The 57,671-nt window shown below is 38.8% G+C and carries 53 protein-coding genes and 2 pseudogenes (2 of these 55 cut by a window edge); 43 read left to right on the forward strand and 12 right to left on the reverse strand.

Features of this window, described 5'->3' with window-relative positions; translation table 11 throughout:
* From CYJ37_RS23520 to CYJ37_RS23555, 8 genes are all read right to left on the reverse strand, one after another.
* On the reverse strand, positions 1-232 hold the 5' portion of the coding sequence (locus CYJ37_RS23520) for a hypothetical protein (protein ID WP_101552282.1). Its footprint begins 218 nt before the window's first position; 232 of the gene's 450 nt are visible here — the first part of the coding sequence; the start codon lies at positions 230-232; the stop codon falls past the left edge of the window.
* A complete protein-coding gene (locus CYJ37_RS23525; RefSeq protein WP_101552284.1) occupies positions 233-700 on the reverse strand; it encodes a hypothetical protein in 468 nt (155 codons plus the stop codon).
* 254 nt (positions 701-954) lie between these two features.
* Positions 955-1,197 (reverse strand): DUF1292 domain-containing protein, encoded by a 243-nt coding sequence (locus CYJ37_RS23530; protein ID WP_101552286.1) that lies wholly within the window; start codon positions 1,195-1,197, stop codon positions 955-957.
* Entirely contained in the window at positions 1,194-1,640 is a 447-nt protein-coding gene (locus CYJ37_RS23535; RefSeq protein WP_142385302.1) for a hypothetical protein, read from the reverse strand. Before CYJ37_RS23535 ends, CYJ37_RS23530 begins: the two co-directional genes overlap by 4 nt.
* Positions 1,641-1,644: 4 nt before the next feature.
* Positions 1,645-2,784: a replication-relaxation family protein gene (locus CYJ37_RS23540; protein ID WP_101552289.1), complete on the reverse strand. Its 1,140-nt coding sequence runs from the start codon at positions 2,782-2,784 to the stop codon at positions 1,645-1,647.
* Positions 2,774-3,670, reverse strand: coding sequence for a hypothetical protein (locus CYJ37_RS23545; protein WP_101552291.1), 897 nt, complete (start codon positions 3,668-3,670; stop codon positions 2,774-2,776). Before CYJ37_RS23545 ends, CYJ37_RS23540 begins: the two co-directional genes overlap by 11 nt.
* A gap of 178 nt (positions 3,671-3,848) precedes the next feature.
* Positions 3,849-6,587 carry a type IV secretory system conjugative DNA transfer family protein gene (locus tag CYJ37_RS23550; RefSeq protein WP_101552293.1) on the reverse strand — a complete coding sequence of 913 codons (2,739 nt, stop codon included), beginning with the start codon at positions 6,585-6,587 and terminating at the stop codon, positions 3,849-3,851.
* A 106-nt stretch (positions 6,588-6,693) separates the two neighbouring features.
* Positions 6,694-8,004 carry a replication-relaxation family protein gene (locus CYJ37_RS23555; RefSeq protein ID WP_101552295.1) on the reverse strand — a complete coding sequence of 437 codons (1,311 nt, stop codon included), beginning with the start codon at positions 8,002-8,004 and terminating at the stop codon, positions 6,694-6,696.
* Between the two features lie 624 nt (positions 8,005-8,628).
* Between CYJ37_RS23555 and CYJ37_RS23560 the strand changes: the two genes are divergently transcribed.
* The 16 genes from CYJ37_RS23560 (at position 8,629) to CYJ37_RS23635 (ending at position 33,992) form a co-directional block, all read left to right on the forward strand.
* Complete coding sequence (locus tag CYJ37_RS23560; protein WP_374703167.1) at positions 8,629-9,831, forward strand: hypothetical protein; 1,203 nt, start codon at positions 8,629-8,631, stop codon at positions 9,829-9,831.
* A 61-nt stretch (positions 9,832-9,892) separates the two neighbouring features.
* The gene (locus tag CYJ37_RS23565; RefSeq protein WP_101552299.1) at positions 9,893-10,402 is read left to right on the forward strand and encodes a hypothetical protein; all 510 of its coding nucleotides are present in this window, start codon (positions 9,893-9,895) and stop codon (positions 10,400-10,402) included.
* A 2,212-nt stretch (positions 10,403-12,614) separates the two neighbouring features.
* A complete protein-coding gene (locus CYJ37_RS23570; protein ID WP_101552301.1) occupies positions 12,615-13,403 on the forward strand; it encodes a hypothetical protein in 789 nt (262 codons plus the stop codon).
* Positions 13,404-13,473: 70 nt separating this feature from the next.
* On the forward strand, positions 13,474-14,499 hold the full coding sequence (locus CYJ37_RS23575; RefSeq protein WP_101552304.1) for a hypothetical protein: 1,026 nt from the start codon (positions 13,474-13,476) through the stop codon (positions 14,497-14,499).
* A 133-nt stretch (positions 14,500-14,632) separates the two neighbouring features.
* A complete protein-coding gene (locus CYJ37_RS23580) occupies positions 14,633-15,988 on the forward strand; it encodes a hypothetical protein (protein WP_101552306.1) in 1,356 nt (451 codons plus the stop codon).
* A gap of 23 nt (positions 15,989-16,011) precedes the next feature.
* Complete coding sequence (locus CYJ37_RS23585; RefSeq protein ID WP_101552308.1) at positions 16,012-16,968, forward strand: hypothetical protein; 957 nt, start codon at positions 16,012-16,014, stop codon at positions 16,966-16,968.
* Positions 16,969-16,988: 20 nt separating this feature from the next.
* Positions 16,989-17,711, forward strand: coding sequence for a hypothetical protein (locus CYJ37_RS23590; RefSeq protein ID WP_101552310.1), 723 nt, complete (start codon positions 16,989-16,991; stop codon positions 17,709-17,711).
* 15 nt (positions 17,712-17,726) lie between these two features.
* A complete protein-coding gene (locus CYJ37_RS23595) occupies positions 17,727-18,539 on the forward strand; it encodes a hypothetical protein (RefSeq protein ID WP_101552312.1) in 813 nt (270 codons plus the stop codon).
* On the forward strand, positions 18,536-20,401 hold the full coding sequence (locus CYJ37_RS23600) for an ATPase, T2SS/T4P/T4SS family (protein ID WP_101552314.1): 1,866 nt from the start codon (positions 18,536-18,538) through the stop codon (positions 20,399-20,401). The genes CYJ37_RS23595 and CYJ37_RS23600 overlap by 4 nt, the downstream gene beginning before the upstream one ends.
* Positions 20,398-22,452 carry a hypothetical protein gene (locus tag CYJ37_RS23605; protein ID WP_101552316.1) on the forward strand — a complete coding sequence of 685 codons (2,055 nt, stop codon included), beginning with the start codon at positions 20,398-20,400 and terminating at the stop codon, positions 22,450-22,452. The genes CYJ37_RS23600 and CYJ37_RS23605 overlap by 4 nt, the downstream gene beginning before the upstream one ends.
* 28 nt (positions 22,453-22,480) lie before the next feature.
* Positions 22,481-22,942, forward strand: a complete 462-nt coding sequence (locus CYJ37_RS23610) for a hypothetical protein (protein WP_101552317.1) — start codon at positions 22,481-22,483, stop codon at positions 22,940-22,942.
* 66 nt (positions 22,943-23,008) lie between these two features.
* The gene (locus CYJ37_RS23615) at positions 23,009-23,380 is read left to right on the forward strand and encodes a hypothetical protein (protein ID WP_101552319.1); all 372 of its coding nucleotides are present in this window, start codon (positions 23,009-23,011) and stop codon (positions 23,378-23,380) included.
* Between the two features lie 19 nt (positions 23,381-23,399).
* Entirely contained in the window at positions 23,400-23,954 is a 555-nt protein-coding gene (locus CYJ37_RS23620; RefSeq protein WP_101552321.1) for a hypothetical protein, read from the forward strand.
* On the forward strand, positions 23,941-24,924 hold the full coding sequence (locus tag CYJ37_RS23625; protein WP_101552323.1) for a hypothetical protein: 984 nt from the start codon (positions 23,941-23,943) through the stop codon (positions 24,922-24,924). Before CYJ37_RS23620 ends, CYJ37_RS23625 begins: the two co-directional genes overlap by 14 nt.
* Before the next feature lie 28 nt (positions 24,925-24,952).
* Entirely contained in the window at positions 24,953-32,818 is a 7,866-nt protein-coding gene (locus CYJ37_RS23630) for a hypothetical protein (RefSeq protein ID WP_101552325.1), read from the forward strand.
* A gap of 262 nt (positions 32,819-33,080) precedes the next feature.
* Entirely contained in the window at positions 33,081-33,992 is a 912-nt protein-coding gene (locus CYJ37_RS23635) for a hypothetical protein (protein ID WP_101552327.1), read from the forward strand.
* 362 nt (positions 33,993-34,354) lie between these two features.
* On the opposite strand, the gene CYJ37_RS23640 is transcribed toward CYJ37_RS23635, so the two are convergent.
* On the reverse strand, positions 34,355-34,720 hold the full coding sequence (locus CYJ37_RS23640; RefSeq protein ID WP_142385303.1) for a hypothetical protein: 366 nt from the start codon (positions 34,718-34,720) through the stop codon (positions 34,355-34,357).
* A 68-nt stretch (positions 34,721-34,788) separates the two neighbouring features.
* Here CYJ37_RS23640 and CYJ37_RS23645 point away from each other — a divergent pair, with 68 nt between their 5' ends.
* The 15 genes from CYJ37_RS23645 to CYJ37_RS27470 all read left to right on the forward strand — a co-directional run bounded on the left by CYJ37_RS23645 (position 34,789) and on the right by CYJ37_RS27470 (position 46,452).
* Positions 34,789-37,155: a DUF5704 domain-containing protein gene (locus CYJ37_RS23645; protein WP_142385304.1), complete on the forward strand. Its 2,367-nt coding sequence runs from the start codon at positions 34,789-34,791 to the stop codon at positions 37,153-37,155.
* A 379-nt stretch (positions 37,156-37,534) separates the two neighbouring features.
* Positions 37,535-38,350 (forward strand): phosphoadenosine phosphosulfate reductase domain-containing protein, encoded by an 816-nt coding sequence (locus CYJ37_RS23650; protein WP_219620058.1) that lies wholly within the window; start codon positions 37,535-37,537, stop codon positions 38,348-38,350.
* A gap of 42 nt (positions 38,351-38,392) precedes the next feature.
* A complete protein-coding gene (locus CYJ37_RS23655; protein WP_101552332.1) occupies positions 38,393-39,550 on the forward strand; it encodes a hypothetical protein in 1,158 nt (385 codons plus the stop codon).
* Positions 39,547-39,708, forward strand: a complete 162-nt coding sequence (locus CYJ37_RS27465; protein ID WP_180827430.1) for a hypothetical protein — start codon at positions 39,547-39,549, stop codon at positions 39,706-39,708. Before CYJ37_RS23655 ends, CYJ37_RS27465 begins: the two co-directional genes overlap by 4 nt.
* A gap of 165 nt (positions 39,709-39,873) precedes the next feature.
* A complete protein-coding gene (locus tag CYJ37_RS27530) occupies positions 39,874-40,323 on the forward strand; it encodes a hypothetical protein (RefSeq protein ID WP_142385305.1) in 450 nt (149 codons plus the stop codon).
* Between the two features lie 33 nt (positions 40,324-40,356).
* A complete protein-coding gene (locus CYJ37_RS23665; protein WP_101552336.1) occupies positions 40,357-41,373 on the forward strand; it encodes an SMEK domain-containing protein in 1,017 nt (338 codons plus the stop codon).
* A gap of 760 nt (positions 41,374-42,133) precedes the next feature.
* Positions 42,134-42,625, forward strand: a complete 492-nt coding sequence (locus CYJ37_RS23670) for a hypothetical protein (RefSeq protein ID WP_142385307.1) — start codon at positions 42,134-42,136, stop codon at positions 42,623-42,625.
* A 501-nt stretch (positions 42,626-43,126) separates the two neighbouring features.
* Entirely contained in the window at positions 43,127-43,483 is a 357-nt protein-coding gene (locus CYJ37_RS23675) for a hypothetical protein (RefSeq protein WP_101552340.1), read from the forward strand.
* Positions 43,484-43,485: 2 nt separating this feature from the next.
* A complete protein-coding gene (locus tag CYJ37_RS23680) occupies positions 43,486-43,770 on the forward strand; it encodes a hypothetical protein (RefSeq protein WP_101552342.1) in 285 nt (94 codons plus the stop codon).
* 98 nt (positions 43,771-43,868) lie between these two features.
* Entirely contained in the window at positions 43,869-44,591 is a 723-nt protein-coding gene (locus CYJ37_RS23685) for a helix-turn-helix transcriptional regulator (RefSeq protein ID WP_180827431.1), read from the forward strand.
* Positions 44,592-44,758: 167 nt separating this feature from the next.
* The gene (locus CYJ37_RS23690) at positions 44,759-45,127 is read left to right on the forward strand and encodes a hypothetical protein (RefSeq protein WP_101552347.1); all 369 of its coding nucleotides are present in this window, start codon (positions 44,759-44,761) and stop codon (positions 45,125-45,127) included.
* Between the two features lie 125 nt (positions 45,128-45,252).
* Positions 45,253-45,501, forward strand: coding sequence for a hypothetical protein (locus tag CYJ37_RS23695; RefSeq protein WP_101552349.1), 249 nt, complete (start codon positions 45,253-45,255; stop codon positions 45,499-45,501).
* A gap of 12 nt (positions 45,502-45,513) precedes the next feature.
* A complete protein-coding gene (locus CYJ37_RS23700; RefSeq protein WP_101552351.1) occupies positions 45,514-45,816 on the forward strand; it encodes a hypothetical protein in 303 nt (100 codons plus the stop codon).
* A 37-nt stretch (positions 45,817-45,853) separates the two neighbouring features.
* Positions 45,854-46,219, forward strand: a complete 366-nt coding sequence (locus CYJ37_RS23705; RefSeq protein ID WP_101552353.1) for a hypothetical protein — start codon at positions 45,854-45,856, stop codon at positions 46,217-46,219.
* Positions 46,220-46,296: 77 nt separating this feature from the next.
* Complete coding sequence (locus CYJ37_RS27470) at positions 46,297-46,452, forward strand: hypothetical protein (RefSeq protein ID WP_180827432.1); 156 nt, start codon at positions 46,297-46,299, stop codon at positions 46,450-46,452.
* Between the two features lie 252 nt (positions 46,453-46,704).
* Here the strand turns inward: CYJ37_RS27470 and CYJ37_RS27475 are convergent, their stop codons facing one another.
* Complete coding sequence (locus CYJ37_RS27475) at positions 46,705-46,920, reverse strand: DUF5348 domain-containing protein (RefSeq protein ID WP_257964300.1); 216 nt, start codon at positions 46,918-46,920, stop codon at positions 46,705-46,707.
* A gap of 368 nt (positions 46,921-47,288) precedes the next feature.
* On the opposite strand from CYJ37_RS27475, the gene CYJ37_RS23710 reads away from it, so the two are divergent.
* The 3 genes and pseudogenes from CYJ37_RS23710 (at position 47,289) to istB (ending at position 50,431) form a co-directional block, all read left to right on the forward strand.
* Positions 47,289-47,633, forward strand: coding sequence for a hypothetical protein (locus tag CYJ37_RS23710; RefSeq protein WP_101552355.1), 345 nt, complete (start codon positions 47,289-47,291; stop codon positions 47,631-47,633).
* Between the two features lie 507 nt (positions 47,634-48,140).
* A complete protein-coding gene (istA, locus tag CYJ37_RS23715; RefSeq protein ID WP_101552357.1) occupies positions 48,141-49,679 on the forward strand; it encodes an IS21 family transposase in 1,539 nt (512 codons plus the stop codon).
* Positions 49,676-50,431 (forward strand): annotated as a pseudogene (gene istB, locus CYJ37_RS23720) (IS21-like element helper ATPase IstB). Before istA ends, istB begins: the two are co-directional and overlap by 4 nt.
* Before the next feature lie 217 nt (positions 50,432-50,648).
* On the opposite strand, the gene CYJ37_RS23725 reads toward istB, so the two are convergent.
* Positions 50,649-51,545, reverse strand: a complete 897-nt coding sequence (locus CYJ37_RS23725; protein WP_257964301.1) for an IS3 family transposase — start codon at positions 51,543-51,545, stop codon at positions 50,649-50,651.
* A gap of 11 nt (positions 51,546-51,556) precedes the next feature.
* The gene (locus CYJ37_RS23730) at positions 51,557-51,865 is read right to left on the reverse strand and encodes a transposase (protein ID WP_180827434.1); all 309 of its coding nucleotides are present in this window, start codon (positions 51,863-51,865) and stop codon (positions 51,557-51,559) included.
* 514 nt (positions 51,866-52,379) lie between these two features.
* On the opposite strand from CYJ37_RS23730, the gene CYJ37_RS23735 reads away from it, so the two are divergent.
* The 9 genes and pseudogenes from CYJ37_RS23735 to CYJ37_RS23775 all read left to right on the forward strand — a co-directional run.
* On the forward strand, positions 52,380-52,586 hold the full coding sequence (locus tag CYJ37_RS23735; protein ID WP_009336488.1) for a DUF1657 domain-containing protein: 207 nt from the start codon (positions 52,380-52,382) through the stop codon (positions 52,584-52,586).
* A gap of 82 nt (positions 52,587-52,668) precedes the next feature.
* A complete protein-coding gene (locus CYJ37_RS23740) occupies positions 52,669-53,142 on the forward strand; it encodes a YhcN/YlaJ family sporulation lipoprotein (protein ID WP_009336487.1) in 474 nt (157 codons plus the stop codon).
* Between the two features lie 17 nt (positions 53,143-53,159).
* On the forward strand, positions 53,160-53,639 hold the full coding sequence (gene spoVAC / locus CYJ37_RS23745) for a stage V sporulation protein AC (RefSeq protein ID WP_009336486.1): 480 nt from the start codon (positions 53,160-53,162) through the stop codon (positions 53,637-53,639).
* Positions 53,639-54,658 carry a stage V sporulation protein AD gene (spoVAD, locus tag CYJ37_RS23750; protein WP_061794311.1) on the forward strand — a complete coding sequence of 340 codons (1,020 nt, stop codon included), beginning with the start codon at positions 53,639-53,641 and terminating at the stop codon, positions 54,656-54,658. Before spoVAC ends, spoVAD begins: the two co-directional genes overlap by 1 nt.
* Positions 54,655-55,005 carry a stage V sporulation protein AE gene (spoVAE, locus tag CYJ37_RS23755; RefSeq protein WP_098797242.1) on the forward strand — a complete coding sequence of 117 codons (351 nt, stop codon included), beginning with the start codon at positions 54,655-54,657 and terminating at the stop codon, positions 55,003-55,005. Before spoVAD ends, spoVAE begins: the two co-directional genes overlap by 4 nt.
* 11 nt (positions 55,006-55,016) lie before the next feature.
* Positions 55,017-55,223 carry a DUF1657 domain-containing protein gene (locus CYJ37_RS23760; RefSeq protein WP_101552363.1) on the forward strand — a complete coding sequence of 69 codons (207 nt, stop codon included), beginning with the start codon at positions 55,017-55,019 and terminating at the stop codon, positions 55,221-55,223.
* Between the two features lie 29 nt (positions 55,224-55,252).
* On the forward strand, positions 55,253-56,113 hold the full coding sequence (locus CYJ37_RS23765) for a DUF421 domain-containing protein (RefSeq protein ID WP_101552365.1): 861 nt from the start codon (positions 55,253-55,255) through the stop codon (positions 56,111-56,113).
* Between the two features lie 115 nt (positions 56,114-56,228).
* Positions 56,229-56,901 (forward strand): annotated as a pseudogene (locus CYJ37_RS27855) (DUF421 domain-containing protein).
* 352 nt (positions 56,902-57,253) lie between these two features.
* Positions 57,254-57,671, forward strand: partial view of a phospholipase D-like domain-containing protein gene (locus CYJ37_RS23775; protein ID WP_101552367.1) — the 5' end (the start) only. Its footprint extends 1,076 nt past the window's final position; the window shows 418 of its 1,494 coding nt (coding positions 1-418); it begins with the start codon at positions 57,254-57,256; its stop codon lies beyond the right edge, outside the window.

Raw genomic sequence — 57,671 nt, forward strand, 5'->3', positions numbered from 1 at the left:
CATAAAAAAAGAGCTTCAAACTGCGACACCGTAAATTTCCCGCTCGTTTTATTTCGATAAAACGGGTAATTACTTCGTCGAGTGCAAGTTGCTCAGTTGTGACAGTGATAATCTGTCCAAACTTACCCAAACAAACACGAACAGTTGAAACTCCTATACCTTCTTTTAAGCAGGTACTTTCAAAATCTAACTTAGGTGTATCCCAGATTGTTGTCATTCGCAGCGGGTTCAATTAGCCCACCGCCCTAATTCCATATGTGTGCTTAATATCCAATTCGTATTTCACTATACTGATCATTCTAGAAAGCATTTGACCTGCAGCAGCCGTAAACAAGTATCTGTCTGTAAAAACAGAAAACTTCCAAATGATTTCTTCCTGTTCCTCGATTCTATCCAGTTCAATGATCATGTTATCTGTCTTGAGAATGAAATGATTCTCGGCCACCTGTTCAAAATTAAGTTTTTTTAACTCGCTTAGAGGAACTCTTCCTCGAGAGGTAGTGAGCCGGCATTCAACAGATTTAAGCACTCCACCAATTTCCCGCTCCATTTTTGCTAATGATGTACCAATCAGCGGTATTTCTACTTCTCCCCCAATTGAAAATTTGTTAGGGAAGGAATGATTGGTTCTTTTGTAAAAACCTTCGATTTCTCCTTGTCCTTCTCCATTCCATTGGGTCTGTAAAAAAATAGTGTTCATTACTTACTCCTCCTTAAAAAGTTCATCAGTGCTTGAAAAACAAAAAAAGCACTCAAAGAGAAACGAATTCTTTTGTATTCAAAAGAATACATTCGCTCACTCTTTGAGTGCTTTCTTAAATGAAATATCCTCCCGCTTGGGTGGATGGAACAAAGTTTTTAAAAGTATACCTTATCTTACCATGCCTGGAGTAATGTAGTAAATAAAAACATAAGAGATCCGTTGCTAGTTGTTGCAAAACGGATCTCTTATGTTTAATGGTCCAGGGGGTTCTTATGATAGAAGTTATATACGTTATTAAACTCACTGTCGTCTGAGATATCAGTTAGTAGGGTATTCCCATTTTCGTCTATTGTTACTTTTACAAATGTGATTCCCTCATCATCTTCAAGAACGGCATAACGAATATGTTCAATAACCATTATCTGTTTTAATGTAACATCATCATGAAGAGCTCCATTGTTTGAAAGTAACACCATGTCTATCGATTGCTTCAAGAGCCATCATTCTCCCTTTCTGAGTAGTAGGTATAGAATTTGAACATGTTCTCATTGCTAAGATAACCATATTCGTTAAACTGCTTAAGAAGATTATCAAATGCAGATCTAGGCAAAGAATAGAGATATTGAAACTGTTCGATTGCAGCATAATCATTACTATACTTAAAGTGCAACAGTTCTTTAGTATGCTTATTGATTTCTAATTCTGTCTCATTTAATAGAGTCTCACTTATCCAATCGTTTCTTTCCAGGCATCGTTTCTGAATGCTTTTGAGGAAGTCTTGGGGAATTTGTTCGGGAAACACTATCCAACTTGCGAAAGTGTTAAGTGAAATTTGTGAGGTTTCAAGCTCCAAGAACCTGTAAATCCCAATCAGGTTAGTCTCTAACCACATCATTCCCCAGAATTCTCTTCCTAGTTCTTGTATTTGTTCTCTCACTATATTAGTCCTCAAATTCATCGTCATCCTCAATATCCAGTGTTTGGGAATCAAAGTATTCTGTTGCAGTCATCCCCGTATGTTCATCAGTTAAGAAAGAAATAGCAGCGGTTTTTAATGTTTGTTGAAGTTGGTCATAAACCAAAAAAGTGCCCCGCTCCAGACCCATTAAGATTCTTTCATCTGTTGTATATCTTACTTCCACAGAGGGCATATATTCTTCAGCAAGTTTGGAGACAAATGGTATCCTTGATTCGCTATCCAATATCACAATAACCCTTTTGGGTTGTTCATTTAAGCTGAGTTTTTCAAAAGCGAGCTGAGTTTTTTGGAATCTCGATGTTACATGATCAACCCAATCAGGAGTAATTCTAAATGTTTCAAGCCAGAATTTAATGAAATCCCCTTCATCTTTTATCAATTCCAGGCTAACACCTGGGTAATGGCGTGTCCCATCTGACAAACGAATGGCTGGTTTCCGCTCCCAGGATATGACTCGGTCTAGTCGTCTTAGCTCAGAGAAAAATTCATTGCCTACTAGGTCATGAAAGAAGCCAGACATATTGGGTCCTTTTGTACGAGTGAATTCTATTGGTTGAAAGATAAATTGTTTAGGTAATTCTATTTGGAATAAGACTTCAGCTGCTTCTGCACCTATACGAGTCAATCCGTATATTAGTGGTTTTTTTCTGCCATCTGAACATGGAGTTATCCAGGAGAACGCTGTAATAATTCCTCTTTTACGACTCTTTTCTAAAAAGTCGCGGATTTTATATGTACGATCGTCCCCTGGAAATACTACTCTTTCGATTTGTTTTCGGGTTGCAATTCGATGTTTTGCCAAAAAATCAATAAGGGCTATCTCATGCTCAGTAAATGAGTGACTCTCAATTCGGTTGTTCAGCCAATATACACCACTATGATTACCTTCTCTTGGCTTATGGTATTTCATGGTTGCATAAGGATCAGAGAACAGACCGAACATAGATCCGTCAGGCGGTAAATATTTTAAAATATCTGTTGGACTCTTTTGTTCATCATAGGGATTAGTCGTTGCCATTGGGAGTTCCGCTAACTTCTGTGAAGAAGTTAGCGCTCCCTTTAATAAAGGATCCAGCGGATTAAGCAAGGCATTATCTGCCATAATTAATTCCTCTTGTAGTTTTGGCTCTGAATCCTTGGTTTGGCGTAATTACTATCCCCTTTACTCTTCTTTCTTTTGCGTTAATTTCCTGGATTTTAAAGTTGACTTGCTCCCCTTCTTTTAAGCGGCTTGAATTGCCTCCTGGTGGGAATCCGCTTCGGACCATAATTCCTCTTGGCTCTAACCTGATAAACAATCCATGATCTAAATGAACTTTTGTAATGGTGCCGAGATAAGTGGCTTTTTCTTGGTACTCGTTCAGAAAAATCATAGGATCTACCTCAAGTGCTTTTTTGCTAACTAGTAGACTTCCTTCTGGGTTTGGATTTTCTTCAGCTTGAACGTCATCAGCGGCAGCCGCAGCATCTGGCTTAATAAGCTCCGTAATTTTAACCTCAATGGTATCCCCAATAAAGACTTCTTCCCGTAAATCGTCATAGAAAGTATAAGAGTAGTCGCTCCTATGGAGTTTAGTAGGGACCCCATTCACTAATAGATAAACATTGAATTGGTCAACTCCTCGTACAAAGGCAGCATAGGTATCTCCCAATTTTGCTTGTCTCCAAAAACGCTTCGATAAGGTTTTAAGAGCCTCTATCCGATTTGCAATAAAGATTTGGTTTTCCATATCGACTGTATGAGCCACAAATTCAAAGTACTTACCTACGAAGTTCTGAATCCCCTTAAAGTCATATTCATCTATAAATGCCTTAGGGAGATATCCATAGATTCCGTTGTAATTTAATTTTAAGCATTCTTGCTTAGCAGATTCGAAATACTCGATACCGATTGCTTGAGCTGTTAAAACATTTCCTGATCTTTGAGAACTTTTTATGTCTGCCCAGGCTGCTGCTTTTTCAGTTGCAAGGTCGTTTTGATATTGCATAATTTGACACGCTCCTCTTAAAATTTGTTATAAAAAACAAAAAAAGAACCTATTCATCCCGAGTAATGGGTGAACGGTTCTTCCGTTTTTTAAAGAAATATTGGGTTTTCTTACTTGTTTATAAATATATACAAAGGTGGAAAATAAATCAATCCCTTTTTCCTCATTAGTTTGCTGTTTATAAATCGTCCTCAATCTCATCCAAATTCATATTTACACCATTGGTCAGAGAGTTTCCCTTAGTATGACTGTTTTCGGACAAATCATTTTCCTCTTCCGTAACTTCTTTTGCAGCCGCTAATAGTTGATCAATTTGATTTAATGTTTCTTCATCTGGAATGCTTGGTGACATTGATTCATCTTCTGCACTTGCCATTTCATCATAAATATCTAACTGTAAATAATCATTATTCTCATCTTGATTCACAGTTTCTCTTTTTGTATTGGTTTTAGGATTCTTTATGTGTATTTTCTCTTCAAATAGTATTTCCCCTTGTTCAATTCCCTCTCCTTTTTTGGAGAAAGTAATGCTATCCTTCAAATAATCTAAGTCAAGCGCATCATCATCTTCGCTTTCGGGAAAAATTCCAAATGCTTCAGTTTCAGGGGCTGGCTCCTCAACTGGGTTCGCTTTTATAGAGTCAATTACTGCAATTTCTTCTGTTTGTGATATCTGAGAAAGCTCTTCCAAGGTAGGTTGGTTTGAATTATTGCTTTTAATTGATATTTTGTTAATTCCTTTTTCTATAAGCTCATGTTGGTCATCGTCCTGCTCAGTCTTTAATTCAATTTCTGCAGATTTAAAATACTTTTGCAGAAACTTAGCTTCAGACGTAAATTTTCCGGTTGCCAGGGTTGCATCGCCCAATGACCCATCCTCTTTTACCATTTGAATTATCATATGCTTAAACGGAAGTTCAGCTATTTTGGTTGGTGTAAAGCGTGGTGCTAGTTGTTTTTGAGTATTATGCCTGTAACCCCATTGTTGTTTTTCGATAGTCACTGGGGTTGTTGATTCATTTAGTGATTCTTCAACAATAATTTCCTCGAGAAAGGTTTCTGAGAAGAGCTTGTTATCCTCAGCGGATCCCCTTCCGAATACAGTCTTTGTAGAAGCATTGGTCAATATTGTTTCACGATATCCGTTAACAATCCGATTCAATTGTCCCAAAGATTGTATGGCAATCAGCGTGCCTACCTTATAAGAGCGTCCTAAGGTCAGAAACCTTTCAAAGGCTTCATTTGCATATAGTGGGAATTCATCAATGTTAAGAAAAAATGGTATTCTTTTATACTTTCTCTTATGTCCCTCTTCACCAACTTCTTCTCCGTCTTTTGGTCTTCTAAAAACAGCACTCTGTAATTGCCTAATAAAAAACTGTCCAAATAACAGTGATAATTCATCTAATTCCCCAAGAGCGGTATTTACACATAATACTCCCCCATTTTCTAGGAATTCATCTAGGTTGAGGACCTTCTCATTTTCGTTGGCTATCATCATGCTGCTCATCATAGAGTTCATAGCAATATCATTTAAGTACTTTTTTGCTCCAGAAACAAACTTATCTTTTTTACTTTCTACTACCTGGCGATGTGCATATCGGTGGCCTTCTGGATACATTACTGGTTTAATTTCATCCTTCTCACGGAATGTTTTGTAATCTAATACTTCATCCTCAAAGTAACGTACTATCCGATCCCATTGTTCCAATACTTTTTCATCAACCAATTTATTTTCAATATACTCGGTCAAAGATTTACGGGTACTCTCTGTAACGTCAGCTAAGTAACGAGGGTCTTGATACATCCGCTGTATATGAGAAATGTTAGTTAAGCTTCCAAATTTAATTTTTGCCAACATAGTATATAGTGCAGCTGTTTCCTCCTGTTGCCCTTTGAAAAAGGGATCCTGATCTCCAGTCAAAGCATTTAAAGTTCCTCTAAATGATTCGGCTGCAGCATCAAGAGGTCCAAAAAAGGGATTGAACTTAGTACCTTTATCTTTAGTTGGGTCTACGATAAGAATCTTTTCCTCTGGTACTCCAATTTTTTTAGCTAAACTCACTACATCATCAACTAGGTCCCCTTTCGGTTCTAATACGATAATTCCTCCTGGCAATCCTTTGGCGATCTTTACTAAATCACTGGCAATACGGATCAAAATAGCGGTAGAGGTCTTTCCGGATCCAGTCGCGCCGTTTACTAATTCATGTAAAAATCGGGAGTCTTCTTTTAATACTAATGGTTTTTTAGTCGCCTTATCCCAACCTACGATCACGTCAAAACTTTCGTGAAGAAAACTATGTGAAATTCTAGATAGCCAAGGAAATTCCCAAGTGAAAAATTGTCTCCTGAGTATATCCTCATTAATTTTATAATGCCGGAAGCCTGTAACAATAATAATCAAGGTTGTAATTAGAGGAGCCATATATAACAGAGTAATAAATGGGTCTAAATTGTATACGAGGAGAAAATCGTTTGATTTCCCGGTAAGTCTTATAGGTCTTAAAATCGGCTCATAATTTTGTTCAATGTAACGCGCGGAGGCACCCCAAAGCAATAAAAAATGCGGGATTAGGTTGCCTAAGCTAGCCAATAATCTTCCCTTTTCGGTCAGCCTCCAATCTAAAACGATTGTATACCCTTTCTTTATAGGCTGTGTAATAGTGGAGTAAAACCAGGTGAAAAGCGGAAGAAAGGTTAATCCAATATACATTGGCCAATTAAAATTATTTAGGTGAGGGATAAATGGAATTGAAAAACTTAAACTTAACCATGTGAAAAAGCCTAGCAACCCTAACACAAGATTTATCCAAGTTAACCCCAGTACTGCATAGGTATGAAACTTCATTCTAAACCATTGTTCTACCTGATCCTCATCTTTAAACCAATTCGTTAATCTTTCAAGCTTGTCCAATTTTTAATTTACCTCCTTAGAAAAATAAAAAGGACCGATTCCTGCTGCTGCAGAAATCGGTCCTTCCGATCTAATCATATTTATTAAGTAAATTATAGAAGTGCTCTTAATAGGTGTCAACCTTACTTTTATTGGGAGGGAGGTGCATCTCCTCGTATATCCCATTTTTAATATTTATTGAAGAAGTGCCGGTAAAGTATTCGCGGTACTTATCTATCAACGTAACTCCAATTACACTTGGTTTTTCATAAAGGTAATAAAACAAAGGAGTAGAGTTATTAGTAAGCCTACCATGTTTTTCAATGTGTAACTCATCATTCCTTTGTTTAAACAATATTGCTTGGACCCAGCCCAAAGTTTCGTAGCCCTCAACACGGATTACTGGATTAAGGTGTGGTTTACCCTCATTTTTTGATACAACGAATGGATACTGCTTTTCTTTATCACCCATCCATTTTAGAGAGGTACCGTACTTTACATCTCCTTGTTCTTTTAGGTTCTGAAGAGCACTCTGCACATGTTCTAGTCTGTCTACTGACAAGGTACATTCTTTAAACAAAAAAGATTTTACCTTATTCATTGTTAAGAGAACCAAATTCACACTTTCTTTATAGTCCCCTATCTGGGAGAAGAAAGAATTCGTTATTGAATCCCATCTGTGTTTCATTCCAAATTGTCTAGTCTTATTCTCAGTTACAAATACTATCGCTTTTGGCAATTCTAATCCCTTTTGTGAAAGAAAATCAAAATACCTCTTATAACCTAAAAATTTTTCTTTAAGTCCTTTATTTCGTTCAGTTGAGCGGTCTATCTCCAAAGCATATGTTTTCTCTTTGATACGAATTTCACCATCAGGCCTGTAAAAGTATTTGTTTCTTTTTTTGTTTAATTCTAGCGTGAATTCTTGAGAAGCGTAGAGATTATCTCTGAAAAGAACCGGACTGGATGAGAATATATGTTCGTCTTCCTGCGCATTCTCGTACTCAGAATGTATGTTCGTCTTCTTGTTTTCTACCCATCTATTAAAATCCTCAACTTCTAAACTCAAGTCAATTAGCATGCCATGATGTTCTCTTTGCTTTTGAGGATATTTATACAATTCATATGGAAAGTGACCTAAATCGTTTGAGAATCCGGTACCTCTGTAATAAGGTTCAATATTGTTAACTGAGTTCATAAGGTAATGGCCGTCTTCTTTTAGATAGTAAAGATGCTTATGGGTATATTTAAGATCATCAGAATCGATTAGTTTTTGTTTTCTTAAATCCAGCATTAGATTGTAGATAGCTTTATATGACTTGTTAGAATATCCAAGCCCTCTCGTTATCTGCTCAACTGTTGCAGCACGACTTTTAAATAACCAATGCATAATTTTTAGCTGTTTGGGTGTTAGTGAGTAACCTTGAATTATTGGCAATGCCCACCCTCCTTTTATGTAACAGTTTTAATTGTTAGTATATAACATGGTTAAAAAATACAAAAGAACAAAGGGGTAAATGGGCAAAATATTTCTAGAAATTAATAGTGCAAATAGAGACAATAAAGTCACGGTGTTAAACTTTCGATTTAATACGACTGAAAATGGAAGACTTGAGACCTTGATAATATTCAATTTATATAGGTGCCTTTCATAGGTGCTTAATATAGGTGCTTATCACAAGTGCCAAGGCACCTGTTAAAGGCACCTGTGTTAAGCACCTAAAATTTCACCCTTTTTATGCTGTTGTATTACAATGAGCTATTTTTTGGTATAACAGATTACTAATCTTCTGTTCTTCCCTTCTGTTTTTTTAGTTTTTATATGGAATAATGGCAAAATGACCCAGGCTTAACCAGTAGAATATCACCGATATATCCTGGGGGAGATGAAGTAAATAATCCTTGTAAAAACAGTTTATTATTTATTTAACAAATAAATAATAATATAGTCGTAAATGAATATTAAAAAAAGAACTAACGTTTGACATATATTTGTTAAACGATATAATTCTAGATAAGATAACAATTTTATACATAACAAAGGGAGGAATAATTTGTGGCTATGAAAGAAGAGACTATTAGATTAGAAGTGGTAAATGACAACGGAAACTCTGAACATGCAATTGGTATTAATGGGGAATTAATTAGACAACCCAATGTATATGCACAACCTACTGAACAAGAATGGTTAGATGATGTAAGTGATTCATCCCTTGTTCCAGGTTTACTTAAAGGGATAGATGTAAGCATACAAACACCAAGTATTACTTTTCCAGGTCGATACTATGTTGGATTAAAAGCAATGGATAGTAAGTTTGAGGCTACGCCAATGGATGTTAAATATGAAAAAAAGTATGAGAGTGATCTTCCAATAATCAATACTCTGGGTACCATTGCTGCCAAAGCGGTTCAAATAAACTTTGACAAGACAGAAGCCTTGCCAGAAGAATTAGACGTAAAAGTGAATATGATCACAGCACTCCCTATTCAACAATGGGACCAGAGTAGTGCAGAACTGTTTGCAAATCGATTTAAAGACCATTTACACTCAGTTACAGTACATGTGGGTCATACAAATGTATTGGTGAAAATCAAGTTTGAATTAGTTAAAGTAGCACCAGAAGGGGTTCCTGCCATATTCTCGATCATCTATAATCCGAATGGGAAAATTAGAGAGGATTTGTTTAGTGAGTTTGAAAAGGAATACGGTTTAAGTATTACAGGGAAAGTTCTACTGGATAAACGGGTATCCCATATCGATATTGGCGACGGAACTACAGACTTTCCTGTTACCGTTGGATTTAATTTGGATAAAAGGGCAGTAGAAGGCTGCACTAATGGAGTTGGACATGCGATAGAAGCTGCCATGAAGAACTTTCTTAAAGCTCCAAAGTACTCAATGCTGACAAAAATAACAAGAAATAAATATAGCGAGTGGTTAAAAGATGAAAATCATGAAAATCACCAGGACGCTGTGAAGTATATGAGAGAAGCAACAAGAGTACAAGCACAATTTATATTCAATAATTATAAAAAGGTTCTGGGTGCTATTGACAACGAAATTGATTATATCGTTGTATATGGTGGTGGAAGCATTGTTATGAAAGACATACTTTACCCGCTTTTAAAAAAATTAGTGGATACTTTAGATAAAAAACTAATTTGGATTCCTGAAGAGAATGCGCCACTTATGAACGTCGATGGTTTACAAATAGTATTAAACAACATGACAAAGAAGAAAAAGCAAGCTGCAGTAAAGGCTTAATAATAATCAGGTATAGCCTATCTTGGGTTATACCTTCCTTTCTGAAAGGAGGTACACGCGAATGCCTAGACCAAAAAAGCAAAAGAAGGCAGGGGATCATGTATCCTTTAAATTAAAAGATAATGAACGCCAATATATCGTTGATTGGTTTAATTGCCAAACCTCAATTTCTAATTCACTCAGGTATTTAATTGAACAAGATTATGCCAATAATGGCATACGTGATATTGAAGATGAACTAAGAAAGTCGTTTTCACTGTATCAGCCAAATGGTATTCAGTCGGAACAAATGGTTCCCTCCCCTCCCCTTTATGTAAAAGGAAAGCAGCTACCTGAGGTTAAAGTAAACGATACTACAGCTAGTATGCCGTCAACAAAAAAAGAGAATGCCCAGTTAGAAGACACTGATGAAGGAAAGAAAGTTCAGCCTGAAAGAAGTGTTGACGTGGAAACCACCCCACTTAAACACGAAAGTCCCTCTTCCTCTCCACTTGAGAAAAAAATACAAGGGCCTAATACAGATACAGAAGATGATGAGTCTTATATTGATGTTTCCAGTTTAAATTGGTAAAAGGACAAGGCTCATAATGCCTTGTCCTTTTTCAATTAGTTTGTTGTGTCTTTGAATCATTTTAGCGAAATATTCACATTCACTCTTTGATCCGCCTAGAGATCGAAGTCTCTTTGAAATTACTTATAATTAAATTTTCTCCCCCCCTTAAATTTATTTAAGACAGATGTCCAGTCCTAAATACCACAAAAACTTCAATTACAATGGCGCCCTTATTACCTTTTAAAAATCCCAACGTTATTGATTAAATTTGGTCTAAATCTGTTCTTCGCAATCAAGTAAAGATTCTTAAATAGCGTTTGTTACAGCGTTTACAAACCTGGCCGAGCAATTATCATTTACTAGCCTTATATCTTCCCTAACGTTTGTCTTTCTAAATATCGGAAAATCGGAACTAAATTTAGAAAGAGTATTTTAAAAAAATTAAGATTTTATTATAAGTCAAGCCGGCTACCTAGAGTAGTAGTAATATAGCCCCTTTCCGCTGAACAGGAAGCATCACGGGACTGAAGGGCTGAAGTGTACAGGCAGACTTGGCCCCAGGTTTACTGTCGTTATCTGCCCTTCCCGTTGGGCTTGTGATCTTCAGAACCGGAAGGGATAAAGTATAGCCAGTTCGGCTGCTTCCAGCTGAAATAGGGCTTCAGCGCTCCCTCCCCTGTTATGAGCAAGAGAGATAATGAAAACACTGGCCAGCTACCTGGAGCAGCAGTACTACCATACAGCCCCTTTCCGCTGAGCAGGAAGCATCACGGGACTGAAGGGCTGAAGTGTACAGGCAGACTTGGCCCCAGGTTTACTGTCGTTATCTACCCTTCCCGTTGGGCTTGTGATCTTCAGAACCGGAAGGGATAAAGTATAGCCAGTTCGGCTGCTTTCTGCTGAAATAGGGCTTCAGCGCTCCCTCCCCTGTTATGGGCTTGAGCAAGAGAGATGATGAAAACACTGGCCAGCTACCTGGAGCAGCAGTACTACCCTACAGCCCCTTTCCGCTGAGCAGGAAGCATCACCGAACTGAAGGGCTGAAGTGTACAGGTAGACTTGGCCCCCACCCACCAGGTTACTGTCATTCTCAGGGCTTGGATCTTCAGAACTGGAAGGGATAAAATATAGCCAATTCGGCTGCCTCCTGCCGAAATGGGCGTCAGCGTCCCTCCCCTGTTATGGGCTTGAGCAAGAGAGATGATGAAAACACAAGGTAGTAAAGTCATCTCCCCTTTCCGCTGAGCTTGGGATCTTCAGTACCGAGGGATAAAGTATATCTTGTTCGGCTGCAATCCGCCGAGATAGTGCGCTGACTCTCCCTCCCCTTTTATTGGCTTGAGTCAGAGAGAAGATAAATACACGCCGGCCGGCTACCTACTGCAGTAGTAATAACATTCGGCCCTTTTGCTCTAAGTTTCAGGACCTGAATGGACCTATTGGGGTAGTAAGTCATCTCCCCTTTCAGCTGGAACTTCCCCTCTTCCACCACTGGTGCCTGCCATAACAATTGGATAAAGTGTAGTCCTGTTTAAGACAGTAAACAATTAATATTTGTATATTAAATGATTATTAATCATTTAATAAAATTTTTTATATAACATTCATTTGTTAAATGATTGGTAAATAAATGTTATATAAAAACGAAAAACAAATTTTCCCTTTGAATCGGAATGTCATCTTAGTTTATTTGTCGTTTATCCGTTATCGAAGCTTTATCATATGTAAATAATTTGTGGTTTAGTGATTATTGATGGTTTATGGTAGATGAAGTATTGATTGATTATCCATTACCGGTGGATTACTTATGTTAATTCATCGATGCATTATCGATTAATGATCGATTACTTATGATAACTTGATGGTGTATTACGCGTTAATAACGGATTACATATGATAACTTATTGGTGCGTTATGCATTAGTGATGTGTTTAGTATGATGAATTAATGGTGGTTTACTTATCATTAATGGTTTGTCGATGGGGGTGTATATTTGATGTGTATTTCTAAAATCGGGAGGGTGCTGGATTGTTGGTGATTTATCAATTCGCTATGTATTATCAATGGTGAAGGTAGTCATTTAACCTTGCTACCATACAAAAGAGTATACGTATTATCGAACGATTATTGATTGTTGGTAGATTAGTGGATGTTGATCACTCGTAATCCCTAGTAATAATAGGCGGCTTATGCTATTTTTAACATATAGCTACAGTAAGGAGGTTATTAAATGGCAGAAATTTTTGATGATACTAAGACTAATAGTGAGTATAGTTCATCTAACAATAATAGTGATCCAATATACTGGCAAATTGGGGAGTTTCATAAATTAGTGCCGAATAGAGGACTGACTACTGTTGATAATTGGTTCAAGTATTTAGAAGAGAATAAAGTTCATTACATAGGCAGAGAAGTTGATACTGGACAGAAAATATACAATGAATTAGATCGTGATATTTTAATATACATTGATAAAAGGAGAAAAGAAAATATTCCTATTAAAGTTATCACGGACGAACTGGTGGGCAAATTTGAATTAAGACCATTTCCTCCGGGAGAAAATAAAACCGATAATTCTAGAGTTCTAGATCTTGAAGCAATACAGAAAAGGTTCCAGGACACCATAAGAGAAAGCTATCAAGAAAGTCTTACTGAGATAAAGTCAGAAATAGGGGACTTACTAACCCACTATTTTAAAGAGAACCTTAAACCTCTGATTGAAACAAATGACACTATAAAACTTAGGATAGAAGAGGACCTAAAACATTACGAAGAGAGAATCAACGATGAGAGGAAACTAGCTGAAGAAAGAAGAATGTTGGAAAACCTTAAAGCAAGAAAAGTGGGATCATTATTAAGAACTAAAGCACTAAAGGAGTGGGCTAACAAGCCTGCCAGTGAAAGAATGGTAAAGACGGGATTTTTTAGTAAATCTGAAGATATAAATAAAAGAGATATTTTTGTTGAAGAATATATTAATAAACATTATGATGAAGAGTATAAAAAGAATATTGATTGATAAGCGAAGGACGCGACTATCTTTAAATAGTTGCGTCCTTTTTTTATCTAGAGAGGGGAAAAAATATATAATGATAAATACAATAATGCATCCATTAGAGATTGGAAAAGAAAAATTTAAATGGGACTGGTCTGATAGATTTAATAGTATAGCGGCTGTAATTGGAGATAATGAGTCTTCTGCAAAGCAGAAGTTCATCCAACAAATTGCTTATGAGATATCCCAAAAAGATAATCAATCAGTATTTTGGATTGGGCCAAGAATGGTAAGAGGCAAAGAGTTAAATGAAGATGGTTTTGTACTGGACTTATTAGAGTTTGAATCTCATCCTACTTCGGAAAAGCATGTGGCGCACGAATTTGAAAGTGAGAGAATGCAACTCGTTCAGGTATATCTTAAGATATTATCCCTTGTAAAGGGGATTAAAAGAGAAGATTTAGTTCCTCTAGCTTCCTATCAAAAACATGTTGAAGGCCCTTTACATGGATATTTAAGGGCAATCGACAGTATCGAAAATACCTCTCATAAGGAATGGATCAATAATCAGTTTTCTGGATTGAAAAGGATTAAGTGGGAATATCAAGACGGTTATAGATATGTCTATGATTCTCATATTTCCGATGAAGAGGGTTTATTAGATTTATTTAAAGGAGTTTGGTCTTTCTGGGCCCTTACATCTACATTTATCACACCGCAGCAATTATTATTGGTTGTAGATATTCCAAAGGTCCTGACAGATATTAATACTCCTAAGGAAATCAAGAGTATAGTAAAAGAGCTTTTAGAGATTCTTAGTAAACTATCAGAAAAAATCACAATGACGGTTATGATTAGCACAGAAACCATGTTCCCCATACCAGAACTAAATATAAGGCATCAATTGTTTCTTAAATACGATTCTTTGGATTATGATTGGAGAGTTCCTTCAAATCAGAATTTTTTTCCCGCTGAAGTGCTCGACGGTTGGATTAGAAATGAACCAAACAAAGGAGTTTGGTTCGATTTTTTCTCAGGAGAAGTAGCAATACTAACCCAGGTCGAGGATGTTTGTTTATCTAAAAACGAACAAATTATAGAAGAAATTAAAGATATATGATTGCCATATTGTCCTAGTTATGGTATAAATTTAATTAAATTCAATATGACAAATAGATGTGCGAAGAACGCGCTCTAGACCTTAAGGGTCAAGAGTGCGTTCTTTTTTTTTTGAAAAGAGGTGTGAATTCTACTTGGAAAACAAGAAAGTGATTGTAGCGATGCATAACCCTAGTTTTGCTAACGGCATGAAAATGAACATAGATAAAATTGAGGGTTATACGGTTGTAGATGTCTTGGTGTCAGAAGAAGATCTGGTCAAGTTGCTAGAAACAACTACAGACAACCTATTTGGCTTAATACTAACAAGTGACTTAGCGAAGAAGTTAAATGATTATCGCTTGGATTACTTATCAGATCTCCTTTTAACAATTAGAGAAAGATATCCAGAATTAAAAATTGTCATATTAGCATCTGAAAAACTAGGACATCCTTTTTTAGCTGAATTGGTTGATATGGGAATCTACAACATCTTTTTAAGACAAGAAGATAGAAACCAAACCGTTCTCGACATTCTGAAGTGTTTTGAAGTAGGAAAGTCTTTTTCAGAAGTTTCAAGATTAAGGGATATAGATACGGATATTCCCTGGAGAAGACTAAAATCAGGGCCTAACCGAATAACAATTGAAACAAATGAAAAGAAACAGGAGGAAGGAAAAGAGGGAATCGGTAAAGCTAAAGCTTTCATTGGGAAATTATCTGATTCTAAAAAGGCTATTCCAAATTCTACAGAAGTAGATGGAGAAGCTAGCATTCAGCCAATCACCATTAAGGAAAAAATCATAATTAAAGATCGTCTAATAGGTTCCATGTTTATTGGAATTACCAGTGTTGAAAGAAGTAGTGGATGCACACACCTTAGTCTGATTTTAGCCAATTATTTAAAGGAGAAGGGTTACAAAGTTGCTATTGTTGAAGCCAATAGGTCTGAGGACTTCTTTAAAATTGAGTATGCATACGAGGGGGGAGGTAGCTATCAAAACACAACGAGTGATTTTAAGTTAAAAGGGATTACTCACTATAAAAATATTGATGAGCTAAATGTAGCTCAACTAATCAATTCTTATGAATTTGTAATATTAGACATTGGAAACGAAGCCAATACAGATCTATTTGAGGAGTTCTTTCGGTGTCATATCAAAATTGTAACCGCTCATGGGAGCGAGTGGAGAAGAGAGAGCATCGAGAGATTTATGGACCGGCATAACTATATGGAGAAGGATGATTGGTTATTAGCCATTCCCTTTCCAGAAGCAGAAAGCCTAGAGGATATACAGAAAGAAACTAAGCTTAAAACCTTTGCCATACCAGCACATGCTTCTCCATATGAAAGTCGAAGAGAAACAAATGCTGCATTAGATGACATGCTGAAGGGCTTGATTCCCATTCCAGAAGAGAAAAGAAGAATACCGAGATTAGTTATTATTTCAGGTTTGGTAATTGTGAGTATTTTGTTGTGTGGAGGCGGATTTTTTTTCTTAGCACACTAGGCATATAAAGAGGAGGAAGCAAATTGGTCAAATGGAAGTTAAGTGTAAGATTGCGAACGAAAAAGCTTATAACAGCTGGTTTATGGGGTGCAGCAGCCATGTTGGTTCTATCTCTCGCAGCTGGATATTTCTATCATAGTCACAAACAAAAAGAAGAACTTGCACTAATTGATAAATATGAAAGAGAAGTGGACGAGTATAGAGAGTGGGCTGGACAGAATGAAACAGGATATGCACTAAAGGAGAATGTTAAAGCTGGAACAGAGATAACAGAAGATATGATCCAACAAGTTGTGTTACCTCCATTAGGCACTGCAGAAGATCTTGTCCAACCGGTAAGTTTAACAACAAAAAGTTTTGCACGGATTGATTTAAAAGCTAACACGGTACTAGTTGATGGCCTGGTATATAAAGAGGAAATGATTGAGAGGGATGTTAGGGAAGCAGAATATAGTTACATAGAAATTCCAACGAAATTAACTGGAGAGCAGTTTGTAGATGTTAGGATCCAATTCCCTACTGGAGAAGATTACATCCTGCTATCAAAAAAGAAAGTTAAAGAAGTGGATGGAATGACCATGTGGCTCAATTTAGATGAAGGTGAATTACTTTCTATGAGTTCTGCTGTTGTCGATGCCTATATAGAAGGGGCAAAAATTTATGCAATTCCCTATGTTGATGGTTACGTACAAGAAAGTTCTGAAATAACCTATCCAGTTAAACAGAACGTTTTAGAGTTAATCAAAGAATCTCCCAACATTGTAAATATCGCAAAATTGAATTTAGAAAAGCAGAACCGGCAGCGCCTCGAGTCTTCTTTAGCAGTTATGGAAGAGGCTGAACGAGCAAAACTTCGTGAGGGTGAGCAGTCTACTAAAACTGAAGTCGAGCAGAAAAGAGAGGAAAGAATTAATTCTATGAACCAATTAAGCGAAGAACAGCAAGATTTAGTGGGTTCTAGTAATGAGGAACAAGACTAAGAGAAAAGGGGAGTATAAAAATGAAAACCATATTACTTATTGGAACAAGAAACAAAGCTGATTTTTCTCTATATCTAAGTCATCTTATGACGAATTTGGGAAAACGGGTGTTATTGGTAGATGCCACTAAGCAGCAGCTGTATCGGCATGGATATACACGTCTAAAAAAGGATGAACAGTTATTTGACTTTCAAGGAATAGATATACTTTGCGGACCGGTTAGCTGGCTTCAGGTGGAAGAGTGTCTAAGAATCAATCAAGAATCTACTACTAATTATGATGTCGTAATGGTAGATGTTGATTCGCTAGAGGCTGTTGCAAAGGAATGGCCAACTTTTGACCAACGTTTCTACATCGGAGACGAGGATAGAATGCACCAGACGCTTGATGTGGAATTGCTTCATCGCTTGTTTGATGAAACTGAAGAAACAGGGATTACAAAGGTTACATTTGAAGGGAAATATGAGTTAGATAGTACTTATTTTAATAATTTAATGAACAATCGACCTCGTTGGGTATCAGTTGAACATTTTATTGAACTTGATGATTTCGAATCCTCATTAAGATTTCAAATGCAGCATGAGACCATGATTCCTTTCAAAAAGCTAAGTAAGCCCTATAAAGAAACACTTTCTGATTTGGTATCGAGCATCTTTCACGTCCACAAAGATGAAGTGCAGGGCGCTGTAAAACAAAAGTTTTTCAGATTTGGAAACAAAAACAAACAGGAGCTTCCTGTTTAAGAAAGGAGAAATGATATGGGGAAAATAGTGCTGAGTTGGTCAACTGTGCCTGGCCAGGGCGGAACTACCGCTAATATTGTTGCTCTTTCATCTTTATTTGCCCTTGAGCAACCTTACCGCACACTGATTACACAAACGCAACATGAGTATATGAATCTTGAGTCGTTATTTTTAAAAGAACAAAGAGCTAATGGCTTTGACGATGGGGGGATGGCTGCATTAGAACGGCTGGTTAAAAGTAAGATGTTAAAACCGGAAGCAGTATCTGATTATACAGACACCATCTTTAAGAATCGCTTAGACCTTTTAGTGGGTAATCCTCAAAGCAATGTGAGTTCTGAAGAGAAAGAACATTTTCTCCGTACTGTTATGCAAGTTGCAAAACACCATTATGACATTCTATGGATAGATAATCATTCTGGAATTGAGCGCCCTGCTACCAGGACATTACTAAATGATGCCGATCTAGTAGTTGTAAACTTACCACAAAATAGATACATACTAGAACGCTTTTTCTCAGGACAAGACTTTCCGGAAGAGCTGCAGAATAAGCCGTATATAGTGCTAATTGGCTTATATGATGAGAAAGGGGCTTTCTCCCTGCGAAACATCAAACGAAAATTTAAGGTGAAGGCACCGATCTTTGGAATTCCCTATGTAACTGGATACCGAGATGCTTCAAATCAGCAGGAAGTAGCTCAATATTTTCATCGACATTTGCAAGTAAAGCAAGGGGAGGAATCATATTCGTTAATATCCTCTCTACAGAAAGTAAATACAAATATAGCAAAACAGCTTGGCTTATTGACAGAGGAAGATGAATTATGAATATCGGGTTAAATGTCATCATTATTTTCCTTCTCATAGGGTCAGCGCTCTTCTTCATTGGCTGGAGAATTAGAAAAATCAAAAGCACTAAAGATGCTAATGATATAGCAGACAAAGAGAGGTACAAACTCGAGAATGTGAAAGACTTTGTGGAGAGCAAACTGACAGAATTAACAACAGTAAATCTCTACAATCTTGGCCTACAAGAAGATGAATTCATTAGGCAAACGAGAAGGCGGCAAGAGCTGAAAGAGGCGCTTAAGAACTGTAATACAGGTGATATTTCATCAAAGACCTATGTGGTAGAGCTCATGTTTGATATTCTCAAAAATTCATACGACTTTAATGAAAACAATATCAATTTGACGCTTCCATTTAGATCACCGTCACAACTTTCTTCCAGGGACATGTTTGATATCTTATTGTTTCTTTACAAAAAAGAAAATGGAAAACATGCATTGAGTGTACTAATAGAAGAATACAACTTGGCAAGTCCAGATATGCATGGTGGATATAAAATCACAAATCAACAAATCCAGCAAATTTACAATGACAAAGTCCACGCGCTCCATTTTGAAGATAAACTCAGAATTATTACCCAACGAATTTATAGCCAGTTCAAAGGATTCGGGGTTATTGATGAGATAAGGGATCAAGTTATAGATGGGGTTAGCGGCGGGGTTTCAGGTGTTCCTTCTCGTATGGAAAATTTGGATGATGAAGAGCAGTTTTTAAAGTCAATGAATGAGTCAAATAATGGGTTGAACAGTATATGGGTTATGTACAAGGGAAAATCAATACACTTTTCCTTCCTATTTTTTGAGCATGAGGCAGAACTAAGGAGAGTCGTACAAAATATTTATAAGTACAACTATCCAGGGCAGCTTTCTGAATCGCGCCCATATATTATCAACGAAATGCATGATGGTTCTCGAGTAACTGTTGTTCGTCCTAAATTTTCGGAATCGTGGGCATTCTTTATTAGGAAAAAATATGATTCCAAAAAACTTGAAATTGAACAACTAATTACCCATCCAAATGCGGAAATGCCAATTGAATTAATCAAGTTTTTAATGAAAGGGAATCGAGTTACTTCTATAACTGGAGCACAGGGGTCAGGTAAAACAACTCTATTAATGGGATTAGTTGGTCATATTCATAAAGCACTAAACCTAAGGATCCAAGAAACAAGCTTTGAATTAAACTTACGTAATATATATCCAAACCGAAATATTCTTTCCTTTCAAGAGACTGAAACAATTAGCGGTCAGGATGGATTGGATTTACAAAAGAAAACAGATGGGGCAGTAAACATTCTAGGGGAAGTTGCAACGGATCCTGTAGCCGCATGGATGATTCAAACAGCTCAAGTTGCCAGTTTGTTTACCGTTTTCACACACCATGCAAAAACTTTAAAAGATTTGGTTTATTCGCTTAGAAATTCCTTGCTTAAGGTAGGAATGTTCAGTAATGAAGCAATTGCAGAGTATCAAGTTATAAGTGTATTAGAATTTGATATTCACTTAAGACAAGATTATGACGGTTCTAGATATATAGAGCGTATCACTGAGTGTATTCCCGTAGAGGTCACTAATGAAACCAATGACCGGCTGCTACAACAGAAAGCCTCTAAAGAGGAGAAAATCGACACGCTTATATCAGTAGCAACAAACTACTTTGCCCAACAAACGCAGCGTAAACAATTTGAAGAGCGCAACTTAGTGGAGTTTGTTGATGGGGAGTATAAGGCGGTTCACCCTATGAGCAAGCAAAGACAGGGAGAAATTGAACGACTACTCTCTCAGGAAGAAAAGGCAATTTTTAAAGAATTTATTAATCGAACCTGGGGGAGAGCCTCATGATAAATATGCTCATTTATGTAGCGTTAGCAGGCTTTACTATTTTAATTGCGGTAATACTTTTAACCAAATATAAAGCTAAAAGCAAAACAAGGAACTCTGTAATTTATGGAGGGGCCACTACGACTTGGAAAAATAAGTACAATCAGATATCCCAGCGTTCTTATGTCCAGTCTCTTCGCATCCCGCTAGTCAAAAAGATTGTACTCCGGATTCGGTTTAGGATCGAAACCCTTTCTGTATACGATGAATATACTCTTCGCGGAGAGGTTATGAAAATATGTTTTTCAATATTAGGTTTATTCTCTTTTATCGTTATTTCCTTAATTGCCTTTCGTCCAAGTTGGCTTGTTGTATTCTGGGTTTTACTTGGCTTACTCTTCTTAGCTGGTATTCTAATTGATTTCTTTGTGTATCGGGTAGAAGCTAAGTTGCTGAATCAGCTTAAGGAGTTTAACAACCGGGTCCGATTCTTCTATCACCAAACTCATATGGTGGACGAGGCAATAAATGAATCCATTCAATTTGTCGGCCCTGAGATGAAAAAACAAGCCATCAAGATTTACTCAATCTTAACGAGTGTGGATCCAGAAGCTGAGATGGCTAAATATGAGGAAGTAGCACCAAGTCGTTTCCTTAAAGTAATTGCTGGGCTTGCCGTATTGGTAAAAGACCAAGGGGATGTAGTAAGTAAAGAAAAAGGTAGTGCCTTTCTCCGGGGCTTAACCAGTGTTAATCAGGAACTGAATACGGAAATATTGTACCGCTCCAAACTATCTTATCAAATGAGAGGGCTAAGTCTCCTTGCATTAGTTCCGATTTTCTTCGCGCTGCCAATTAAAAACTGGGCGAATACGACATTTCCAATTATGCGGACTTTCTATGATTCCCGTTTAGGCTTTTTAGCAGAAGTGCTAGTTTACGGGATAGCATTAACATCCTATATGGTTATAAGAAAAATGAGAGAAGTGAATGAAGCAAAATACCACAATTCTATCAAACGAGCTCAGTGGGAAAAGTGGATGCTAGAGAAAATACCATTCCTTCACAAGTTAACCCTAGCATTTTCGCCAGATCCTTATACCAAAGAACATTTCAAGATTACCAAACTCTTGAAAGACGCTAATTCACCTCTCAAATTAGAATGGTTGACCTTGCAGCGAATGATTTTAGGATTTAGCATAGCTGCTTTATTGATAAGTGGTTTTGTTTACGCCCACGGAAGAGAGAAGCAATCTATTTTATATTCAGCTGTCCCGGAATCATTATTTGCTGGGAATATAACTGAAGAAGATCAAAGAGCTCTGGAAGAAAGAACAGCTTTTGATCGGAGAGTGATTGAAGACATACAGCAAATGGAGGGGCTAACCCCTGAAATGCTTCAGAGTTATGTTGCTGAACAATTTGGAATCAAGGATGTCCATGATCAAAAGGTAAAGCAGACGACTGAGAGGGTTATTAATAAGTGGCTTATTGTTAAAAATTCTTTTCTAAAGTGGTGGGAAGTTTTAATAGCCTTTGCTCTCGCTTTTGTAGCCTGGAATATACCCGTTTGGTCTTTGCAGTTCCAGCGATTCTTACGTTATAAAGACATGGAAAATGAGGTTCACCAATTCTTGGTTTTAATTAGCATTTTAAGAGAGTTCGACCGAATGAGTGTATATGTTTTACTCGCTTGGCTGGAACGTTTTGCTGTTATTTTTAAGGAACCTATTCAAGAAGCTTTACAAACATATGATTCAGGGCCAGAGCATTCCCTTGATGTGTTAAATGAACGTATTAGTTTTGAACCATTTCAACAAATTGTTGAGAGATTAAAACTAGCAGTGGTTCGAATATCCATTAAGGACTCCTTTGATGATATTGATCTTGAGAGAGTGTTCTACCTGGAACAACGTCAAGAATCTAATCAAAGATCCCTCAATTCCAAGGGTAGCTGGGCAAATATGCTTGGTATGGCCCCTGTATATGCCCTGACATTTTTATACCTTGTAGTACCTCTTATTTACCTTAGTGTCGTTGAGTCGAAAGACTTGTTAATGCGTATACAATAATTTAACCAATTTAAAGGAGAGAAAAAAAATGAAAGAAAGTACTTCTACCGCTCTAATGTTTGGAGCAGCCCTATTCTTAGTCTTAGCATTAATTGGAATTGCCGTTAACGTTTTTAGTCCCGCTACTGATGCTGCAAAAACAGCTACAACTGATTTTAGTGCTGCCACAACAGAACTTAAAGACCAAAAGTATTTGATTTTTGATAATACTACAATTTCTGGTTCTCAAGTAGTAAATGCTCTTCGCAAATTTCAACAAGATGGCTCAGCGGGTAACATTGGAATCCGTGTGAAAACTGGCCGTGGAAATGATTCTTGGTACTATAACTCAGTATCCACTAATGGAGATTCGATTACACAAGCCGGCAATCCTACAAATGTCAGCAATGCTACAAGCTCAGAGTATATCAATCCAAGTGGGATGTTTAAAGCTACAATCATTCGTGACTCAAACCAAGTAATCAGAGCAATTGAATTTGTACAAAGCTAAGTCCTAGCCTTATGAAATTCGGAAGGAGGAAGGGGATGCGATAAATCGTATCCCCGCAATTCCTTTATGACCAAAATTATTGAAGCCTATTTTGGATTTATCTTTGCTGTCCTTCTAATGATCACGGCCTTAGCCTATACATTTTGGTCTATGACTGATTGGCCAGATACCTATGAGCTTATCCCATCAGCTCAGACTGTCTTTATAGAGGATACCAAAATTCCAGTGGAACCCACATGGAGCGGAAACCAAGTCGTGGCCAAACTGTATAGGCTAAACGATGAGAATGTCCAGATTGAAGTAGATGGCCAATTATTTCAGCATAAGTCAGATTTTATGAATAACCAACATTCCATTTCTCTTGAAGCCCAGTATAAAAAACAACTAATACTCAATGACACAGGGGCTGTGGAGAAAATCATTTTCACGATCCAATAACAAAAAGGAGCGTAGTGTCGTGCCAAATCCAATATCAAAGGTGTTTGCTGTCATACTGGCCGTATTGCTTCTCTTTTTTGTGCCAGTCTATCAAAGCTACCAAAAACAAGATGACCTGGCCTACCAGGTGGCTTATCAAGCAGTAACCAATTTTGTTGATAATGTCCGGACAAAAGGATATATCACCCCTCAAATGTATGAGGACTTCCAGCGGGATCTGTCTGTTGGCTCTACCATTTTGTACAAGACCGATATCGTCCATGAGAAAAAGGTGTACAGTCCCGTCTATACAGATCCTACAGACCCCTCCACTTTCACCAATGAGTACCAGGTGGATTATGACGAGTTCTATTGGGACCAAATCAGCCCGTTTTTATTTGACGAAGATTCTTCCACACCCAAGAAGGACAGGATGTACAAACTATCAGCTGGCGATTTCTTTACGGTAGAAATTGAGAATATGACGAAAACCAAATCAACCATGCTTTTTGACTTCTTAACGGGTGGTCTGGGAGGAAATGATATCGTCATTTCCATTCCTTATGGAGGGATGGTCCTGAATGAAGATTACTGATTTCTCCATCATTTTTGTCATTATCGTGGCCCCGCTCCTGATATTTGCTCAATGGAGAGCGGAAGACACCAATACGTTTGCCAAGCTTAATCACCAATATGACGGAGCCATCACCGTGGCCACGCATGATGCCGTCGATCAACTAAGAACTAACTCCAAACCCAACTATGAAGCAGGTTATGATTCGTTCAAATTTAATCGGGTAAACCCGGAACCGGCGTTTGATACCTTCATCCATAGCCTGGCCCTCAACTTTTCAACAAAGGATGAAGCATCAAAGGATGTCCTGTCCCGATATGTGCCTGCATTTGCCATCTTAGATTACGATGGAGCTCTTCTAAATGTCTTTCAGGAATCTACCAATAAAGAAGGGGATCGTGAGCTGAAGAGGGTTTGGCTGCCCAAGATTCCATTTTCGTATAGTGATTCAGAAGGAAATATCATCACCTTTACCCTGGACGATTTCGTGGCAGTTTATGATGCAGAGCTCAAAGAATGGGTGAAAGGCAAGCGGGACCGGATCATGGGCGAAGTTTCTATTCCCTTGCTGCAGGACCTCGAACAATTTGATAAGGTTCGGCGGGACACCATTGTGAATACTTTCCAGGAAGAACTAGCCTATTATATAAATGAGCATAACGTGTACACAAAGCAGCTGGGCATTACCTATAAATTCACCCTTCCGCTCATCCCTCAAGAGGATTGGTACAACACCATAGATGATATAGGCATCTTTGCTTTTTTCCAGGGCTACCCTTATGAGCGCGGCCAGGGGACCTTTAATCAATATGCATTGGCCGGCAGCCGCCTATTTAAAAATGATGTCATTCAAGCAGCAACCGTGGATGGGGAGAAGATCTTCTTCAATAAGTCTTGTCATTTCCCTTACCCGGTGGAAGAAATATATCCAAATAAGAAGGAAGCCGCGAGAGCGGGATATAAAGAGCGTTCCTGTTTAAATACAAAATAAATTGTTAGAGATGATGGAGGGAAATTCCATGAGTAAAGGGTTAAATAAAACAGCAGTGAAAGTTGCAGTCGCCAGTACGGCGGCTGTTGGAATAGGGGTAACAGGGATACTGGATGTGTTTCTCCCAGGGGAAGAAAAAGTATACGCTGCTACTCAAGATGTTAAGTCTGTTCCTGCAGGGACAGTTATTACTTTTGCAAATCAGGAATGGGTGGTACTGAACCCTGCTTCAGGATTTTTGTTAAGTAAGAATCCTCTCAAAGAGAATGGGAGTGTTCTATATAAACAGATGGTAGACGGTGCTAACGAGAGTAGCCGCAATTATTACACCTTCAACCCTTCAGCCGCCAATAATCTAGGATTTTATTTAAATAATACGTATCTAAATGGTCAATTTAGTTCAGAAGAAAAAGCAGCGATACACAACACCCAATGGGGAATAGGAAATGAGCAAAATGAAGGTAGCTCTTTTGCGACGGCTAAAATTGCAGTCATGTCATATTCTGAGTATCTAACTTTTAAGAATCTTGTTGTACCAGTTATGGAAGTATCCAGGAATGGCATGCTAAGAACTCCCTATTCGGGTGCACAGTCGCCATATTGGATCAATAACCCCCCTTCCTATCCTAGCCAGACCCATGCTTGGGTTGCAGATGCAAGTCCGTGGAGTGCTGATAAAATTATGGCAAACTGGGGACATACGGTCACTCCTGTCCATCCGGTCCTATACTTGAATCCATCTACGAAGGTGTCGGGAAATAAGGTTATCTTTGTAGAAGCGCCAACTGTTGCACCGGCACTGACACCTTCCGCTACTACATTGACTAATGGAAATGTACAAGTGACCATGACTGATCCAGCAAATACGGAAGCTATATCAAAAAGGGAATATCGAATTAACGGAGGGGCATGGACAGCTTATACTGGTCCTGTTGTAATGACCGCGAATGGTTCCATTGAAGGCAGGGTCTCCAATGCAGGTGGAGATTCACCAATCCGCACATTGTTAATAAGCAATATTGATAAGGTGCCACCTGCAAAAGCGACATTCAGCCTATCAACTACTAATCCTACCAATCAGGATGTATCCGTTTCAATTGTCTTTCCGGATGATGCTGCTGTGAAGCAATTTAAAGTTGGAGCGTCTGGCGAGTGGAAAGCATATACAACACCACTTGTACTTAGTAAAAATGAAACAATTTATGCCCGTTCTCAAGATGCTGCAGGCAACTGGTCTGAGGAATCCAATATCGTCATTCAGAACATTGATAAAACGCCACCGGACAAACCCACTATCCAATCTGATAAGTCTGAAGCCACTAATGCCAATGTATTGGTGTCCATTTCTTATCCGAATGATGCCGCGGTCAAGCAATTCCGGGTTAATGGGGGCGACTGGCAGGCTTACAGTAATGCCGTTTCAGTATCAGAAAATAGTGTAGTGGAAGCAAGAGCGGTAGATGCTGCTGGGAACATCTCTGAAAATGCCGTTTATGAAGTCAGTAATATTGATAAAGAAAAACCGGTGATTACGCTAACACCTTCCAGGGTTGACCCTGTAAATGTAGAAATTGATGTGGATGTAGATATAGTGGATCAGAACGCCATTGTTTCAAAAAAGTGGGCTAAAGGGGAACAGCCAGAGTCCTTCTTTGAAACATCTGGAACGGATATAGTGGGGGAATCTTTTATCGTGGGCGAGAACGGCATCTATACCCTCTATGCTAAAGATGCCGCCGGCAATGTTTCAATCAAAACGATCAGCATTAGCAATATAGATATGGAAGCTCCAGTAATAACGGCCACTCCTTCTAAGATTGATCCTGTAAATACAGAAATCGATGTGGATGTAGATGTCACTGATAATGTGTCCGTAGCGGATGTTAAATGGGCGGCGGGCAACCGGGCTGCAGCGTTCTTTAAGGATGGTGGCACCATCTTAGAGGGGGAGAGCTTTGTAGTATCTGAAAGTGGCATTTATACCATTTATGCAAGAGACACAGCGGGGAACGAAACTGTCCATACTGTTTCCATCGACAACATAGATATGGTAGCCCCAGAAATCACCCTTACCCCTTCCAAGCTCGATCCTGTGAACACAGAAATTGATGTAGATGTGGAAGTGTTAGATGAAAATGTGATTGTCGCCCAAAAATGGGCTAAAGGCAGCCAAGCCGCTGAATTTTTCCATACACAGGGGACTGACATCCAGGAGGGTAAATTCATTGTTGGAGAGAATGGCATCTATACCGTCTATGCCAAAGATAGTGCCGGCAATGAAAGTATTGAGACGATTGAGATCACCAACATTGATATGGAAGCACCTGTCATCACATTGACGCCCTCTACCGTGGATCCAATTAATACCGAGATTCATGTGAATGTGAAAGTAACGGATAACAACGAAGTGGTTGAAAAGAAATGGGCGGCCGGCAACCAGAATGCAGAACACTTCCGCAATGCTGGAAACGTCTTACTCGAGGATAAATTCATGGTGTCAGAGAATGGTACTTATACGGTCTATGCCAAAGACAGTGCCGGCAATGAGACGATTGAGACTATCCTGATCAGCAACATTGATATGGAGCCACCGGCTGCACCGGAGCTCACTGTCAGTACAGAAGATCCTACTAACCAAGATGTAAAGGTAACAATAAATTATGCAGGTGATGTAACGGTCAAGGAATATAGAGTAGGAAATGGAAGTTGGAACAGCTATGCCGGACCGGTTGCTGTTTCCGCCAATGAAACCATCTATGCTAGGGGCCGGGACGCTGCTGGAAACTGGTCTGAAGAGGCATCCATTGTCATCACTAATATTGATGTAGACAAGCCGGTCATCACCATTTCAGGCATTGTTAATGGAACTACCTATGTCAACGAGGCTCAGCCGATTATTTCCGTCGAGGATAAAAACAAGGTTGAGACGACGCTTTTGTTAAATGGGGAAGCGTACGATGGCAGCTTGATCAAGGAGAGCGGTTCTTATCTCCTTACAGTAACTGCCGTTGATGCAGCTGGAAACAAATCAGTTGAAACGATTGGTTTTTATGTGAATCACTCGCCAGAAACCATCGGCAGTATTCCGGATATGAAAATGAAAAAATTCGATAAAAAAACCATAGACCTAGGAGAAGTCTTCTCTGATAAAGAGGATGAGCTGACTTATAAAATCAGTTCTTCCAATGAAGAGGCCATATCGGTCAGCGTAAAAGATGGGAAGTTACACATAGAGGCATTAAAGCAGGGAGCCGCCATTATTACCGTTATCGCGAATGATGGGCATAGTGATTCAGAAACTATCTCATTTACGATTGAAAATGAATCAGTCGCTCCTGTTATCTCCCTTGTCAATGATCAAACATGGGTGGTCGGAGCTGGAGAAAAAGTAACTATAGAAGGCATTGTGGTGGATTCGGATAAAGAAGATGTCATGATTAAAGCCATTGTGAATGGAGTGGAAAAGACTATCACTGTTACTACAACAGGTGGAGAGGATAAATGGTCCATTGAATTCAGTGGAAGTGACCTGGGGACAGGCGTACATTCACTCCAAGTAGTGGCCGAGGATCCTTTTGAAGCTTCGGGCACTGCGGATAGTACGAAATATATTATTAAGGTGCCAGGTAATCTTGCTGATTATGAGTCTATCCTTAGCGACTATGAATCTGATTTGAAAAAGGATCGCCAGGACTTTTCAAGCGAGGAACATACCTTGTTATTGGACGCTTTTCAAGCCGTGGAAAGCCTGAAAGAAACCAATAATCCAGAAGCCTGGGAAAAGGTGAAGCCTGTCATTGACAAGCTGGCTGAAGGCAAAGTGAAGACGCGTTTTTACCAGTCCATTTCAGGTAATGCCAACGATTATCTCATAGGGAATTTTGATTCAGCCACTAAATCCGATTATGACACTGCCGGATATTCAGAAGTCCAGGAACCGTTAGTCCCTGAGTACAACCAGAAGAACCAAGAATATTTAACTGAAAAGGGGTCACTGGAACAGGATGATATCCAATTGATCATCGATATCGTCAATGCGGTGGACAAAGCAAAGTCCTCTCATAAAGTAGAGGATTGGACTGCAGCCAAAGCAGAAATTGAAAAGTTAACAGATGGAAGCCTTAAAGACGCTTACCTGGACACGGTCAAGGATGGTTTTGTGAAAGCCATTGAGGTAAATCCGAGTGAGCTGGATTCAGATTTATTGGATAAAGAGCTGGGGATTCCTTCAAACGCTGAACGGACCGTTGATTATCAAGTATATTTGCAGGACGAACTGGCAAAAAATCCAGTCCTGACAAAAGAGCGATTGGAAAAGATTGTTCAAACAGTAGACTCTATTTATGAATTAGAGCAAGCTTTCAAGAAGCAGCCGACACAGGAGAATCTGAGCTCTTATGAGAACGCGGTTGAGCAATTAACCGATGGAATGTATCAGAAGAAAAACAAGGATACGCTCCCTGGCAAGAACTTGGACATGTTGGTGAATGACCCTGCTGCTATGACTGAAGAGGCTTTAAATACGATAGGCATTACCCATGAACCAGCTCATATCCCGCTGTACCAAGAATTTTTAAGTGGCTACCTCAAGGATGTGGCAAAGGAGGAAATCACGAAGGAAATTCTTCAGCAAATAGTGGATGTAGTAGATGCCCTAGAAGTATTAAAGGGCGGTCCATCGGATGAAAATATCCAGCAGCTGCTTGATTTATTAAAGGGCTTGGATCCTTCCGCTTCCATTATCAAAGAAGTCCTGCAAGAAGCAAGCGGCTCCATTATAGACGCCATTAATCAGGACTTCTCTAAAGTGACGGAAAAGCAGCTTGAGAATATTGGAATAGAAAACTTGGACACTTCCCGATTAACGGACTACCAGGATGCTTTAGAAAATTATGCAGGGCAGAAGCAACCAGGTGGGCTAACAAAAGAGGATATTCAAAAGGTCATTGATGCGGTGAATGGCGTGGAAGATGCCAAAGTCAATCCTTCAGAAGAAAGCCTTCGAGCGGGATATGAAGAGGTGAATCAGCTGGAAGATGGCCCGCTAAAGGAACAGCTGCTGAAAGAACTGGAAGATATCGCGGTTGAATTTATCAGCCAGAATCCGGGTGCCATCACTCAAGATCTGTTGGACTTTGCTAATCTTGTCACTCAACCTGATTTAATTGACTCCTATAAGGAATACCTGCAGGACGTTCTTCCCGAACTGACCGATTCGGTGACAAAGGAAAAATTGCAGGAGCTTATTCAAGTGGTGGACGCTGTCTGGGCAGCCTACCAGGATGCTATAAATAACCCTTCAAGAGAGGCAGTCATTTCCTTTGAGGATTTGGCCAACCGGTTAGAAGAAGGGGCATTTAAGGATAGAATGGTGAGCTTGATTGATGATGTTGCCTTAGTGTATTTGAAAGCAAGTCCCCTGACACAACAGGCAGACGATTATGTCCGTATAGGAATCGAAGTGGACGAAGAGCTCATTTCCTCGTATAACAGCCATATAGAAAAGTATCTGAAAGATTTAGGGACAGAACAGTTCTCTTTTGAACAGGTGAGCCAAGTCATCACGGTAACGGATAAAGTGGCTGCCGCGCTTGCCGATTCTAAAACATCCAATGTGCAGCAGGCTTTAACAGAAGTACGCAAATTGAAGAATGGTAGTTTGAAAAATACCCTTACAGCGGCTCTTAATGGCCAGGTCATTGAGGATATCAACCTTAATCCTGCGACCATCACCATTGAGGACTTAGAGAACCTGGGAATCGTCAACTTAAATCCTGACTTTGAAGAGCTGTATCAGGAGTCCCTGACTAAGCTGAAAGAAGACTTGGGCGGAACTTTGACCTTTGAAGATATTCAAAAGGCCGTGGATGCGGTCAATGCCGCTGAAAAGGCCCTGGAGACAGGCAAGAATGATGATATATTGGCCGCATTCGATGCGATTCATACACTTCCAGACGGCTCCTTAAAGGATGCCCTGTTTGAGAAGCTCAAAGAGGAAGTGGCCAGGATCGTCATTGAAGACCCTGAAAGCATTACGGGAGAGCACTTAGAAAAAGGCGGGTTCGAGTCGGTGGATTCATCCTTGGAAGAGGAGTACAAAGAAGCGCTTATCGGTTATCAGCAACCACTGACAAAAGAAGCGGTGCAGCAAGTGATCGATGTGGTCAACCAAGTGAAGAAAACACAGCTGGACCTTACCCAAGATGATGTGAACAAGCTGGGCAAAATGGTAGATCAATTGGCTGTCTCTGATACTAAAGAACGCCTTGAGCGCGTAAAAGTGGCTCTGAAAGCCTTATTAGACGCTGAGCAGTATATGAATACCGAAAATGTTCGGAATGCCTTTGATAAGGTTGCGCTTGTGGAGAGCCGGGAACAAGAATATCTCCTAAAAATGGCCAATGGGTTATCCCATGTCCTCGCTGCACTCGTGAATCCTTCTGACGATTCCATAGCGGCTGCACAAGGGGAGTTGGTAAAACTTGATGAAGGCGGTCTCCGAGAGCGTATGCAGTCCCGTGTAGGAGGCGCTTATCTGGAGCATGTCATTACATCGCCTGGCAGCAGCTCACATCAAGACTGGATCAATGCCGGCTTTGAACATCTGCAGGAAGATGCGTTCCCTATTTATAAAGGGATGGTTGATGCTATCAGCAATGAAGTTGGCCAACTGACCAAGGAACAGATTCAGGACATCATCAATGCCGTAAATGCGATTGAAAAAGCCAAGAAGGAGCGGACGAATAAGTTTATCCAGGAAGCAAGGGAAGCAATCAGTAAAGTGGTAAACAGTGAGGTGAAGACGAAATGGCAGAAGGAAATGGATGCCCTGTGGCAATCCATTCAGCCAAAGCCAGAGCCGGAATTGCCGCCGGCGCCGGTCAAGCAGCCGCCGGTCATTAATCCTGAGACACTTCCAAAACCTTCTGATAAGGTCATGGTGGTTTCCAATGAGCACGCAGCTGTCGTAATGACCATCCCGACCATTGAGGTTGCGGAGACCGATTCCTTGAAAGTGAGAATCAAGGTATCGGCCAATGATAACCTGGAAGGTTCAAAACTCTATCTATATGCGACTCCTCGAACGGTTACGGGAGGACGCACGGCCGCTGTCTTAGGCGTCAATACGTATACGAATTATTTTGCCAATCAAAAGGCGCTTGTGGAAATCGATTTTGGAAAACTTGAAAAGGGGACGATAGAGGTGGATCGTGAACTAGTATTTGATGAAAATGGAGAGTATCTCCTGCAGGGTGTATTCATGGCCAATGGCACGAACCTGGAAACAAATGCAGTAAAAGTCTCCGTCTTCAAGGAATTAGCCATCCCGAATACGGTCTTACCAAACCCTCATGGGCTTCCGGTGGCTTCCTTGAAATTGAAACAAGATGTTTCGCTCTATAAGAAAGACAAGGACGGGAACTTCTATAAGGTCAGTATTGCCAAGGCGGGCACGCATCACCTGGTTTATGATACGGAAAGAGGCTATTACAAGCTGGAAGATGGTTTCTATGCTCTTCCTTCATCTGCGGTAAGTGTCCATATCGGTAAAGGGGAAATCAGAAAGGATGAGGTCAACGTCTATGACAAAAACGGCCGTTTCATCCGCACGCTGAAAAAAGGACAGCAGTATAAAGTGTACAGCTATGACAATAACCGGTATTCCATAGGTGGTGGCGAGTACATCGAGATTCAGGATGGCGTTACCTTTGTCTTTGGATGGATTACGGTAAAAGAGCCTATCACCCTATATAAACCAGACGGAACCGCTGCTCGTACATTAAAGGCAGGCGAAAAATATAGAGTTTATGGAGCTGATAAAGATAGTCTCCATGTTGGGGGAGGATATACGATAAAGCGGGCTAATACGAAATATGGGTTCGATAAGAATTAGGAAAGACCTCACAACATTCCATTTTGCTCTTGGAAAAATTGATAAGAAATCAAATAATTCATTGACTAAAAAAATCCAATTTGTTATGCTCAATTTATAAATTAATAATGTGCGCTAGAGGAAGAACCTCACGCGGATACCTTCGGGTAACTGTGTGAGGTTTTTTGCGTTTTAAGGGGTTGATAGGAAAGATATGGTACTATAGAAATAGGTAGAAACAGTGTTCTAAATGCTGTTTCTAAGCCATAAGGGGGAGAAAATAATGATAAAAACAGTAGGAAAAATCGCTCTTGTTGGAGCGCTATCACTAAGTGTACTAGGAACCTCTACTTTTATTGCACCGGAAGCAACAAAAGTAGAAGCAGCAACAAAATTACCTGATAACCATACTATTGAGGAATTGAAAGTAGAATGGAGAAAAGATCTAGGTCATGGGTATTTAATTAATGTGGGCAATAGAAAAGGAACCTTATTAATACGTGTTGACCAACCCAAGGTCGAAAGAAACATTGAATGGGTTAATTGGGCATTAAAGAAGCCTAACTATGTTAGCTTTCAATTGGACAATTCACTTGAAAAACGTACCGATATAATTCCATTCTTCTTTAGTGATGAATATGTCAATAACGGTGGAAAAAGATTTAATGGAGATAGGACTCTTAGATATGGAATGATGAAATTTAGTGATTTTTCGAACTCCGAATACTATGCTGCTCTTTCAATCTATTTACCCGAAAAGTACAACAATGATGGCACGTACTGGTTTGGGGGAAATTCTTATGCCTTACAAGAAAACAACCAAGTAAAAGCTTACTTCTTTGAAGGTGTAGACTTGGTAAAAGAATCTATGGAAAAGGTAGGAACTGGTGGAACTTTCCCACTATTGAACAAGGTCATGTGGGGGAAAACTGAACTCTGGAAAGGGCAGCTTGGAAAAGTTACCATTAAAAAGAGTGTTGACCTTTTAAAGAAACTTGATAACGGAAGATATGAAAAGGTTAGAGAATTAAATGCTGGTGATGAATTTAGAGTATATAAATACTTAGATGAGAAAAATGGGTATTATGGAGTTGGCGCTGGAATGTATGTAGAAAAAAATCCAGAGAAGGTCTTATACGAAACACCTTCAAAGAGGAACCTCCGGCTTGTAAGGATTATGCATGGTGAAAGCTAAGAAATTATTTTTAGTTTTACTTGTTTTATTATTAGCGCCAATTTTCCCAGACTTTTCAGATTCAGCAAAGGCTGCAACAACAAATACTTTAAGTGGCCCTTCATCAGAAACTCATCGACGATTTGATCAAAACTTGTGGGATAGTGCCCTTTCAAATGATAGTAGTGGACTTGAACGGTGGTTACTAAAAAGTGTCAATCAAAATCGACTTAACTGGCATCAATGGCATATTCAGAATGGTTACTCTGATTGGCAGATAAAAGTAGGATATGAAAGTCCATCAGCCTATACTCCTCCGAGTGGGTGGGAGATTCAAGGAATATTAAAGTATCCTGTCTATCGACCAAGGCATTATCCAATATCTATAAGAGATTGTTCCTTACAATCAGGAAGTACGGGAACAGTGCCTCCCAATCAAGGTAGTTGTCATCCACATAATTACCAGCCACAAGAAGGTAACAATCAATGGGTATTCGGAATTTCTTATAACCATTGGAAATATGATCGTCCTGAAAATACATGGGAAGGAAAAGTAGGTCCGTTCTATATCTTTGATTCAGCTCAACAAAATGGATATGCGTATGACTTCCGTATAAAACCAATTGGCAGCACCACGCCTCCTGACCCTTGCCAAACGAACCCTTCGGCTCCAGGATGCGGTCCTCCGGGTGGAGGAGAAGAACCTGGCGAACCAGAAGATCCTGGGCCACCACCGGTGACGCCGCCACCAACGGAATCCTGTCCTATCGATAAGAGTGTTTCCAACAGTGGTTCCATGGGAAGCAGCCCAAACAATATGCTGGCAGATCCTAATGGGAAAATCATAGAGTCAGCTGAAAGCAGTCAATTCAAGGTTTTGACTTATGGCATTCCATCATCAGAGTATTTGAAGGTGGAGGGATATTCCGAAAAGTACTTATCCGATTACCGGTACCAAGGCATGAGCGGCCAGGTTACATACAGGGTTAAAGTGACGAAGGATTATATGCTCCGCTGGCAGGAAGGCAACACCATTAAGTATGAACATGTCCGAAGGGAAGCCTATGTACCGGATAACTACAGCATCTCTTATTGGCAGATAGGCCATCTTAATATCCTATCTTTCCAGGATGCCATATTCCGAAATTATGCCCTTCCAAACGAAATGGTCATTGTGCCGAACATGCAGCGGGTAAGCGCTTCTTCTAATCATAGTGCCAGTGTGGACTCCCATGTGTTCCCGCAGCCTTGCCAAAGTACTTACTTGGGTCTTGAAACGATTGAGGGAGGACAATCAAAACCATCTGCGCCAAACCCAGACTTAAATAGCTCTGCTGGTGTCGGCAGCCGTGCTCCTCAAGTGAAGAATGACCGGGTGAATGTAGATGGCTTTACCTCTATGTCGGATGGCATGGCGACCCAAAATGCGCCGGCCCCGTCACCCATCCCGGTAGCTCCGCAGGTGAAGGTTGAACAGTCTTCCCTGCAAATTGACCCGCTGAAGGTCAATAAGTGGCAGACACCAAGCTCGATTACGGCGAGATATGAAAGCATTCATACCGTTAATACGAGCGGGGGATCAAAAGAATTTATCGGACACTCTCCGGATAAAATCAATCCAGTGACGGTCCATACACCGGTCGTCATGTATGGAAAAGCTTCAGATGATAAAGAACACGATCAGCGGACGAATCCACCGAAGCGGTCCACTCCGGCCAACCCGGACACTGACAGGCATGCTTTTATCCTGGACCGCCCGTTCTCCGTGACTCTGCCAACCTCTGGCCAGCATTTAGATGTTGCCATGGCGCCGGGCTACGGCAACCGGGATTATGCGAAGTATACGCGCCAAAAGCAAGTGAAGTTTCCATTTGATGTCTACTCGGAAACGAAAGCCGCTTTTTATCCGAAAGAAACGTGGATATCGATCCCGCTTGATATTGAAACAGCAGAATTTTTCCTGCCGGTGTGGGTGCCTGAAGGAGCCTATACCATTAAATACCGGTCCATTGCCATAAATGCGCCGGCGGATTTGCCGGAGGAACACCATGCTAACTTGAATATGAGTTATCGTACCCCGAATGAAATAATGGCCAACCATGTAGCATATGACACGATTGAAGTGGATGTGGTGGGCCGGTTATACGATTTCCGGGTAACAGATATCCTGGACTTTAACTGGGGCCCAGTATTCCGCAGAATGGAAGGCCAAGTTGAACATACCGGTAATTACTATTGGGTGGGTGACAAGGGTATTGATGGAGACTTAAGGGGGAACACAGATCCTTTTGTCTTACCAATTCGCCAGGGCAGCCATCCAGCTGGATACAAGAACCTGGCTGTTAAAACAGGGTATCAATTCAAGTTTGATATGAAGACAAAAGGCGACATGTGGAGGGAGAATGATGCCATTCGTATCACGCCAAGCTTCTACTTCGTCGATAAAAAAGGCCAGAATCGCAGAAAAGTTGATGTTTACTATCACAGCGACTCTAATTACTTTGTGAAGGTCGGCTCGCAGCAGGACAAAGAATATCGCCAAGTGACGTTGAACGAACCGCTGAGAGCTGTTCCGGAAAGCCAAATGTGGAATACATCAGAATATTACTTCCGGCACCCAGATGCTTACGGCTTCAATAGTAAAGTAGAGGAACTCTTCGATCATGAGTTTATCCGCTACTTTGCCCGGGATTATGCCCGGCAGCCAGTCAAAACGGGCCCATATGGGTGGCAAATCCTAAATTGGAACCTAAGGACATTTATTGGTCCGCTGGCCGACACGGTGCCATCTAATGCGATGAAACCGCAAAAGGATGCAGTTGCCAGTGAACAGATGTGGTACGGAGAGTACAGTTTACCTGCCGATGTCTATATAGTAGAAGAGGGGAAAGACATTGCTGGATACGGTTTGCAGCACCGCTTAAATAAATCACATCCTATTTTTCTAAGAGATGGTTATTTAATCGTCAACTTCAATATTGAAAGTATCCAAAATGGAGATACCCAAAAACCCCATCTGCAGTATATCAACGGAGAATTATCAAACCAATGGAATCGGGAAGGGTTTAAGTACCAATTTACAGATCCATATGGATATAATTTCAACCTTATTGATGGGGACACAATCTTCTATCATGGTGATCAATCTTCGACAGATGACTTTAAAGCTGGAGTAACTCATTAAGGTTAACATTATCAGAATTAGACACTTGGGAATCTCCCAGGTGTCTTTTAGTTTTTTTACTCAAAACTTAAAATCAGTGTGCTGGTTATACATCATGATGATGAAGTGAAAACTTGTATATCCTATAAGGTGAATCAGTAATTGCTTGTGAACATATCTCTTTTTTTAATATAATAGATAATATTACATTTACATTTGTCCATCTCAAGCGAGAAGGATTAACTTTTTTAAAACGCCCTATGCTGGTGAATTATGCTTTCTTAAGCAAATTCCCCAGCATAGGGCGTTTTTTTATTTTTAGGAGGGGTCATAGTGACTTAGTGAATTTAATTGATTCAAATAATTCAAGATTTACAATACTTTAAGAGTGGGTGGTTAAATGCAACAATTGAGCTTATTTGAGGAAGAGGAGCGTCCAATAGGTCTATTTATGAATGAAAAAATTGAACAGCTATTAGCTAGTGGAGCCATATTTTATATATCACACTCAGGGGGGAAAGACTCTCAAGCGATGTATATACTGCTAAGGAATCTAATTCCGCCTAATCAGAGAGTGGTTATCCATGCAGATCTTGGAGAGGTTGAATGGCCAGGAATTCAGGATCATATCAGACAATATACGGACGAAAGTTTAAACGTCGTGAAAGCAAATAAAACATTCCTTGAAATGGTAAGGAATAGAGGAAAGTGGCCTTCAGCAGCTTACCGACAGTGCACTAGTGATCTGAAGAGAGGACCGATTCTTAAATTTATAAGGAATGATCTTAAAAAAAGAGGGTCAAACATTGCAGTAAACTGTATGGGGTTAAGAGCACAAGAATCAGTTTCACGCGCAAAGAAGGAAGCCTTTTCTTTAAATGCTAATGAAAGTGTTAATAAACGAGTATTTAGAGAGGTTTACGACTGGCTGCCTATCCATCATCTAACAACAGGTCAGGTATTTCAAACCATACAAGATGCGGGGGAAAAGCCATTCTGGGCTTATAAAAAAAATGAAAGGCTCAGCTGCGTTTTTTGTATAATGGGATGTGTGAATGATTTAAGGCATGGTGCTGAGCAAAATCCTCAGCTCTATCAGACATACGTTAATCTAGAAAAAGAGATTGGCCATACGATGTTCATGAGGGGTAAAGAACCGATCTATTTAGAAGATCATATTGGGTTAAAGGTGGACGATCTTTTGGCCATTAATTAATGGAATGGAACTTTCAATTAAGAACGAGCTCAGGAGGGACTTATGGACGAAAAAAATTATCATAGTCGTTTACTGCATATTAGTAATAACCTAGATAAAGTAATAGAAAAACTAAAGGCTAGCTACATAGATCAAAGACTCACCATGCCTTGGGCGCTATGGCTGGCTGCAGCTCCTTTAAGAGACATTGCAAAAGTGAAAGAGCTCCAACAAGGGCTAAAAAGCTTTATAACAACAGGAGCACTCATGGCAATACTTCCTTTAGCTACAGCTGCTCTGGGACCTTGGGTTTTGGGATTCACAGAATTACCATGGTGGGCCACTCTGTTTGTCACTGGCGTACTAGGGTATTTTATAAGTATGATATATTATTTCCCCCAGCTTACGAAATTTGATAGTGTTCATTTTCATCTTGGGGCCTATAAAACTTGGAGAAAACAAGAGTATGAGATATTTAGAGGAGCGTTTTTAGATTCGGAAGGGGAGTTTTATTTTAGGGGTTTGTACGACTATACCACAAACTCCAAGACACAATATACTATGATTCAGTCTTTAATCCAGGACTTCTTAAGCCAGGAACGAACTGAATATAAATCGAAAATTTACTCCCTGGAACAAAACATAAAACAGACATTGGAGAATACCGAACAGATCACTGCTGAATATGAAAAATTCACCCAAGATTTAATCTCGGAAAGAGATGCCTTACTCCAGGAGTTCGAGTATGTCATATATCTCTTAAAGGATCTTAACACTCTGTTATTCCGGTTTCATAATAAAGGGATGGAATTGCGTGACCTCAATATCTTAACCGGCTTCACTCTCTATGAATTAAGGGGAGACACTCTTTATCAATTAGAAGATGTGGGTACTTCAGGTTTATCAGCGGCAAAAATTCCTATAAAGGATAAACAATTTTCCCACTATGGAGCAGTAAAGGTCATAAAAGACGATCAGGGCCGTCCCTATTTCAATCATCCGTATGAGGGACATGTTGTAGTATCATATAAAATTAGAATCGACAATAAAGCAACCTGGGTATATAATTTCCACTTTGATGATTCTAATACCCGAGCATGGAAACTGCTGGTTGAGAATGGTATAATTGAGTCAAAAGAGATTTATAGACTCGTACATGCTTTGTGTCTCTTAGCTCAAAATGATCGATTTAAGGATAACAAGGAGGCGGTTAATCAATGATAGTCAAAGAGTCCGGAGTAATTGAGTTTAAAAGCCAAAAAGATATTATTGCAGACCGTCAAAAAAAGACGGATCAACAATATAAAGAACTGCAGAAACGTGTTGGACGGATTGTAAAATCAAATTATCGTTTGACTCAGAATACATTAGAAAAGTAATACAGAGAGGAAGCTGAGAGCTTCCTCTTTTATTTTTGCCTCCTAAATGTTCGTTGCCATTCTCGTCTTAAAAGTATGTTGTTCAAAGTAACGTGGTGGTATAATTTGGATGCGGTTGCATTTCAAACCTTGTAAGGGCATAGGCTATGAAAAATTAGAGTATAAATGGAAAGGAATATTGCTATGTATTGTTCAAATTGTGGTCTAAAACAACAGGGGAGAGCAAATTTTTGTGCTAGTTGTGGAAATAGCTTATTTGAAAAAAGTGAATTAACCTCCATTAATCTTAAAGAAACGAGGAAGATTCATAAATGGAGGAATGTATTAGTAACTTCTTTTATAGCCTATTACTGCTTCCTCTTTTTTTTAATGTACTTAAGGTATAATGATCCCTATTATTATGATTCTCTATTTTTCCCATATGGGTTATTTCAAGTACTTATGATTGTAGCAGCATTTACTTGCGGAATTGCTGCGTATAAACTAGCTGGAAACTTAATAAAGCCTACTTTCGTAATTGTTATTTACACGTTATTGGCACCTTTTGTATTAATTAACCTGATTTCATTTATAGGGCTTCTAGCGGATTCAAAAAAGAGTCTTCAAGAAAAATAATTTTATATGACAAAGAAGTGAGGGAATAGCAATTTGTTAAAACGGTATGAGGATTTGCACGATATTATTAAGGGACTATCGCTGCTTAATTACTATGTAAAGTTTAGCTCAAATAAACTAGGGCAACACACCATCAATAAGGTGAGCGAAACTTTCTTTTGTGAAATGTTAAATATTATCTACGAGAAACAACTTAAAAGGCTTGAAGGTAAAAAAAAGAACAACCCTGGTATAGATCTAGCGGATATTCATAATAAATTTGCTGTACAAGTAACTTCTGATGGTTCGAAGGTAAAGTATAAAAAGACTATTGAGCAATTTGAAAAAGGGAAGCAATTTGCAAAGTACAGAACGTTACTTCATTTCATTATAGGAGAAAAGCACTTTACTCCACCTAAACAATTTAGAAAGCTTCCTTCATCCTACCATGCCAATATTCAAACTGTTAGCCATGAATATGAAGTTATAATACAGGACATCTTTGATTTAGCAGTTTTAATTGATGATTTGGAAAGTGATATACTAGCAGAGCTTCATGAGTATATCTTAAAGAACATCTATAAGACAATTGAGCAATTTAAGCAAAAGGTTTATGATATTGAAATCGAGCAAATGGTTTCGTTTACAGCTAAAGCTTACATAAAATCACTCGGTCTGGCCAATGCATCTGAAGAAAAGGAATTATTTAATGATTTGGATATTCTGGCTAGGATCGTGAATAAATTAGATGATAACTCGAGGAGAGTTATCTATTGCATATTAGATGAATACAAGCCAACCCCTTCTTATGATATTTTTGTTCCTTCAGTAGCAGTGCAAAAACGTCTAAAAATTAATGATACACAAACTTTCAGTAATGAACTAATAGTTCTTTTACATGAAAATTTACTTGATGAGGAATCTTTAAGGGATGAAAATTTATTAAACCTTAGATTTTTAGATACTGTGGGTAAAGTAAATCTCTTTGGAGAGATACATAAATACTGTACGGATAAAAAACTGTCAATAAAGGATTTAATCCTAAAACCTGACTTTTCTTTATTAGATTAGTCTATAAGATAAATTTACATTTAAGGTATAAATTTGCAATATAGACCCTATTTTTTAATGATGTTTGTTCTTTGTTGCTTTAAGTAAGAGAACTTATCATGGATTTCTTTGCTTCTCTCTGCCATTTTATCTCTACGATTATTTAGATTAATCGGCCTTGCGATTGAATCCAATTTAATAACTTTTTTCAAATATACTCACCTCACTTACCATACTCTCCATGAATTAAAGTATCATTCATGGATGTTTATTATTTTATTCTTATTCAGACACAGATCCCGAATATGCCCTTCTTTGGTGTTCTATATATAAAGAAATCCCGCCTATAGTAAAGGAGGGATTTTTGTATAATCGCTTGGCTGGTATACGAAATTCCATTCTGTTCAACTTGTACGCCAGCAAATTATATGGGAGAATCTTGATATTATTCTTAGTAGCAATACCTGGCCCGCTCATATAGCCATTTATGAAGCTAGTAATTATTACGCTACTTTTCTCCCTTATACTACAAGCTTAGATTGTCGCTCTCACACCATTAAGGCATATATAGGGTTCTCATTTATAAAAACCTTGGTGGTGAGAAATAATAATTATGCAGGCAATACTCCATAGATATGGGTGGCATGCCCTGGAAAAAAATGATAAGATTATGATTAGAATAAGTTGTAATCCATTTAGGAAGGACCTAATGGAACCAAGGGGAAAGTCCCTTTGTTTCATTAGGTCCTTTTTCAATTTCATCTTAGAAAAGGAGGTACCTATGATGAATAACAGTACGATTAAGAATTGTGGGTTGGATAATGAAGGAGTGACTGAATGTTTAATCGAGAAGTTTGAAGCAGCTATGGAGAGAAAGGGGGATAGTCATCTAAAGCAAATTGTGAAGGAAGGGAGTCTTTATAAGCTCCAGGCGTTATTTACGCTGGAAGCTCAGCTTATATTCTTGCTCAGCCGGTGCAGTAGTCCCTTCACAGAATTCCAGTTGCATCTTACCCGTTATATCAGTGAAAGTCTTTCTCGCGATCTTGAATTTCTATTCACCCAGGAGCGGGACCAACTGGATAACCCGCTCTGGCCATATAAATACCAAAAGCATCTGCACCTCATTAGAGAAACGTATCATATCCTGGGTGAAGCACAACTATTGGGTGTGGGAGACTTTACAGAAGAATTGGCCAATATTGAAATGGCTATTAATCCGGAAGAAATAGCATTTAAAAGGGTAGGTGCATGTTTAATAAACAATTACTAAATGGGGGGAATCTAAGAATATCTTGCTCCATAGGGGACCTCGTTAGAGTAATTGCTACTTAGAGGTAGCCCAGATCTCCCTTTCTCCCACTTGTATTTGCCGGAATAACTTTTCTTGTTCAATTCGAGGGTCTTATCGACCCTTACCAACACGGTTTTATGTTATTTGGCCCGATTGCCTTGCAGCATGCTTATCCCAAATCTTGGCCCGTTGCGCGCGACAAACTCTCACCCAACCTTTCGATAAAATAAATTCGAAGAATTCAATGCTTCGAGAAATGAAATGAATCCGAAACATTGAATTATTTGATAAATTCGGATTTACAAAATGGTCGGAAGAATAAATGGGTCCGAAAACATAAAGAAAAAAAAAGGCTAGTAAGGAAAAAACAAGTAGGGGAGGGCTGGGTTACATCTACAAGCATGGAATATTCCTCTATCGAGGTCTTTGATGGAGCAATGTAACCTAAAATAACGTCCTAGATAATAAGGAGGCCTTTATATGTCCAACGTTTCTCTATTAGAAAGGGTAAAGAAATTAGAAAGTGCTCTACATGAAATTTCGGCCCTTAAGTACTCAAGTTTTGCTGAGATACCCATTCTGTTTGATCAAGCACAAAGCCTGGCTGCCAAAGCCTTATCTGAAAGCGAAGGTTCCTTTTTTGTACTTAAGCAGTTCGAGGGCCGCGGCCCTCTTTATAAGGTGGAAATTAGCAAAACCACATTAGAAGTACTATCTGCAGAGGAGATTAATGAAATTCCTGCTGCATGGTCCGCTGAGGATTTTTATAGTTTGCTTGCTGAAGGAAAAAGGCTGGATATCAAAAAACTTATAAAACAAAGGGGAAAGGAAGTATAACAATGGATTTTTTCGAGGCCATGGAAACGATGAGAAAAGGAATACCGGTAGAAAGCCTGGTTTCATATACTACTTATGAAATGTCTAAGGAAGGCCTGCTTGCCGAAGGGATACTAGTTCCTTTTGAACATCTTACTGTCGAAGAAGCGAATGGAGAATGGAGAAAAGTGACCATTATACAAACATTAGAGGCATTAAGGAATCTAAGCGACGACCAGGTGCAGCAGTTATTAAAAGAGTCTGTTATACACTATAAATTCAGAGTGACTCGCAAGGAAAAAATTTAAAAAACGAATAATTCACCGTATTCTTCTGTGTTAAAATTATTGGCTAAGCAATGTATTTATATTAATAGATGTATGAAAGATCTGGTAAGGAGGCCGCGATGTTAAATAAATTAGAAACAGCAGGACTTAGCCAAAGACAGTTAATTACATTATTTATATTAAAACACCTACTTGAAGGACCGAATAACCCCAAAACGCTATATCAATCAATGTCAGAAACCCTACACCATAAAAGTCATAGTTTTAGTTACTTTTATAAAGTGGCCAACCATTTAGCTGCCAATGGGGATCTTGTTGCCTCAAAAGAAGGTAACATTACTTATTACCGTATAACCGGCCAAGGGAGAGACCTCTACTCATGGTTTCAGCAAAACTTTAAGGAGCAAGTAAGTGAAGTAAAAAAAGTAATTGATCGTTTTGTCTTCGAGCTTACCCGGAATGGAACTAATCCTCCAGTCGAGAAACAATTATCTGAAGAGCATCGTCTCTATTTTTCAAAATTGGTTTCCGTGAAAGACTTATGCCGATATGTCGCCTTAAAAATGGCTCTTAAGCGTGAAAGCATCCATATAGCAGGCGTGGATCAGTATTCTAAGATGAAATTCGGCTGGAGCGGGAGTGAGGGATATCTATACGATTTGGCCAAAGAAATGGAGAAGGAAGGAATCCTAACTGGCCGCTGGGAGAGTGAAGCCAGAACAATCAGACACCTACGAATTACAGAGCAAGGGAAAGACTTTTTTAAAACCATTGAAGGATCTGCAGCTGAGAGAGTTAAACAGGTCCAACATTATTTGTCCACGATCTTAAACTTCATGTAAGGCTTATCCAGGTAACAATGCTTTCACTTAAAGGAAGACCGATTTATTTTGTATCGCTTTCTTTTTAAGTATTCTTTATATCGCTGTTTACGTATAGATTGTTGCTAATGAAGGATAACTCATATAAATTACCACTTTATATGTAAAAGAATGGAGTTGATATTCCTGTGAACATTTCAAATGAACGACTATCAAAAATGAGTAATCGAGAAATCATAACAATCGCTGAATTTACCTTATGTTATCAGTTGTTAATGATAAGGAGAATCCCTCAATATATTCAAATGATAGAACCAAGTGAACATTATGAAATAGAAGTAAAAAAATATGCACAAATTCTTGTCGATTTAGGGGACAATGCTTATTCAATGCATGGTAGAATATCGACAAATGATTTGAATGGTTTAATAAATGAAATTTCTTGTATGGCAGACTTTATATTAGATATTTCTGACGACATATTCCTAATAGACCAACTTAATGCCAGAGATACAATCAGATTCTATAAAGAAAGCGACCTAATAAAAGTGAATTAAATTTATGCACATTCTTATCATTTCCACAGTTAAATAATAACCGCGTTTTATATTTATTGATAAATTTGCCAAATTCTACAGATATAATATGATTAAACAAACAGATACCTTAAGGAGGAGCATTTATGACTAAACCAGACTTTAGGGGTTTACATCAACTCGATACAGCTATTTTACTACAAAAACTGATCATTCTAAATGGCATGGTAAACTACGGTACAGATGCAGAAAGAAAAAAAGCACTAAAAGAATTACCAGGCCTAGAAGCAGTTATAAAAGAATCACTGAACACCGCAGCTTTTAACCAGGCAAAATATGAACTAAACATCACAGATCAAGACCTGGCCTATACAGAACCACTACAATCTTTATAAAGAGGAGAAGTTATGGAATCCTCAATTATTTCTAAAGAAAACTTTGAAGTTCATATTGATATAAACCAGAAACAAATTCATTTATATGACCAAGGCAATAAAAACCGTAATCATCATAAATTAAAAAAGGTTATGACGGATATTGCAGAGCTTAGGAACATAAACAAGAACCTCTATAACTGGATTTATTATGGACAAGGAAAAGCCTTCGCCATTAGCCAGGTAATATACACACCCATGTCTTCATGTGATCCAAGGCTTTACCCGCTGTTTAGAGGCAGAATGTTTGTGGCAGCTCCTTTCCGTAACCTGTAAAGTCAAATGCTTAGTTCGGTAAAAAGGAGAGGTTATTTTGGATAAAGTAAAAGACTTTGAAGAAGTCGAACTAATGACGAAAGAAGAAGCCATATATGAGATCAAAGAATTCTTTAAAGGTAATAAAAAGTTTGTTGAACACGCCATTTTTCTGATTTATTCTACTCACCATTTTGAAAAAATAAATAAGTTGCAGCTTATTAATGACAATTGGAATTGGGACAAGTTATTAAGTATTACGATAGATACACAAACATGTTTTAAGCAGTTTAGTTATCGGAAAGGTAACAAAAAATATGCTCCTAGTGCAGAACGAGAAGGAAATAGAACTTCAGATATTGACGGTTATATTCTTACTATATATTACAGGGATAATCAAAAAACAGAAGAATTTACATTCTGAACGCTGATTTTTGATAAAACATTACCAAAATAAAGTCCAATAGATAAAAAATGCTCACTAGAAGGAGGAATTGAAATATGAAACTAAAATATGAGGACTTAAAAGGGAATCAACAGTCTATGGACATACAAAGCATTGATTTCCTTCATCGAAAGGATACTGCTCTAGTTATTGTTAGTTCAAGTGAGTCTTATGAGATAGGCATAAATAGGATTATTCAAGTAAAAGGCTAATGAGCTATACGAAAACAAAGCGCAGTAGACATATTTAGCGTAACCGGAGGCTTTATGGATAGCGAAAAAATAACCTGGTGCATTGTCGGATCAAATAAAAGACCGTGTGCTAATTGCAGGAAAGAAACCTATAATGTCAGTCTTTCTTTTGAGTGCCCTATGTGTTCGGAGGCATGTGATAACTTACAATACCTAGAATATGAAGATGCTTTGAAGAGGGATTTTTAATGATAACTTAAGACAAATGTACGTTTAAAACGAGAAAATGTAAGCCTTTCTCGCAATTAGACCTTCCATTTTTAAGTTAGGAAATCCCACTAGGTAATAATCTTTATGATTGTGGTGGACAGTGGTTTTAATCCACTGCTTATGGTCGAGTTTGAATTCAATATAGTCTCCAGTAGTAAAGTAGTCGCCATTTGGCAAGGCGTATCGACCTTGATGATTTTTTCTAGTGCACCAACCAATAAAAACAGCTCCTTATTTTGTACTTATATTAAAAATCTTGAACAAATATAGACTTTTTTAAACTTCTTACATAGCGCGAAAATATCCTAATGAATAACCCAATAGTTAGTAAACGGTATTGAAATAACTTGTGGATGATTCATAAGGGTATAAATAAAAAGACTCAAATTGCAAAGGAGCTATAAATATGGCCAGTGCAAGAAAAATATTAATTGAAATCGGGTATGAGGAAGAGCTGTTAGACACTATGACTGATGAAGCCTGTGAAGCAGAATTGCAAGAAATCTATAATCAGTAATTTTATTTCGGAAAATGCAGTTCCATAGACAGACTATGTACATTAATTAAATATAGGAGAATACTAAAGTATGGATAAATTACAAGCATTGATCTCACAAAATGATTGGGTGTTACAATGCTGGGATGACCGGTATAGCAGAGGAATTTGGGCTATTATAGCACCTCATACAAACCATGTGTATGAAATCCGAGAAATTACGGATGGTAGAGATATTGAGAGTATGGAGATAGGTGAGTACTTCCATAATGAAGGTTCATGGCTTCCAGTTGTCATTGGTGAAAATCTAGCCGAAGTCTTAATAAAACTTAATGAAAAAGTTACTAGCTACGCTGAAAATAATTTATGGAAAAATAAAGTATATGATGCTTTTCAGAGAATTATCGAGGTTAATGACGGGAATTATGGATTGTAAATTGCAATAGACAATCAAGATGAAGATCTTATAAATTCCCCATTTGATTAAAAATCGTGTCGGAATACATGCTCAATAGACACAGAATGCTTATTAAACACCAAATATTATTTAAAAAGCGGAAGGACCGCAAGTAGGGATTGTACCTTATTTGTGTCCTTTTTTCATTTTGAGGAGGAATTAGAATGATACTTGACGCAATAATAGAAACAATTGACTTGATTGTAACCTTTTTTACAACCAGGAGAAAAAAGAAAAAGTAATGCACGGATCACTTAACTGTAGAGAGCTTTTGAGAAATTCCCAACTAATCAATAAGCCAAAGAATATTATCACTCAACCGGTGAATATTGCAAAGCGAATGAGCCACTTGTGCGTAGAATAAAGCCATTGATTGCAAATATAGAGCCACTGTTTGCGTAGTACGAGGCCAATCAGTAAATTCCTCTAGTATACTTAGGGAGCATGCCTGCAGGCATGACACTCAAGTAGAAGGAGGATTTTTTTGTGATCAATTATCGTAAGATTCTGGTTATGGGGGTGGACGGCATTAGCCAAAGAACCATTAGCTCCAGCACGGGTCACTCACGAAACACGGTCGCTGAAGTTTTACAGCGTGCCAATCAAAAAGGGATAAAGAATTTAGAGGAGGCCATGAATAATGAATGGCTTGAGACTTACCTATTTCCTGAGAAGCAAGCGGTTGAAAAGGGCTATTGCCCAGTTGACTTCGAGTGGGTGCACAAAGAACTTCAAAAGAAGAATGTCACACTCACTCTCCTGCATCACGAATATGCAAGCATTTCCAGAGAAGGGGGAAAAGTCCCCTATGCATATCGTACATTCGCTGAAAAGTATGGGAAATATGCGAAGAAGCACAAACTGACCATGCCCATCCGGAGGAAGCCGGGTGAGATCTTAGAGGTTGACTGGGCAGGTTCCACTCTGAAAATTACGGATAATGTGACTGGGGAAGTTATACCTGCATATGTATTTATCGCCACTTTGCCATACAGTCAGTTAAGCTACGTTGAGGCCTTTCTGGATATGAAGTCATCTTCCTGGCTTCAGGCACATATTCATGCATTCGAATATTTTGGCGGTGTTACAGAAGTGATTGTACCAGATAACTTAAAGACAGGTGTTACTACCGCCCGGCGGGGATACCCTTTAATTAATGAAGCGTACCGGGAACTCGCCGATTATTATCGCACGGTCGTTGTGCCCAGCAGAGTACGTAAACCCAAGGATAAACCAAGTGTTGAGGGGACGGTTGGGTACATTTCCAGGCAGATCATAGCCTCCTTGCGAAACTATCAATGCTTTCACCTTGAGGATCTGAACGCCCGTATCTTTGAAAAACTAGAAGAGATAAATACCACTGACTTTCAAAAAAGGGAGGGAAACAGACGAAATGTGTTTGAAGAAGAAGAGAAGAGCCACCTTCATCCTCTTCCCCCAACACGGTTCAAGATGACGGAATGGGCAACTGCAAAAGTGCAGCCGAACTATCACGTGCAAGTGGATTACAAGTTCTATTCCGTTCCCTATGAATACGTCCGCGAGAATGTCGATGTCCGAATGACAGCGGATTTAATTGAATTGTACTTTAAAGAAGTGCGGATTGCATCCCATCCTCGCAAAAAGAAAGCAGATGATCGCTATTCTACAAATCCGGACCATATGCCGGATAATCACAGGCTGTATCTCGACCACAATCCCGAAAACAATCGGAAATGGGCAAGAGACATCGGGCAGAATATGGAGTGCCTGGTCGAACATATTATGAATGCGAATGCCGAAAAGATGGCTTTAAATATACTGAGCACATTGAGGAACATTGCTTCTAGAAGAACAAGTGCCGAACTGGAAGAAGCAGCTAAGACTCTATTGGAGATTTCCTCGAATCCAACAGTTGCCGTTTATAAAAGCATCCTGGAGAGGCAGAAGAAAAAACAGAAGAACAAAGAAAGAATTCATGAGACTCAGACGGAGGACTACGGGTTTGTAAGAGGCGCTGAATATTTTGGGAGGAATGGCCAATGATCAACGAAGAGACATTAAGGAAATTGACGGAGATGAAGATGAGCGGGATGGCGGAACTTTATCAAATGCAGAATGAAAACAAGGACTTTCATGGCATGGATTTTGACGACCGCTTCAACCTTTTGATTGATCATGAGTATGACCGTAGAAAATCCAATAAGCTTGAACGACTAATCAAACAGGCAACTTTTGAAGACCCTACCGCAGCCATAGAACTAATTGAATATCACCCTGACCGTAAGCTGGACAAGCAGCTAATACTGGAACTCGCCTCCGGCAACTACATCCAACGGCACCACAACATCATACTGATGGGCGCATCCGGCAATGGGAAGACCTGGCTATCTAACGCCTTCGGCATACAGGCTTGTCCTCAATTCCACAAAGTGAAGTATATTCGGTTACCTGAACTACTGGACGAACTGGCAGTCGCGAAATATGAAGCGGACGGAAGTTTTCGAAAGTTGATTCAGAAATACAGAACGATTGATTTATTGATATTGGACGAATGGCTTCTGACGGAGCTTTCTCAAGACCAGGTGCTCCACCTCTTGGAGATTGTGGAAGCGAGACTGAAGAGAACGTCAACTATCTTCTGTTAACAGTTTGCCCCCGAAGGGTGGCATTCCAAGCTTGGGCAGGCACAAGTGGCTGATGCAATACTGGACCGGATAGTGCATGATTCCTACAAGATTCTTATTGATGGGAATATGTCCATGCGCGAACGGCACAGTTTAGTGGCCACACGTTAATTAAGTAACAAGAGAGCTGCTGGTTAATATAGGTCAGCGGCTCTCTAATATGCATTCATTGGCCACATAATCCGCAAATAGTGGCTCAAAATGGAGTTCTGTCAATAAAGTAGACACTTTTATGCCTGGTAGTGGCGTACTTTTTTCTTCCGCACTCCGTTTTCACTTCGCTTGGAGGCCTATGCTTGAAGGAACCATCTGAGAGGCAATGCTTCCTTCAAGCATAGGACAATGTGTCTTCTTTGGCGTCTTGATATTGTGCCTCTTTATACGCCTTTTCATATTCAATCGGGGTGGCGTAACCGAGAGTGGAGTGCAATCTTTTGTGATTATAAAAGTGAATATAAAACTGGATAGCTCCAATGGCTTCTGCTTTCGTCTTAAATACAAACTTGTACAAATACTCTTTCTTGAGTGAGGCAAAAAATGACTCTACACAAGCATTATCATAAGGAGTGGCTTTTCGGCTCATACTGATGGAGGCTTTGGCCCCTTCCAAGGCTTCAATATACTTTTTGGAACAGTACTGGCTACCACGGTCAGAATGGTGGATCCACCCCTTGGAGGGGTGGCGGAGTTCGAGTGCTTTCTTTAAAGCTTTTAATGGCAGTTTGACGTCTATACAATCATTAATGGCATAGCTAATAACCCGGCGGGAAAACAGGTCTAAAACTGGATTGAGATATAGAAATCCTTCGCCGGTATGGATATAAGTAATATCGGTTGCCCAGACACGATTAGGTTTTTCTGGCTTAAACTCCCGGTTCAGCTCATTCTTGAATACACGCTGCTGATGATCCGAATCAGTGGTTTGAGTATATTTGATTGGCGGTGTGGCATATAAATCCAGATCTCTCATTCGGTTTGACACTGTTTTAAGAGAAACTGTCATGCCATCCTTGGTGACAAGTTTCCGGTGGATTCTCGGGCTTCCATACGTCCCCAGGTTGTCGTGGAAATGAAACAGGATTCTTTCGTCCAGATGCCGTCTCTGCTTTTGCCTTTCAGTTTCCTCCTGGCTTTGTCTTCTTTCCCAAGCATAATAACCAGAGGTGGATACACCTAGTACTTCGCACATCTTCACGATGGTATGTTCATTTTTATGTTCATATATGAAGGCAAACCTTAGTTCTTTTCTTGCGTGAAGATGTGCATCGCCTTTTTTAGAATCGCATTCTCCTCTTCCAGCTCCAGCTTTCTCGCTTTTTCGGCTTCATACATTTCTTTGTATTCAGAAGCGGTCAAATACTGGTTTTGTTTTTCTTTCTCAGCCGCCTGCTGTTTTTTACGGAAAGCGCTGGTCCATTTCTGAAGAGTGTGATAAGGAATATCAAGTTCTCTGCTTACATCCACGACCTTACGACCGTCTAAAACGATTAGTTTGGTCACATATTCTCTAAACTCTGGTGCATACTTTTTCTGGTTCACTGCCATGTTTATACACGCCCTTTTTATTGTTGTATACGATTTAAACATGACGCCAGTACCTATGTCCACTTTTTATACTAACCTCCAAAAACTCCGCACAAGTGGCTTTTCGTTTCGCAATACTCAACAAATGCATGCGTTTATCTTTGTTATTACATTTTCAATGTTAAATACCCATAAATAGGATGATTAAGAGGGAGAAACTCTTAAAACTTTGGGATAATATCCGAAAAATGGGAAAAATATTAGTCCTTTCAGGAAATACAATCATCTTATTTTATAAAGGTAAGGGTGTAAAAGAAATTGAAGTTGAGAAAAGAAAAAATGAAAAGTTATAAGAGCTATTGCTGTCAACGAGAAATAGAAGAACTGATGGGGATATGGAAAAGGGGTTATTATCGAAAAAATGGAGCTATACGTCAAAAATAATTTAGATTTAAATTTCCCAAAAATCATTGAATAAAAAAATTTTCCATAAAGCAAAATAAAAGAGTAAAAAAAATTCAAGGAGGAAATTATCATGACAGTAATAAATGACGTTAAAACAGCTCTAGCAGGATTGAAAAGTGCTCAAGCAAGTTTTGAAACATTTGCTCTTGGTACAGATAATCAACAAGCTAAGCAACTTTACCAAGATGCAGCTAAGCAAACCCAATCCGTTGTAGACAGCATTGAACCACGTGTTCAACAAATCGAACAAGAAGAACCTCAATACAAACAACAGTAATTAGTAAGGCGAAAAAAGGTTGGCCTCTTAACCAACCTTTTTTCAGCTGTTCAAATAATGAAAAAAAATGGAGGTGATTTTTTTGAAAGATAAAATAACCACATTGAAAAACCTACTTTTTATTATAATGGTCATTGGTTTCGCATCAGGATGTAATGGTAATCAAAATGAATTTATTCAAGGTAATAGTACTTTTGGTATTTCACAAGTACATACAAGTAAGCCAATTGATCAATCCGTTGCCAATCATGCGAAAGAAAAGATAATTGCCAAGGAAGATATTACAGACGTAAAAGCTGTGAATACTGATAAAGAGCTTATGGCAGCGATTAAAGTTGAGAATTTTGATCGATTTCGATTAAAGAGTATCGAGAAGTCAGTAAAATCCGACTTAGAAAAAAAATATCCCGACTATAAAGTTTTTGTTTCGACTGATAAAAAAATATTCTGGGAGCTTGAAAAGGTCGAGCAAAGACTGAAAAAAAACGATATGAATAAGAAGAACTTAAAAAATGATTTGAACAAACTGAAAAGTCTTATGAAGGAACAAACCTAAAGAGGAAGGATCGAGTTATGTCTAACAATCAAAAGAAACAACTTACTCCTGTGCAACAGGAATATCAAAAATTGCAAAAACAACGAGAGATCAAAAGACCGGTTGTTAAAAATTGTATTAAGGCCTTTTTAACCGGTGGACTTATTTGTTTGATTGGTCAGCTTATTTCAGACTTTTACATTTATTATTTCGATTTTACTGAGCAAACGGCCGGAAATCCGACGGTGGGTACGTTAATTTTTATTACAATGCTTCTTACTGGTTTTGGCGTATATGATCGAATGGCCCAATTTGGTGGGGCTGGAACAGCTGTACCTGTAACAGGTTTTGGCAATGCGGTTATATCGCCTGCCATTGAGCATCGAACCGAAGGATTTGTACTGGGCGTAGGTGGCAACATGTTTAAATTAGCGGGGGCGGTTATTTTATTTGGTGTTTTTTCTGCTTTTGTCATTGCCTTAATTAAAACCACTTTAATCCAGTGGGGTGGTTTATAATGCTAGCAGGTCATCGTACATGGATCTTCGAACAAAAGCCTGTCATTATCTCCACTGGAACCGTTGGTGGACCATTTGAAGCCAATGGTGCTATCCCAGATGATTTCGATACTCTTCATGCTGATTTATGGCTTGGGCAGGATTCCTATGAGAAAGCACATAAAATCCTTTTTGAAGAGGCTTGCCAAAAAGCCATGGAAAAAGGGGGCATACAAAAGGATCAAGTTCAATTTATCCTAGCTGGGGACTTAATCAATCAAATCACCCCAACAAGTTTCGCTAGCAGAACGATTGGAGCGCCTTATTTTGGCTTATTCGGTGCTTGCTCTACCTCGATGGAAGGACTGGCTCTAGGTGCTTATATTGTAAATACAAAAGGAGCGAAATATTTGTTAACAGGAGCTTCCAGTCATGATACAGCTGTTGAAAAACAATTTCGGTATCCAACTGAGTATGGTGGACAAAAGCCACCTACGGCACAATGGACGGTTACTGGTGCAGGTGCAGCCCTATTAAGTGATTCTGGGGAAGGACCTCATGTCACATCTGCCACAATTGGTCGTGTAATCGATATGGGATTGACAGATCCATTTAACATGGGAGGAGCTATGGCGCCAGCTGCGGTTGATACCATTGAAGCCCATTTAAAGGAACGAAATGTTGAGCCATCTTATTACGATTTAATTGTAACCGGTGACCTTGGCCAAATCGGACAGGAAGTGTCCATGGATCTATTTAAAAAGCATGGAACTCCTATTAGTGAAGAACAATACCAAGATTGTGGCCTTATGATTTATCGGGAAGGACAACCCGTTCTTGCAGGAGCAAGCGGTGCAGGCTGTTCAGCAACGGTAGTTTATGGGCATTTATTAAACCGCATGAAAAAAGGTGAATTTAAACGAATGTTAGTTGTGGCTACAGGTGCTTTGCTTTCACCGTTGTCCTTTCAGCAAAATGAAACAATTCCTTGTATCGCCCATGCAGTGTCAATTGAATACGGAGGTGAACAATTAACATGATCTATTTTTGGGCTTTTGTCGTAGGCGGTTTAATTTGTATCATTGGGCAAATTATGTTTGATGTATTTAAATTGACACCAGGTCATACCTTAAGTGCTCTTGTAGTGATTGGGGCGCTTTTAGATGGATTTGGACTATACGAGCCTTTGATTGATTTTGCTGGGGCAGGGGCTACCGTTCCGATTACAAGTTTTGGGAATTCGCTTGTTCATGGTGCGATGCAGGAAGCAGAAAAACATGGGTTAGTTGGTGTACTGACAGGAATGTTTGAAGTAACTAGTTCTGGTATTTCAGCTGCCATTGTTTTCGGCATGATAGGAGCTTTAATTTTTAAGCCAAAAGGATAAGGAGAATTAGGATGACAGTAGGATCAGATGTTAAACAGTGTTTTGCCAGTCTAAAAGGGGTAGAAGCAAGTCTCTCAAGTTTAGCATTACGGACTCTTGATGATGAATCGAAGCGAACTTTGCATGAGGCTATGATGGTAGTACACGAAGTAACAAAAGATTTAACAAAAAGAGTAGGAGAACTAGAAGGAGAGGAACTTCAGTACAAAGGTTTCTAGAAAAACTATATTTACAGGGGGTGTAAGCAGTGCCTGAATGGTTAGATATAGCTGTACGCTCAGCATTATTTGTTGCTGTTTTATTTTTCATTACAAAATTGTTAGGGAAAAAGCAAATTTCAGAACTATCTTTCTTTGAATATGTCACCGGTATGTCTATTGGAAATATTGGTGCAGAAGTAGCTATGGGACTTGAACGGAACATTTTTCACGGAATTATTGGAATTGTCATTTTTGCGGCTATTCCCTTTTTCACTGGTTTAATTTCATTAAAAAGTAAACGTTTTCGCAATTTTATAGAAGGAAAAGCAACTGTATTTATCAAAGATGGGAAGATTATGGAAGATAATTTAAAAAAGGAAAGATATACGACAGATGAACTGTTAGAGCTACTTCGCAGGAAGGATGTCTTTCAAGTCTCTGATGTAGAATTTGCTGTTTTAGAGGCAACAGGTGATTTATCTGTGATGCTAAAGAAAGAAAATCAACCTTTAACAGCAAAGGATATAAACTTGAAGGTTGCTTCAATCAAGGAGCCTCAGACCATTATTATGGATGGTGCAATAATGGATGAACCACTAGCCACGATTGGACGAAGTCGGGCTTGGCTACATACTGAATTAGAAAAACTAGGGGTAACGATTGAAAATGTATTTCTTGGTCAGGTTAATTCTTACGGAGAGTTAACGATTGATCTGTTTGACGATAAATTACAAGTCGCACCCCCTCAAGAAAGACCCTTAATTCTTTCAACCTTGAAAAAATGTCAAGCAGACTTAGAACTATTTGCTCTTGGAACGGAATCAAAAGAGGCCAAACAAATGTATAGGTTAAACAGTGAAAAATTACAAGAAGCCATTGATAAAGTGACCCCTATTTTAAAAGGATAAGGATTTAGCTTAGATTCATACATGACGAAAAAAAGATACCATTTTTAATTGGAAAAAGTTTAAAAACCTTAGTCCAATTTCGGACTAAGGTGAATTTTTTTACGAGGCGTTAGAAGTGTCTATTTTTTTAGTTAAAGTTATTTTTATCTACATTGTGTTTATTGTAGCAGTAAAAATTTTAGGGAAATCAGCTCTAGCCCAACTTACCCCTCATGATTTTGGAGCGATTCTTTTTTTATCTTATTTAGCTTTTGGTTCTATTAAAGTAACGGAGTGATGGAGGGGATTATTGGAATCATTGTAATAACATGAATTCATCTATTTATATTAAAGTTAAGTTTATTAAATAAGTTAAACCCTTTTATTATCGGAAAACCGACTATTCTAATTAAACACGGGAAAATTATCTATCGAAATTTAAAGGAAAGTAGATATCCTTTACCTGAGCTGTTGTCTAATTTAAGAACATCAGGATATCCGGATATTCACGATATTGAATATGCGATTTTGGAAGCAACAGGTGAAATTAGCATTTTTCCAAGAAAAGAATTAGTTCCTATTACTCCAAAAGATTTACATATGAAAGTGGAATACCGCGGATTACCCATAGCCGTTGTCATTGAAGGGAAAGTGCAAAAGCGTAATTTAAAATTAATCAACAAAAATGAAAAGTGGTTAAAGGAAGAACTAAAGGCAAAGGGATATCTTCAAATCAAAGATATTTTTATGCTGCTGTTAGAGATACCGAACATTCATTAACCATTAACAAAAAAGATGTTAACGACTAATTTTAAGACGATTTCCTCCCAATATAAATTAATGTTTTCTCTTATTTACTCCTTATTGCATTTACCACTTTCATTTTCCAAATTTAAAAAAAATTATACCTATATTTAGGAATTTACCAGATGGTAATTTTCAAAATCACTAAGTCTCTAGTTAGGACAGTGCCCAGATCATTACTCCTTTCTTGATGTCAGAACTTTCCCAACCTTAATTCTCTTTTTTTCGTTCTTAATATCTTATACAAGTTCTTATAAAGGTAGTCCATAATATATAACAGACAATCCCTTCATATTCCATACGTATACTGGTTACATAGTTTGTACATATTAAGAGAAACAGAAGGAGGGATTCCAGTTGGAGTGGATTTTTTATCTATACCTGTTAAATACGTTCTTTATCTTATTCATAGCAATTTGGGAAGTTCGTCGGCCTGCCAAGGCTTTGAATTGGATAATAATCGTCCTTTTTTTACCTGTCATTGGTTTCTGGCTATATCTTAGCATATCAAACCCTAAGTTTATTCATCGAAAAAGATTGACCTGTTCTAAAAATGAATCTAACAAATTACCTGAGACATTCGGTGCTTCAGCATCGGTAATTGCCAATGCTTTACGGCATTTCACTGTGAATGGGCTTCGAATGGGCCAAGTCCAAGTGTTTAACAATGGGATAGCAAAATATGATCAACTCCTTGTATCCCTGCAAAAAGCCCAAGAAACCATTGATCTGGAATATTTCATCTATCGGAACGACCAAATTGGTAATCGAATCA

This window comes from Bacillus sp. UMB0728, assembly GCF_002858875.1.
GTDB lineage: Bacteria > Bacillota > Bacilli > Bacillales > Cytobacillaceae > Bacillus_AB > Bacillus_AB infantis.

What these genes read in the sequence shown, in the direction of transcription:
- CYJ37_RS23710 (WP_101552355.1), top strand. Translation starts at nt 47,289, where the DNA reads ATGGATAAATTACAAGCATTGATCTCACAAAATGATTGGGTGTTACAA.
- CYJ37_RS23685 (WP_180827431.1), top strand. Translation starts at nt 43,869, where the DNA reads ATGTTAAATAAATTAGAAACAGCAGGACTTAGCCAAAGACAGTTAATT.
- CYJ37_RS23560 (WP_374703167.1), top strand. Translation starts at nt 8,629, where the DNA reads ATGAAAGAAGAGACTATTAGATTAGAAGTGGTAAATGACAACGGAAAC.
- CYJ37_RS23625 (WP_101552323.1), top strand. Translation starts at nt 23,941, where the DNA reads ATGAAGATTACTGATTTCTCCATCATTTTTGTCATTATCGTGGCCCCG.
- CYJ37_RS23655 (WP_101552332.1), top strand. Translation starts at nt 38,393, where the DNA reads ATGGACGAAAAAAATTATCATAGTCGTTTACTGCATATTAGTAATAAC.
- CYJ37_RS27530 (WP_142385305.1), top strand. Translation starts at nt 39,874, where the DNA reads ATGGAAAGGAATATTGCTATGTATTGTTCAAATTGTGGTCTAAAACAA.
- CYJ37_RS23590 (WP_101552310.1), top strand. Translation starts at nt 16,989, where the DNA reads ATGAAAACCATATTACTTATTGGAACAAGAAACAAAGCTGATTTTTCT.
- CYJ37_RS23670 (WP_142385307.1), top strand. Translation starts at nt 42,134, where the DNA reads ATGATGAATAACAGTACGATTAAGAATTGTGGGTTGGATAATGAAGGA.
- CYJ37_RS23610 (WP_101552317.1), top strand. Translation starts at nt 22,481, where the DNA reads ATGAAAGAAAGTACTTCTACCGCTCTAATGTTTGGAGCAGCCCTATTC.
- CYJ37_RS23595 (WP_101552312.1), top strand. Translation starts at nt 17,727, where the DNA reads ATGGGGAAAATAGTGCTGAGTTGGTCAACTGTGCCTGGCCAGGGCGGA.
- CYJ37_RS23630 (WP_101552325.1), top strand. Translation starts at nt 24,953, where the DNA reads ATGAGTAAAGGGTTAAATAAAACAGCAGTGAAAGTTGCAGTCGCCAGT.
- spoVAC (WP_009336486.1), top strand. Translation starts at nt 53,160, where the DNA reads ATGTCTAACAATCAAAAGAAACAACTTACTCCTGTGCAACAGGAATAT.
- CYJ37_RS23540 (WP_101552289.1), bottom strand. Translation starts at nt 2,784, where the DNA reads ATGGCAGATAATGCCTTGCTTAATCCGCTGGATCCTTTATTAAAGGGA.
- CYJ37_RS23695 (WP_101552349.1), top strand. Translation starts at nt 45,253, where the DNA reads ATGACTAAACCAGACTTTAGGGGTTTACATCAACTCGATACAGCTATT.
- CYJ37_RS23635 (WP_101552327.1), top strand. Translation starts at nt 33,081, where the DNA reads ATGATAAAAACAGTAGGAAAAATCGCTCTTGTTGGAGCGCTATCACTA.
- spoVAE (WP_098797242.1), top strand. Translation starts at nt 54,655, where the DNA reads ATGATCTATTTTTGGGCTTTTGTCGTAGGCGGTTTAATTTGTATCATT.
- CYJ37_RS23650 (WP_219620058.1), top strand. Translation starts at nt 37,535, where the DNA reads ATGCAACAATTGAGCTTATTTGAGGAAGAGGAGCGTCCAATAGGTCTA.
- CYJ37_RS23565 (WP_101552299.1), top strand. Translation starts at nt 9,893, where the DNA reads ATGCCTAGACCAAAAAAGCAAAAGAAGGCAGGGGATCATGTATCCTTT.
- CYJ37_RS23700 (WP_101552351.1), top strand. Translation starts at nt 45,514, where the DNA reads ATGGAATCCTCAATTATTTCTAAAGAAAACTTTGAAGTTCATATTGAT.
- CYJ37_RS23645 (WP_142385304.1), top strand. Translation starts at nt 34,789, where the DNA reads ATGCTGGCAGATCCTAATGGGAAAATCATAGAGTCAGCTGAAAGCAGT.
- CYJ37_RS23735 (WP_009336488.1), top strand. Translation starts at nt 52,380, where the DNA reads ATGACAGTAATAAATGACGTTAAAACAGCTCTAGCAGGATTGAAAAGT.
- CYJ37_RS23600 (WP_101552314.1), top strand. Translation starts at nt 18,536, where the DNA reads ATGAATATCGGGTTAAATGTCATCATTATTTTCCTTCTCATAGGGTCA.
- CYJ37_RS23525 (WP_101552284.1), bottom strand. Translation starts at nt 700, where the DNA reads ATGAACACTATTTTTTTACAGACCCAATGGAATGGAGAAGGACAAGGA.
- CYJ37_RS23730 (WP_180827434.1), bottom strand. Translation starts at nt 51,865, where the DNA reads ATGGCAGTGAACCAGAAAAAGTATGCACCAGAGTTTAGAGAATATGTG.
- CYJ37_RS23760 (WP_101552363.1), top strand. Translation starts at nt 55,017, where the DNA reads ATGACAGTAGGATCAGATGTTAAACAGTGTTTTGCCAGTCTAAAAGGG.
- CYJ37_RS23675 (WP_101552340.1), top strand. Translation starts at nt 43,127, where the DNA reads ATGTCCAACGTTTCTCTATTAGAAAGGGTAAAGAAATTAGAAAGTGCT.
- CYJ37_RS23575 (WP_101552304.1), top strand. Translation starts at nt 13,474, where the DNA reads ATGATAAATACAATAATGCATCCATTAGAGATTGGAAAAGAAAAATTT.
- CYJ37_RS23605 (WP_101552316.1), top strand. Translation starts at nt 20,398, where the DNA reads ATGATAAATATGCTCATTTATGTAGCGTTAGCAGGCTTTACTATTTTA.
- CYJ37_RS23570 (WP_101552301.1), top strand. Translation starts at nt 12,615, where the DNA reads ATGGCAGAAATTTTTGATGATACTAAGACTAATAGTGAGTATAGTTCA.
- CYJ37_RS23680 (WP_101552342.1), top strand. Translation starts at nt 43,486, where the DNA reads ATGGATTTTTTCGAGGCCATGGAAACGATGAGAAAAGGAATACCGGTA.
- CYJ37_RS23615 (WP_101552319.1), top strand. Translation starts at nt 23,009, where the DNA reads ATGACCAAAATTATTGAAGCCTATTTTGGATTTATCTTTGCTGTCCTT.
- CYJ37_RS27465 (WP_180827430.1), top strand. Translation starts at nt 39,547, where the DNA reads ATGATAGTCAAAGAGTCCGGAGTAATTGAGTTTAAAAGCCAAAAAGAT.
- CYJ37_RS27470 (WP_180827432.1), top strand. Translation starts at nt 46,297, where the DNA reads ATGAAACTAAAATATGAGGACTTAAAAGGGAATCAACAGTCTATGGAC.
- CYJ37_RS23545 (WP_101552291.1), bottom strand. Translation starts at nt 3,670, where the DNA reads ATGCAATATCAAAACGACCTTGCAACTGAAAAAGCAGCAGCCTGGGCA.
- spoVAD (WP_061794311.1), top strand. Translation starts at nt 53,639, where the DNA reads ATGCTAGCAGGTCATCGTACATGGATCTTCGAACAAAAGCCTGTCATT.